The organism is Pseudomonas sp. AU12215, assembly GCF_001675465.2.
GTDB classification, from domain to species: Bacteria; Pseudomonadota; Gammaproteobacteria; order Pseudomonadales; family Pseudomonadaceae; genus Pseudomonas; species Pseudomonas nitroreducens.
The window spans coordinates 111409-168620 of record NZ_MACM02000008.1 but is presented as its reverse complement, the minus strand read 5'-3'; the positions used below and the strand labels follow the sequence as shown (position 1 = coordinate 168620).

The following is a 57212-nucleotide window of genomic DNA, read 5'->3' as shown; positions in this document are numbered from 1 at the left end:
CTCCGGGCGCGTGCTGATCGACGGCCAGGACACCGCCGAACTGGACGAGGTGACCCTGCGCCGGCGCATCGGCTACGTGATCCAGCAGATCGGCCTGTTCCCCAACATGACCATCGAGGAAAACATCATGGTCGTGCCGCGCCTGCTGGGCTGGGACAAACAGAAGTGCAAGGACAAGGCGCGCGAGCTGATGGCCATGGTCAAGCTCGAACCCAGGCAGTACCTGTCGCGCTATCCGCGCGAGCTGTCCGGCGGGCAGCAACAGCGCATCGGGGTGATCCGCGCGCTGGCGGCGGATGCGCCGCTGCTGCTGATGGACGAGCCCTTCGGCGCGGTGGACCCGATCAACCGCGAGTCGATCCAGAACGAGTTCTTCGAGCTGCAGCGCAAGCTGGGCATGACCGTGATCATGGTCAGCCACGACATCGACGAAGCGATCAAACTGGGCGACAAGGTGGCGGTGTTCAAGAGCGGCCGCCTGCTCCAGTTCGACCACCCGGACACGCTGCTGGCGCACCCGGCGGACGAATTCGTCAGCGCCTTCACCGGCCAGGACAGCACGCTCAAGCGCCTGCTGCTGGTGCGCGCTGAGGATGCCGCCGACAGCAGTATCGTCACCGCCAACCCGCAGACCACGGTGGCTGAAGCGCTGGAGAAAATGGAGGAGGACGACCGCCGCTACCTGGTGGTGGTCGATGCCAACGGCAAGGGCCTGGGCTACGTGCGCCGCAAGGACATGCGCCGCAAGGACGGTGTGTGCAGCGACTTCCTCAACGAATTCCGCGTGACCGCCAGCCATGACGAACACCTGCGCATCCTCTTGTCGCGCATGTACGAGTTCAACAGCTCGTGGTTGCCGGTGCTCGATGCGGACGGGCAGTTCCTCGGCGAGGTGACGCAGGAGTCCATCGCGGACTACCTGAGCTCCGGACGCTCGCGGGGGCGCAAGACCAATATCGTGTCGCCGGCTGAAGTCGCCCAGGCATCGTAGGGTGTTACCCGTACCCCCGCTGCGGATGGTTCCCTCTCCCCCCTCCCTCTCCCTGAAGGGAGAGGGTTAGGGAGAGGGTTAGGGAGAGGGAGCGCCCAGCTCCGATTTTCCCCGTTCACCCTCCACGATATCCCCACCCGCACCACCCATCCCGAACAGCTGAACTCCCCCCTCTGTCACCGGTCGTTAACTCAGTAGGCCGATGATGCTGAAACCCGTCGAAAGCCCCGTTCTGTGCGGTATTCCGTGCATTTTGTTGAGTATCCAAAACAGTCAACCGGTAGTGCGACAAAGGGATGTAAAAAAGCGGCAATTTAGGGTTGAACTCACGAACTTCAGGTCCTAAAGTTCGCGCCCGAACGTCCATGCTGGAAACGATCCATCCGGCTCAAGTACTGACGACGAGAGATAGCCGGTGCCTTGCCCCGGTATCGGTAATGCTCGGCGACATGCCTTGGGAAGTAGGCGAACCAAAGTGGGGAAACGGATTCGACGTTCAGCTTCACCCCTACGAATAACCTGTTCTGCCATTTGGAGTCCCAACCATGTCCATCAAGGTCGAGGATTACTTCGCCCCCGACACCTTCCAGCGTATGAAGGCGTTTGCCGACAAGCAGGAAACCCCCTTCGTCGTCATCGACAAGCAGACCATCGCCGATGCCTACGACCAGCTGACCGACTGCTTCCCGTTCGCCAAGATCTACTACGCGGTGAAGGCCAACCCCGCCACCGAGATCACCGAGTTGCTGCGCGACAAGGGCTCGAACTTCGACATCGCCTCCATCTATGAGTTGGACAAGGTGATGAAGACCGGTGTGCGCGCCGAGCAGATCAGCTACGGCAACACCATCAAGAAAGCCCGCGACATCCGTTACTTCTACGAGAAGGGCGTGCGCCTGTTCGCCACCGACTCCGAGGCCGACCTGCGCAACATCGCCAAGGCTGCGCCGGGCTCCAAGGTCTACGTACGCATCCTCACCGAAGGCTCCACCTCCGCCGACTGGCCGCTGTCGCGCAAGTTCGGCTGCCAGTCCGACATGGCCATGGACCTGCTGGTACTGGCCCGCGACCTGGGCCTGGTGCCCTACGGCGTGTCCTTCCATGTGGGTTCGCAGCAGCGCGACATCGGCGTGTGGGACGCGGCCATCGCCAAGGTAAAGGTCATCTTCGAGCGCCTGAAGGAAGAAGACGGCATCGAGCTGAAGCTGATCAACATGGGCGGCGGCTTCCCGGCCAACTACATCGCCAAGACCAACAGCCTGGAAACCTACGCCGAAGAGATCATCCGGTTCCTCAAGGAAGACTTCGGCGACGACCTGCCGGAAATCATCTTGGAGCCGGGCCGCTCGCTGATCGCCAACGCCGGCATCCTGGTCAGCGAAGTCGTGTTGGTCGCGCGCAAGTCGCGTACCGCCGTGGAGCGCTGGGTGTTCACCGACGTGGGCAAGTTCTCCGGCCTGATCGAAACCATGGACGAGTCCATCAAGTTCCCGATCCACGTGGAGAAGAAAGGCGAGCTGGAAGAAGTGGTGATCGCAGGCCCGACCTGCGACAGCGCGGACATCATGTACGAGCACTACAAGTACGGCCTGCCGTTGAACCTGGCCGCGGGCGATCGCCTGTACTGGCTGTCCACCGGCGCCTACACCACCAGCTACAGCGCGGTGGAATTCAACGGCTTTCCGCCGCTGAAGGCGTTCTACCTGTAACGCTGAATGCCCCACGAAAAGCCCCGCCGTTGCGGGGCTTTTTCATTCTGCGGCGCTGAAGCTGTTGCGCAGGAGCGGACTTTGTCCGCGAAATCCCGCACCAAGGAGGAAGCCGAAGCGACACACCACCCTGTAGGAGCGAGCCTGTGCACTCTCGTCGGACGGAATGAAGAACGCCCCGCAATGCGAGGCGTTCTTCATGGCATCACCGCAGATTCAACCCTCCTTGGGCTGCGTCTTCACCGGAGCCTGCGCGGTGGCCGGCGCCTTGGCGTCGGTGGCGATTTCCTGCTGCTGTGCGGCCTTGTCCATCGGCAGCTTGTCGAACTCGTGCAGGCCGTCCTTCCTGTACGGGTCGCCGATCCAGCGCGGCGCCGCGGCGAACTTCTGGTTCACCAGGCTTTTGGCGGGTTCGTAGCGATCGTAGCTCAGGCCGGCGAGGTCCGACAGGGTGTGGATCAGGTGCGAGCTGCTGTAGGAACGATTGGCCACTGCCTGCAGGTCGCGGGGGTGGTCGGCCTGCCAGCTCGGCGAGGTCCAGACCATGAACGGAATGGTGTACATCGGCCGGGTCGGGTCCATCTCGTTGCGGCCCAGGCGGTCGTGGTTGCCCGAGCTGTAGACCTCTTCGCCATGGTCGGAGAGGTAGAGCATGAAGCCGTTGGCGTTGGCCGCCGAGTAGCGCTTGATCAGGCTCGACACCACGAAGTCGTTGTAGCGCACTGCGTTGTCGTAGAAGTTGTAGGTCTCCACCTGGTCATCCGACAGCGCCGAGGGTGCGCCCTGGCGGTCCTTGAAGTAGGCGAACTCTTCGGGGTAACGGTAGCGGTAGTCCATGTGCGTGCCCAGCAGGTGGACGACGATGAACTTCTTCTGCGCCGGGTCCTTCAGGGCCTTCTCGAACGGGTCCAGCACCACGCCGTCGTACTGGCTGGCGTTCTGGTTGCGCTGGTTGTTCAGGTACGCCTGCTCGTCCGTCTGCTGGGAGAAGGTGGTGAGCATGGTGTTGCGCTTGGTCATCGTCTGCTGGTTGGTGATCCAGAAGGTCTTGTAGCCCGCCTGTTTCATCAGGTTGATCAGCGACGGATCAGTGAGGAACTTGTCCGGGTTCTGCTCATCACCGAAGGTGAGGATCTGCTGCATCACCTCGATGGTGTAGGGACGCGGCGCAACCACGTTCTGGAACACGGTCAGGCCCTTGCCGCTGGCGGCGAGGGCGTCGAGGTTCGGCGTGGTATCGCGGCCGTAGCCGTACAGGTGCATGTGCTGGCGGGTGGTGGATTCGCCCAGCACCAGCACCAGCGTGCGCGGGGCTTCGCCGCTGCTGTCCTTGAGGTTCTGCAGGGGCGGCAGGGAGGCGTTCTGCTGCAGCAGCTTCTGCATGTTGTCCAGCTGCTGGCGGTACTGGACGTACCCCACCACCAGTTGCCACGGCACGGCCGGCTCCATGCGCGACTGCACCTTTTCCAGCGCCTGGGCGAAGGTGCGCTCCTGGGTGACCATCTGCTTGTAGAAGGGGTAGAACAGGTTCAGCACCACCAGCAGCACGGCCAGCGGCACGCGGGCATAGGCCGGCATGCTGATCGGGCGGATACGCTTCCACAGCACCACGGCGACCACGGTGTAGGCCAGCAATGCCAGGCATAGCCAGAGGCTGAAGTACTGGCTGAAGTATTCGCCGGCCTCGGCGGTGTTCGACTCGAACATCACGAAGATGACGCTCTGCGAGAACTCCTGCTTGTAGATGCCGAAGTAGCTCAGGCCCACCAGCGAGGCGCCCCAGAGCACCAGGCCGATGACGGCGGCGATGCCCTTGGTGAAGCGCGGCAGCAGCAGCGGCGGCGCGAGCCACAGGCTGCTGAGGAAGAAGGCATCGCGGAAGCCGGCGAAGCCAGTAGTGCCGCTGAACAGGATCAGCGCCTGGGTAACGCCGGAGAAGTACCAGAAGAACAGCAGGAGCCAGCCCAGGGCGGCCCAGTCCACGCGTTTGCGCGCTGCGGGGGATGTGGTGTTCGACACTTGCGCCTCGTCGTTACGTGGCGGCTGCCGAACACTCCGGCAGCCAGGTTAGCCGGCGAAGGTAGCAAGGTTGGCGTGAAAATTACGTCAAGGGGTGTCAGGCGACACCCATCTGCTCGGCGAGTTGATGCAGGTCCGATTCGTCGCCCAACTCGGCGGCGCGCTGGAAGTAGGCCAGGGTCAACTCCCGCAGGCTTGGCGGCATGGAGTCGGCGAGCTGCCGGCGGGCTACGCGCAGGAAGTTGAGGTTGCCGCCTTCCAGCGCCCGTTCCAGCCAGATGCGCGCGGCTGGCAGGTCGCCGCGCTCGGCGAGCACCGAGGCGTGGCTGAACTGGCCACGGAAGTCACCGGCCTCGGCCGACCGACGGTACCACTGGTGAGCCGCGCCAAGGTCGCGGGGCACCACCAGACCTTCCTCGTGGAAGCGCCCCACCAGGTTCATCGACTTGGCATGGCCCAATGCCGCCGCGCCCTCGTAGAGCGATAGCGCGCGGGCATCGTCGCGCGCCACACCGCGGCCGGTGGAAAGCAGGTTGGCGAGGTTGTACATGGCCCAGTCGAGCTTCTGCTGCGCCGCGATGGCGTAATGGCCGGCCGCAGCCGTTTCGTCCTTGGCGCACCCCCAACCGTGCTCCAGGCAGCGCCCGAGCATGTTGCGGGCCATGGCATGACCGCGCTCGGCGGCGATGCCGAACCAGGTCAGCGCCAGGCCGATGTCCTGTTCGATGCCGTGGCCGTCGAGGAGAATCTGCCCGAGCAACGCCTGGGCCTCCAGGTTCCCTTCACGGGCGCCGGCCAGGATGAGCCGGGCGGTCTGCCGCGGATCGTCGGCGAGCTGGCCGGTGAGGTCTTCGACATTGATTTCTTCAGTGCGACGCAGGACGAAGCTCATGGCGGATCAGACGTCCACCCAACGGCGCAGCAGGTTGTGGTAGGTGCCGGTCAGCTCGATCAGCGCAGGGTGGTCCGGCACGTCGCGGGTCAGTGCCTGGATCGACTGGTCCATCTGGAACAGCAGGGCGCGCTGGCTGTCCTCGCGCACCAGGCTCTGGGTCCAGAAGAACGAGGCGATGCGCGCGCCACGGGTCACCGGGTTGACCTTGTGCAGGCTGGTGGCGGGGTAGAGCACCAGGTCGCCGGCCGGCAGCTTCACCTGCTGGGTGCCGTAGGTGTCCTGGATCACCAGTTCGCCGCCGTCGTAGTCGTCGGGGTCGCTGAAGAACAGCGTCGAGGACAGGTCGGTGCGCACGCGCTCGCGGCCACCCTGGGTGTCGCGCACGGCGTTGTCGATGTGGAAGTCGAACGAACCGCCGCCGGTGTAGCAGTTGAACAGCGGCGGGAAGACCTTGCTCGGCAACGCGGCGGACTGGAACAACGGGTTGCTCCACAGGCGCTGCAGCATGGCCTCGCCGATCTCGCGGGCCAGCGGGTGGTCCTGCGGCAGTTGCAGGTTGTGCTTGGCGCGGGACGACTGGTAGCCCGCGGTGACCTTGCCGTCGGCCCACTCGGCCTGTTCCAGGGCGGCGCGGATGCGCGTCACCTCATCGCGGGTGAAGACGCCGGGAATGTGCAGCAGCATGGGCCGGTTCCATCAGGTTCGATAATTTGCCAATGATAATGATTTGCAACAGATCGGTACAACCGCCATACCCCTGCTTCCGACAGGGAGAAAATGTAAAAGTTGTAAATCATCTGCGTATGGTAATGAATGTGAATTGATACAAATTCTTATTTGCAATAGATTGCGCGGCCTTCATGAACCCCTGGGGAGGGAGTTGCGATGTCGCGTCAATCCACCGAGTTCGCCGGCAGCAAGCCGCGCCTGCTGGTTTCCGCCGTCGGTGTGGCGATTACCGCCATGTCCGGCACTCACCTGGCCCACGCTGACGAGGCTATGCCGAAGAAGTCCGGCCAGGACGTGCTGTCTCTGGACGCCGACACCGTTGTCGGGGCGCAACAGCAGGATCCGACGACCTACAACGTCGAGAAGTCTTCCAACGAGAAGTACACCGCGCCGCTGCTGGAGACGCCCAAGACCGTCACCGTGATCCCCCAGCAGGTGATCAAGGATACTGGCGCGCTGACCCTGCAGGACGCCCTGCGCTCCACTCCCGGCATCACCTTCGGTGCCGGCGAGGGCGGCAACCCGGCGGGCGACCGTCCGTTCATCCGTGGTTTCAACGCCGAGAGCGATACATTCCTGGACGGCATGCGCGATGTGGCCTCGCAAACCCGCGAGATCTTCAACATCGAACAGATCGAAGTGAGCAAGGGCCCGGGCTCGGCCTACACCGGCGCGGGGTCCACCGGCGGTAGCCTGAACCTGATCAGCAAGACCGCCAAGCAGGCCGACTTCAACGATGCCAGTATCGTGCTGGGCACCGACCAGACCCGCCGCACCACCCTGGACGTCAACCACAGGCTGGGCGACAACGCGGCCTTCCGCCTGAACCTGATGAAGCACGATGCCAACGTCGCCGGCCGCGACGAGGTCAACGTCAGCCGCTGGGGCGTGGCGCCGACCGTCACCTTCGGCTTCGATACCCCGACCCGTGCCACGCTGTCGTACTACCACCTGTCCACCGACGACATGCCCGACTACGGCATTCCGCTGACCCTGGCCGGGCGCAGCGAGCGCAACCCGAGCAAGCCGGTATCGGTGGACAAGAGCAACTTCTACGGCCTGAACGACCGCGACTACCGCAAGAGCACCACCGACACCGGCACCTTCCGCATCGAGCATGACCTGAACGACAACCTGACCCTGTCCAACAGCTTCCGCCTGGTGCGTACCACCCTTGACTACATCGTCACCAACCCCGACGACAGCCGCGGCAACGTCGCCAACGGGCTGGTCTATCGCTCCTCGAAGAACCGTAACTCCACCTCCAAGGGCTGGGTCAACCAGACTGACCTGAAGGCCACCTTCGACACCGGTTTTGTCGGCCACACCCTGGTCACCGGCATGGAGTTCAGCTACGAGGACGTGCACAACCGCCCCTATGTCATTACCCCCGGCGGCGGCAGCGGCAATACCTGCACCCCCGGCTTGCTCGCCAGCGGCGACTGCACCAGCCTGAACAAGCCCACCCCCGGCGACCACTGGACTGGCAGCATCACCGACAGCGCCGCCTTCACCGACACCGACACCAAGACCGCCTCGGCCTACGTGTTCGACACCCTGAAGCTCAGTGAGCAGTGGGATCTCAACCTCGGCCTGCGTTACGACGACTACGAAACCCGCTCCAGCGGCTACTCCACGGGCGGCCGCGGCTCGCCCGCCGGCGATTTCGACCGCCAGAGCAACACCCACTTCTGGAACTACCAGCTCGGCGTGGTCTACAAGCCGGCGCCCAACGGCAGCATTTATGCGGCCTGGTCCACCTCCAGCAACCCCAGCGGCGAAACCGCCGGCGAAGGCGGTGGCGACCTCAGTCTGGCCAACGCCAACCTCGACCCTGAGCGCAACCGCAACTACGAGATCGGCACCAAGTGGGCCTTCTTCGATGAAGCGCTGTCGCTAAATGCGGCGATCTTCCGCACCGACAAGACCAATGCCCGCGTCGCCTCGCCGGACGACTCCACCGTCCAGGTGCTCGATGGCGAGCAGCGCGTGCAGGGCGTGGAGCTTGGCTTCAGCGGCGCACTGACGCCCAAGTGGAAAGTCTTCGGCGGCTACACCTACCTGGACAGCGAGATCCTCAAGTCCAGCGTGGCCAGTGACGAGGGCAACCGCATGCCGCAGACCGCGCAGAACAACTTCACCCTGTGGTCGACCTACGATGTGCTGCAGAACTTCACCGTGGGCGGCGGCGCAACCTACGTCGATGAGCAGTACGGCAACACCGCCAACAGCACCATGATCCCGTCCTACTGGCGCTACGACGCCATGGCCAAGTACGTGATCAGCAAGAACGTCGACCTGCAGCTCAACGTGCAGAACCTGACCGACAAGCGCTACTTCGACCAGGTCTTCAGCACCCACATGGCGCACGTGGCCCCGGGCCGCACCGCACTGCTGGGGGTCAACGTCCACTTCTAAGGGCCGCGTACTCCTGGCGCCCCGCCCCGGCCGATGCTCCTCGGCCGGGGCTTTTCTTTGCGCGGGCCGCCTGCGGCGAAGATAAGGCCAGGGTAAAGATTGTTAAAACGGCTGCGTTTGCGAGCCATTCTCATTAAAATGCCCGCCCTGCGTGATGGGTGTCCGAAGGTGAAGCCGCGGTGTTGAAGAAAGTCCTTTTCCAGTTGCATTGGCTGTTCGGTATCAGCGCAGGACTTGTGCTGGCGCTGATGGGTATCACCGGGGCGATGCTGTCGTTCCAGGATGAGATCCTGCGGGCCATCAACCCCGACAGCCTGGTGGTGGAAAAGCGCGCCGAAGCCGTGCTGCCGATGGACGAACTGATCCGCCGGGTGGAGAGCGCCGAGCCAGGCAAGAAGGTCGCCTTCTTCTGGCTCAAGACCGAGGGCGTGGAGTCCGCGCGCATCTTCTTCACCCCGCCACCGGGCCAGCGCCGTGGCGAATCCCTGTATGTCGACCCCTACACCGCGCAAGCCCTGTCCGCGCCAGTGGGCGAGGGCGCCTTCCTGTTCATCATGCAGCTGCATCGCTTCCTTGCCGCCGGCGAAGTCGGCCAGCGGATCACGGCCGCCTGCACCCTGATCCTGATCTTCTTCTGCCTCTCCGGCCTGTACCTGCGTTGGCCGCGCAAGGCGCTGAACTGGCGCACCTGGCTGACCTTCGACTGGCGCAAGAAAGGCCGCGCCTTCAACTGGGACCTGCACGCCGTGGCCGGTACCTGGTGCCTGGCGTTCTACCTCCTGGCCTCGCTGACCGGCCTGTACTGGTCCTACGAGTGGTACCGCAACGGCCTGTTCAAGCTGCTCGACGACGCCCCCGCCGGCCAGGCCAAGGGCGGCCAGCGGGGCGGCGGCAAGCGCGGCCCGGCGCCCGAGGGCCCGCCGCCGGTAGTCGATGCCACCGCCATCTGGAACACCATCCAGCAGACCGGCGGCTCCGCCATGACTGCCTACAACCTGCGCCTGCCGCCGGTGAAGGGCCAGCCGGCCACCGTGTTCTACCTTCTCGATGACGCTGCCCACGAGCGCGCCTTCAACGAGATGGCCATCGACCCGGCCAGCGGCAAGCTGCTCAAGGACCGCCGCTACAACGACAGCAGCACCGGCAAGCAACTGCTCACCAGCGTCTACGCCCTGCATGTGGGCAGCTACTTCGGCCTCACCGGGCGCATCCTGATGATGCTCGCCAGCCTGGCCATGCCGCTGTTCTTCATCACCGGCTGGCTGCTCTACCTTGATCGCCGCCGCAAGAAGCGCGCAGCGCTGGCCGCCCGCGGCGAGCTGGGCACTACGGCTGGTGGTGCCGACTCCTGGTTGATCGGCTACGCCAGCCAGAGCGGCTTCGCCGAACAACTGGCCTGGCAGAGCGCCGGCCAGTTGCAGGCTGCTGGCCTGCCGGTACGCGTCGAGTCTCTGGGCAAGCTGGACCGTGCGCAGCTGGAGCAGACCCGTAATGCGCTGTTCGTGGTCAGCACTTTCGGCGAAGGCGAGGCGCCGGACAGTGCCCGTGGTTTCGAACGCCAGGTGCTCGGCCAATCCCTCGGCCTCAACGACCTGCGCTTCGCCGTACTCGCCTTGGGCGACCGCCAGTATGAGCACTTCTGCGGCTTCGCCCGGCGCATGCAGAGCTGGCTGCAAGGGCAGGGCGCGCGCCCGCTGTTCGACGGCGTGGAAGTGGACAATGGCGATGCCGCCGCGCTGCATGACTGGCAGGTACGCCTGGCCGAACTCTCCGGCACCGCACCGCAAGTGGCCTTCACCGCGCCGGCCTTCGAAGTCTGGACGCTGAGTGGCCGTGAGCACCTGAACCCCGGCAGCCAGGGCGAATCCACCTGGCTGCTGCGCCTCTGGGCGCCGAGCGACTCACAGATCGACTGGGCCGCCGGCGACCTGGTGGAAATCGTTCCCCGCCAACCGGAATTCCTCGTCAGCCGCTGGCTCGAACGCCTTGGCCTCGACGGCGCGGCCAAGGTGCAGGTCGACGGCCTGGCCATGCCGCTCAAGGACGCCCTGGCCGGCTGCCTGTTGCCGGCGAACCTGGAGCATCTGGTCGGCCAGCACGGCCAGGCGGTGGTTGATGCGCTGATCAAGCTCTCGGTGCGCCAGTACTCCATCGCCTCATTGCGCAGCGAAGGCGCGATGGAGCTGATCGTGCGCCAGGAGCAGCACGCGGACGGTTCGTTGGGTATCTGCTCCGGCTGGCTGACCCAATACCTGCCCGAAGGCGGCAGCCTGCTGCTGCGCCTGCGGCGCAACCGCAGCTTCCATCTCACCGAGGACGATCGCCCGCTGATCCTCATCGGTAACGGCACCGGTATCGCTGGCCTGCGTGCTCTGCTGCAAGCGAGCGTTGCCGAAGGCCGTTCGCGCAACTGGCTGCTGTTCGGCGAGCGCAATATCGCCCACGACTTCTACTGCCGCGACGAGCTCGAGGGCATGCTGGCGCGCGGCGAACTGCAACGCCTGGATGTCGCTTTCTCCCGCGACCAGGCCGAGAAGGTCTACGTACAGGATCGCCTGCGCGCCAGCGCCGAAACACTCGCCCAGTGGCTGGAAGAGGGGGCGGTGATCTACGTCTGCGGCAGCCTGCAAGGCATGGCCGAAGGCGTCGACCGTGCCTTGCGCGAGATGCTCGGTGATACCGAGGTTGAGAGGTTGCTGGAGGGTGGGCGCTATCGGCGCGACGTGTATTGATGGGGCGTTGGGTCTAGCCAATCGCGGACGGAGTCCGCTCCCACGCTCAGCGTGACTGGCTTTTCGTAGGGCGGATAACGCGCCAGCGCTATCCGCCGATTGGCCGTCAGCGGATAACCTGTTCCAGGTTGTCCGCCCTACGCAGGGCTCCTCAAATGGCGCAAACAAAAAGGCCCCCGCGAATGCGGAGGCCTTTTTTGATAGCGGAGCGCTTAAATCCAGTCGCTCAGATCCACAGGAACAGCGCCAGTACCGCCGCGAAGAAGCCCCACTTCTGCAGGTAGTACAGCTTGCGGTTGCGCTTCTTCAGGGCCTTGCCCTGCAGGCGGATCTTGTACAGCGAGGCGAACGCGCGGTTGATGCCGCCGGTCTTGTCGCCCGCATCGTTGGGCGAGGCTGCCGCGGCCATCACGTTGCGGCTGAACCAGCGGTTGAAGGCCGTTACCCAGCCGTACTTCAGCGGTCGCTCGATGTCGCAGAAGAGGATCACCCGGTCATGTTCCGTGGTGTTCTCGGCGTAGTGGATGTAGGTCTCGTCGAACACCACCGCCTCGCCGTCGCGCCAGTGGTAGCGCTCGCCGTCCACCTCGATGAAGCAGCCCGGGTCGTTCGGCGTCAGCAGGCCCAGGTGATAGCGCAGCGAGCCGGCGTAAGGGTCGCGGTGGCGCACCAGGCGCGAGCCCGGCGGCAGCTCGGCGAACATCGCGGCCTTCACCGACGGAATCTGCCGCAGCAGTTCGGTGGTCTTCGGGCACAGCGCATCGGCCGACGGATGGCTGTCGTCGTACCATTTCAGGTAGAAGCGCTTCCAGCCGGTCTTGAAGAAGGAATTGAAGCCGACGTCGTTGAGCTGGTCGGAGCGCTTGATGCTGCCGGCATCGCGCAGGTGCAGCGCTTCGCTGCGGATGGCTTCCCAGTTCTCGGTCAGCAGGCGCATTTCCGGGAACTGCTCGGTCGCCAGGTACGGGCGGCTGGGTACCTTGGAGAACAGGTACATCAGGCAGTTGATCGGCGCCAGGAAGCTGGAATGGTCGCTCAGCTGGCGCGTGAACTTGTGGCGCACCCGTCCGCGCAGGTGGACGTAAACGATGCTCAGGCCGAAGGCGGCCAGGATGGCGGCTTTGATCATTCGGGGAGGTATCCGCTACTACAGACCGGGGATAGTACTCCTCCTGAACGTGACTGAGTATTCTCCGAAGGCCAAAGGCCATGATCTGCTTTACCCTGCAGGAAACTTGGAAGGACGGCGACACCAATGACCGAGAGCACGACGCGAATCCTGCTCAACTGCGACATGGGCGAAAGCTTCGGCGCCTGGCGCATGGGCGACGACACCCACGCCATGCCGCTGATCGACCAGGCCAACCTCGCTTGTGGCTACCACGCGGGCGACCCACTGACCATGCAGCGCACCGTGCGCCTGGCGGTGGAGCAGGGCGTCAGCATCGGTGCCCACCCGGCCTACCCGGACCTCGCCGGCTTCGGTCGCCGGCACATGAACTGCTCGCCCGAGGAAGTCCACGCCCTGGTGCTCTACCAGATCGGCGCGCTGGATGCCTTCTGCCGCGCCGCCGGCACCCAGGTGGCCTACGTGAAGCCCCACGGTGCGCTGTACAACGACCTGGTGCGCGACGACGCGCTGCTCTGCGCCGTGCTCGACGCCTGTGCCGCCTATCGCAAGCGCCTGCCGCTGATGGTGCTGGCCCTGGCCGACAACAGTCGCGAGCTGCAACTGGCCGACGTGGCAGATGTGCCGCTGATGTTCGAAGCCTTCGCCGACCGCGCCTACCTGCCCGACGGCCAGCTGGCGCCGCGGCGCCTGGCCAATGCCGTGCATCACGAGCCGCAACGCATTCTCGACCAGGCCCTGGCCATCGCCCGCGGCGAACCTTTCCCGGATATCGACGGCAACCCGCTGCGGCTACGCGCCGACAGCCTCTGCGTGCACGGTGACAACCCCGAATCCCTGGCGGTGCTGCGGCGCCTGCGTGGCCTGCTGGACCAGGCATGATCCGTCTCGAGCCTTTCGGCGCCACGGCGCTGCTGATCACCCTGGCCGAACAGCCCGACGACACCTTGCCGCTGCGCATCGCTCGGCTGTCCGAACGCCTGCGCACCGAACTGGGCCCGGCGCTGACCGATTGCGTGGCGGGCTGGACGACCCTGCTCCTTCACTACGACCTGCTGCGCGTGGACTTGCCGCAGTTGCAGCGCCAGGTGCAGGCCGCGCTGGCGCAGTGGCCAGGCGAGGCCGCGACCGGTGAAGTGGAGCGGCTGCATGAAATTGCCGTGTGGTACGCCGGTGAAGACCTCGCCGAGGTTGCCCTTCACTGCGGGCTCACGCCGACCCAGGTGATCGACCTGCACGCTGGTCGCGACTACCGCGTCGGCGCCATCGGCTTTGCCCCCGGCTTCGCCTACCTGGGCGAGTTGGACGAGCGCCTCGTCCTGCCGCGCCGGGCCACGCCGCGCACACGGGTTCCCGCCGGCAGCCTCGCCATTGCCGAGCGCCAGACAGCGGTTTATCCACAGGCCTCACCCGGTGGCTGGCACCTGCTGGGACGCACCGCGCAGCGCCTGTTCGATCCCTGCGCGACGCCTCCCTGCCCGCTGGCCGTGGGGGAGCGGGTGCGCTTCGTGCCCATCGACGAAGCTGCTTTTCGCGCTGCGGGCGGTGACGCATGAGCCTCACGGTCATCGCCTGCGGCCCGCTGTGCCTGCTGCAGGATGGTGGTCGCCAGGGTTGGCAGCACCTCGGCATCTCTCCCGGCGGCCCTGTGGATAAACACGCCGCGGCCTGGGCCAATCGCCTGCTCGGCAACCCCTACGGCACAGCATTCTTGGAGATCGCACTGGGCGGCGTGGAGCTGGAGGCGCAGGACGATACCTGGCTGGCGCTGACCGGCGCCGAGCTGCCTGCCCGGCTCGATGGCGAACCGCTTCCCGCTTGGTCGCGTTTTCATGTTCGGGCCGGGCAGCGCCTCAAGCTCGGTTTCGCCCGTGCCGGACAGCGCGCCTATCTCTCTGCTGCCGGTGGTTTCCGTGCGGCACCGGTACTGGGTAGCGTTTCGACCCAGACGCGGGAAAGGCTCGGAGGTCTTGCCGGCAATGGCGAGACCCTGGCCGTGGGGGATGTGCTGGAATGCACCGCTGCGGGCGAGCATTTCTCCCGTGGCGCCGACGTGCCCTGGCCCTATCGGCCGGACTACCGCGAATGCCCGGTCCTGCGCGTTTTGCCTGGCCCGGATGCCTTCACCACCGAACAGCGCCGGGCTTTCTTCACTCAGCCCTGGCAGATCAGCCCGCAATCCGACCGCATGGGCGTGCGCCTGCGCGGCGAAGCCCTGGGCGCGCCCCGCCGGCAGTGGTCGTTGGGAATAGTGGAGGGCGCCATCCAGGTGCCGCCGGACGGCCAGCCGATCATCCTGCTGGCCGACCGGCAGACCATGGGTGGCTACCCGCTGCTGGGCGTGCTGCACCCGCTGGACATCGGCCGCCTGGCGCAATGCCCGGCGCACAGCGAGGTGCGCTTTGTCGAGGCGAGCGTGGAACAGGCGCAGGCGGACCTGCGCGCGTTCCTGAGGTTTTTCGCTACTTAGGCAAGTGCCGTAACGGCAGGGGCGCCGACTCTTTCACCGTCTGGATGGCGAAGTTGCTACGGATGTCGCTGACGCCCGGCAGCTTGAGCAGGGTGCCGGTGAGGAATTGCTCGTAGGCGCGCAGGTCCGGCAGCACCACCTGCAGGAGGAAGTCCGACTCGCCGCTGACCAGATGCACCGAGATGACCTCCGGCAAGTCGATCACCGCCTGGCGAAAGGCGGCAGCGCTGGTATCGCTGTGGCGCTCGACCTTCACGCCGACAAACACCGTCAAGCCCAGGCCGACTTCGTCGCGGCCCAGTTCGGCGTGGTAACCGCGGATCATCCCGGCCTCTTCGAGGATGCGCACGCGCCTCAGGCAGGGCGAAGGGGAGAGCCCGATTTCCTCGGCAAGCTGCACGTTGGTCAGGCGGCCGTCGCGCTGCAGGGCGGCGAGGATGCGGTGGTCGTAGGTGTCCAGTTTTGGGCTTGGCATGATTGGCTGATCAAGTGGCTTCAGATTGGCAGAGTATGCCAATTGTCAGCTTTGTGCTGGTGGAATACGCAAGCACCTGCTCCAAGCTTCAGGCATAGAATCCTTATCCACAATGTCTTCTTCGGAGTGGCTCCTGTGGATATCGGCGTCTTCCTGCTGGCCCTGGCGATGGTCTACCTGCTGCCCGGGCCGGACATGATTCTCCTGCTGCACACCGGTGCCCGCGAGGGCTGCCGCGCGGCATTGGCGACCGCGCTCGGCCTGGGCCTGGCGCGTGCCTGCCATGTGGCGCTGGCGGCGACCGGGCTGGCACTGCTGTTCCGTTCGGCGCCGTGGACGTTCGATGCGGTGCGCATCGGCGGTGGCCTTTATCTGGCGTGGATTGGCTTGCAGTTGCTCCGAGCGCCGGTTGGCGTGCCGCTGGCGGAGGGGAGCGCCGGGTTATCCACAGTGAGCTACCGGCGGGCGTTTCGGCGTGGCCTGCTGACCAATCTGCTCAACCCCAAGGCGCTGTTGTTCTGTTCGGTGCTGTTGCCGCAGTTCATTCATCCGCAGAACGGGCCGCTGGCACTGCAATTCGCGCTGCTGGGCGGTGTGCTGGTGGTGGTCGGGCTGGGCTTTGACAGCTTCTACGCCGTCAGCGGCGAGCGCATGGGCCGTTGGCTGGCGCGGCACAGGGCGATGCAGCGGGTGCAGCAGTGGGGCTTCGGCGGCATTCTGCTGGGCTTCGGCGTGCGCCTGGCGCTGATCCGTGATCTGTAGGGACAGTTTCGGTGCGGTGGTGAGCAAGTTGCAGAACAGCGCAAACGGCTCTTCGTGGGAGCGGGCGTGCTCGCGAACTGACTCCGCCGCTCGGCCTGTTCGCGAGCAAGCTCGTTCCTACAGGTCTTCTGGGAGGATTTTCCACAGCCGTGCCACGGACGGCTTCTGCGGATTGCGCGCGACCACCAGCAGGCCGAGTTCCTTGCCGCGCAACTCGCGCAGCAGCTGCGCGCCCTTGCGCTGTTGCAGGCTCTCGGCGAGATGCCCGAGGGCGATCGCCGCCGCGGCTGGGTGCGTGGCGACCGGCACGTAGCTGCCGTCGTCCATATCCAGCACCACATGCCTCTCGCCGGGTTCCGGAGTGGGGATATGCAGGCTGGCCTTGAGCAGTTGTGCCATGGCTTCGTCGCGTTGGGCAGCCGTCAGCTGTCCCGGTGGCAGTGCCCGTTCCAGGGGAAAGAACTCGTCCCGGGGCTCGACTGTCGGTTTGACCTCGGCAGACGGCTGGGCAGGAGCCGTGGCACGAACCGACGCGGGCGGCGGCTTTGGCGCTAGCGAGGGCGGTGCGTTGAAGTCCAGTTCATCCTGGTCGAGCCCACTCCAGTCGATATCGTCGAGATCGACGTCCCCCGGCGCCTTTTTCTTCGTCGTCGACGATTTCTTCCGTGATTTCACTGCCGCGCGCACGTCCATCCGCTGTTGCCGCTTCCACTTGTGCAACTGCACATTGGCGACGATGGCGGTGACGAGGATCAGCAGGAGGAAGAACAGCAGCATGTGGAGTGTGGCCCTGTGGATTACGGCCACTGCGGTGCGGGACAGTGGCGGGACGCCACCCTAGCGGGACGTTCTGGATCAGGCCGTAGGTCTGTTCCCGCTGCGCTGTAGGACGCAGCTGTATCCGAAAGAGGGCCGGCCTATGACCGGCCCGTTTCGCATCAGTTCAGGAACTGCTCGGCGTGATGACAGGCGACTTGTCGCTCATCCAGCAGTCGCAGCTCCGGTACCTCGGTCCTGCAGCGCTCGGTCGCGTAGGGGCAGCGCTTGTGGAAGGCGCAGCCGCTGGGCGGGTTGAGAGGGTTGGGGAGCTCGCCCTGGATCTTGATCTTCGGCTTGCTCGGGTCGGGGTGGATCGCCGGGGTGGCCGAGAGCAGCGCCTGGGTGTAGGGATGCAGCGGGCGCTCGTAGAGCTTGTCCGCCGGGCCCATTTCCGCCGGGCGGCCGAGGTACATCACCAGCACATCGTCAGCGACGTGGCGGACCACGGCGAGGTTGTGGGAGATGAACACGTAGGCGGTGCCGAACTCCTGCTGCAGGTCCATGAACAGGTTGAGCACCTGGGCCTGGATCGACACATCCAGCGCCGAGGTCGGTTCGTCCGCCACCAGCACCTTGGGCCGCAGCATCATCGCGCGGGCCAGGGCGATGCGCTGGCGCTGGCCGCCGGAGAACATGTGCGGGTAGCGCTGGTAGTGCTCGGGGCGCAGGCCGACCTGCTTCATCATCGCCTGCACGCGCTCGCGGCGCTCGGCGCGCGACAGATTGGTGTTGATCACCAGCGGCTCGGCCAACTGGTCACCGATCTTCTGTCGTGGGTTGAGCGAGGCGTAGGGGTTCTGGAAGACCATCTGTACGTCGCGGCGCAACTGTTTGCGCTGCTCGTGGTTGGCGCCTTTCACTTCCTGGCCGGCGATCTGCAGCGAGCCGGAGGTGGGTTCTTCGATCAGGGTCAGCGCGCGGGCGAGCGTGGACTTGCCGCAGCCGGATTCGCCGACCACGGCCAGGGTCTTGCCGGCCAGCAGGTCGAAGGACACGCCGTTGAGCGCGCGGACCAGGGCGTGGGGCTTGAACAGGCCCTGGGAGATTTCGTAGTGACGGGTCAGGTCGCGGGCGGTCAGAACGGCGTTCATCGGGCCACCTCGGTGTTCAGGTTGAGCGGGTAGAAGCAGCGCACGGCGCCGCGCTCATGGGCTTCCAGCGCCGGGCGTACGCTGCGGCAGTTGTCCTGCACGTAGGGACAGCGTGGCGACAGCAGGCAGCCCTGAGGGCGATCGTATTTGCCGGGAACGATGCCGGGCAGGGTAGCCAGGCGCTCTTCACCGGCACTGTGTTCCGGGATCGCCTTGAGCAGCGCTTCGGTATAGGGATGGGTCGGCAGGTCGAACAATGCCGGCACCTGGCCGATCTCCACCGCCTGGCCCGCGTACATCACGCAGACGCGCTGGGCGGTCTCGGCGACCACGGCGAGGTCGTGGGTGATCAGGATCAGCGCCATGCCCTGGTCGCGCTGCAGGTTCAGCAGCAGCTCCATGATCTGCGCCTGGATGGTCACGTCCAGCGCGGTGGTCGGCTCGTCGGCGATCAGCAGCTTGGGCTCGCCGGCAATCGCCATGGCGATCGCGACGCGCTGGCTCATGCCGCCGGACAACTGGTGCGGGTAGGCGTCCAGGCGTTGGGCGGCGCCGGGGATTTCCACCCGTTCGAGCAGCTCCAGGGCGCGCTGGCGAAGGGCCTTGCCGCGCAGGCCGAGGTGCAGTTTGAGCACTTCCTCGATCTGGTAGCCGACGGTGAAGCTGGGGTTGAGGGCTGTCATCGGGTCCTGGAAGACCATGGCGATGTCCTTGCCGACGATGCGCCGACGCTCGCGGCCTTTCAGACGCAGCATGTCGATGCCGTCGAATTGCATGGTGTCGGCGGTGATGATGCCGGGGGTGTCGATCAGGCCCATCAGGGCCATCATGGTCACCGACTTGCCGGAGCCGGATTCGCCGACGATGGCCAGGACTTCACCCTTGTCCACCGAGAGGTTGAGGCCATCCACTACCGGGATGGCATTGCGGTCGCCGAAGCGCACCGAGAGATTGCGCAGGTCGAGGAGGCTCATACGGCGGTCTCCGTCAGGCTTTTGTTCTTCTTGTGGGAACGAGAGGGACGCTTCAGTCCTACGAAGAGCACGGGGGTATCCATCTGCATGCTCCTCACGCCGCATTCTTCAGCTTCGGGTCCAGCGCATCGCGCAGGCCGTCGCCCATCAGGTTGATCGCCAGCACGCTGAGCAGGATGGTCAGGCCGGGCAGCGAGACGACCCACCAGGCGCGCTCGATATAGTCGCGCGCGGAGGCCAGCATGGTGCCCCACTCGGGCGTCGGCGGTTGCACGCCCAGGCCGAGGAAGCCCAATGCGGCGGCGTCGAGGATCGCCGAGGAGAAGCTCAGGGTGGCCTGCACGATCAGCGGCGCCATACAGTTGGGCAGCACGGTGACGAACATCAGGCGCAGGGTGCCGGCACCCGCCAGGCGCGAGGCGGTGACGTAGTCGCGGTTCAGTTCGCCCATGACCGCGGCGCGGGTCAGGCGCACGTAGGCCGGCAGCGAGACGATGGCGATGGCGATCACGGTGTTGATCAGCCCTGGGCCGAGGATGGCGACGATGGCCACCGCCAGCAGCAGCGAAGGCAGGGCCAGCATGATGTCCATCAGACGCATGATCACCGGGCCCAGGCGGGTCGGCGAGAAGCCGGCGAGCAGGCCGAGGAAGATTCCGGGGATCATCGAGATCAGCACCGAGGTCAGGCCGATCATCAGCGACAGCCGCGCACCGTGCATCAGGCGCGAGAGCAGGTCGCGGCCCAACTCGTCGGTGCCCAGCAGGAACTGCGTGTTGCCGCCTTCGAGCCAGAGCGGCGGGGTGAGCAGGAAGTCGCGGAACTGCTCGCTCGGATCGTGGGGCGCGACCCAGGGCGCGAACAGCGCGCAGAACACGATGACCAGCATGAACAGCAGGCCGCCGACCGCGCCCTTGTTGCGCGAGAAGGCATGCCAGAACTCTTTCAGCGGGGAGGGATAGACCAGGCTCGGGTCGCTGGCGGGAGTAAGAGAATCTGTATTCATTGCAAGCTCCGTAGAAGCTGCTCAGGGCCTCGCGAGCTAGAGCGAGACGAGGAAGAGTCCGCCGAGAAAGCGCAGTTTGCATGGAGCAAATGAGCATTTATCGGTGGAGTCTGACGCTGTATCGCCGACGCGCAGCAGGCCATGGGCGGTTTCTCAGCGTTGGTGGCGGATGCGTGGGTTGGCGAGGCCGTAGAGGATGTCCACGATGAAGTTCACCAGGATCACCAGGGTCGCCACCAGCAGGATGCCGTTCTGCACCACCGGGTAGTCGCGGCGGCCGATGGCGTCGATCAGCCATTTGCCGATGCCGGGCCAGGAGAAGATGGTTTCGGTCAGGACCGCGCCGGCCAGCAGAGTGCCGACCTGCAGGCCGAACACGGTGAGCACCGGGATCATGGCGTTGCGCAGGGCGTGCACGAACACCACGCGCGCTGGCGACAGACCCTTGGCGCGAGCCGTGCGCACATAGTCCTCGCGCAGCACTTCGAGCATCGAGGAGCGGGTCATCCGGGCGATCACCGCCAGCGGGATGGTGCCCAGCACGATGGCCGGCAGGATCAGGTGGCGCACGGCATCGATAAAGGCGCCGTCTTCATCCGAGAGCAGGGTGTCGATGAGCATGAAGCCGGTTTTCGGCTCGATGTCGTAGAGCAGGTCGAGGCGCCCGGACACCGGCGTCCAGCCCAGGCTCACGGAGAACAGCATGATGAGGATCAGGCCCCACCAGAAGATCGGCATGGAGTAGCCGGCCAGGGAGATGGTCATCACCCCGTGGTCGAACAGCGAGCCGCGCTTGAGCGCCGCGATCACCCCGGCGAGCAGGCCGAAGACGCCGGCGAACAGCAGGGCCGCCAGCGACAGTTCGAGGGTGGCGGGGAACAGGGTGAGGAATTCGTGCCAGACGCTGTCGCGGGTGGTCAGCGATTCGCCGAGGTTGCCCTGGGCGAGGTTCCCGATGTAGTCGAGGTACTGCTGGTAAAGCGGCTTGTCGAGGCCCAGGCGGTGCATGGCCTCGGCGTGCATCTGCGGGTCGACGCGGCGTTCACCCATCATCACTTCCACGGGGTCGCCCGGAATCAGGCGGATCAGCGCAAAGGTGAGCAGGGTGACGCCGAAGAAGGTCGGTATCAGTAGCCCGAAGCGCCGGGCAATGAAGGACAGCATTGTGGGGAGTTCTCCACATGGGATGGTCACGGTTGGGCCGCGTCATGGGCGGTCCGTTCTTGTCGACATCGACCCTTTTGAGGTCTGGTCCTTGTCGTTATGGTCCCGGCGAGCCCTGTAGCTGCACACGGGAAAAATTGTTCGAACCCAGCGGGCTCAGGGTAAAGCCTGTTACGCCAGGCCGCACCACGGCGAACTGCTTCGGGTAGGCCAGGGCGATCCACGGCGCCTCGCGCTGGTAGACCGCCAGCGCCTGGCGGTAGAGGTCCGCGCGGGTTTCCTGGTCGGTAATGGCGCGGGCCTTGCGCAGTAGTTCGTCGAACTCCGCGTTGCACCAGCCGGCCTGGTTCTCGCCGCTTTTCGCCGCCGCACAGGACAGGTTCGGCGTGAGGAAGTTGTCCGGGTCGCCATTGTCGCCGGCCCAGCCCATGAAGATCAGGTCGTGCTCGCCCTGCTTGGCACGCTTGATCAGCTCTCCCCATTCGAAGACGCGGATGTCCGCCTGGATGCCGATCCTGCCCAGGTCGTCCTGCAGCATCTGCGCGCCGATGCCGGGGTTGGGGTTGGTCGGGCCGCCGCCGGGGCGGGTCCAGATCGACAGTTTCAGGCCGGGCTTGATACCGGCTTCTTCCAGCAGTTGCCTGGCGCGCGCCGGGTCGTGGGGCCAGACCTTGAGCTGCGGATCGGAACCCCACAGTGTCGGCGGATAGGGCGCCACAGCCAGCGTTGCGGCGCCTTCGCCGAACTGTGCGCGCAGGTAGGCATCGCGGTCGAAGGCGAGATTGATCGCCTGGCGCACGCGCACATCGTCCAGCGGTTTGTGCCGGGTATTGATGCCGACGTAGGCGACCAGCAGGGAGTCCAGTTCCTCGACCTTGAGTTTCGGGTCCTGGCGCAGCGCGGGCACGTCGGTGGGCTTGGGGTAGACGGCTATCTGGCAGTCGCCGGCCTTGACCTTCTGGATGCGTACGTTCGGGTCGGGAGTGATCGCCAGCAGCAGGCGGTCGATCTTCGGCTTGCCGCCCCAGTAATCAGGGTTGGCGGTGAAGCGCACCTGAGCGTCCTTCTGGTAGCGCTGGAAGATGAAGGGGCCGGTGCCGATGGGCAGGTTGTTCAACTGGTCGGCCTTCTCGGCAGCCAGCAGCAGGTCACCGTACTCGGCGGAATAAATGGAGGCGAAACCCATCGCGAGGTCGGCGAGGAAGGGCGCCTCGGGATGCCTGAGGGTAAAGCGCACGTGGTAGTCGTCGAGCTTTTCCACCGCGCCGATCAGGCCGGGCAGGCCCATTGCCTCGGCATAGGGAAAGCCGCGCGGGGCCAGCCTGTTCCATGGGTGCTTCGGGTCGAGCTGGCGCTGGAAGCTCCAGAGCACATCGTCGGCGTTGAACCCGCGAGTCGGCGTGAAGTAGTCGGTGCTGTGGAATTTCACGCCCTGGCGCAGGGCGAAGGTGTACTGCAGTCCGTCGTCGCTTATCTCCCAGCTCTCTGCCAACGCAGGTACCACGCGGGTACTGCCGGGGGCGAACTGCACCAGGCGCTCGAAGACCGTCTCGGCGGAAGCATCGGCGGTGGTCGCGGCGGTGTACTGGGTGATGTCGAAGCCCTCGGGACTGGCCTCGGTGCAGACCACCAGGGGCTGGGCGAATGCCGAGGTGCAGCCGAGCAGGCTCGCCAGGATCATCCCGGAGAGCCGTTTGCGGAAATGGCTGGGCATGGGGCTGGCGGTCGGGGCTTTGGCCGCCGGCGGTTGCCGGCGGCCATTGGCCTTACTTGCCGACGCTGACGCCGTAGAACGAGTTCAGCGCGAACGGGCTGATCTTGAAATCCTGCACCGTCTTGCGCATCGGCTGGTACACGGTGGAGTGGGCGATCGGGGTGATCGGCACCTGCTCCTTGAGAATGTGCTGGGCCTGCTTGTACAGCTCGGTGCGCTTGGCCTGGTCCGGGGTGCGCTTGGCATCCTTGATCAGCTTGTCGTAGGCCGGGTCGCACCATTTGGAGAAGTTGTTGCCGTCCACGGCATCGCAGCCGTAGAGGGTGCCCAGCCAGTTGTCCGGGTCACCGTTGTCGCCGCTCCAGCCGATCAGCATGGCGTCGTGCTCGCCGCCCTTGGCGCGCTTGATGTACTCGCCCCACTCGTAGGTGACGATCTTCGCCTTGATGCCGACCTTGGCCCAGTCGGACTGCAGCATCTCGGCCATCAGCTTGGCGTTGGGGTTGTACGGGCGCTGCACCGGCATGGCCCACAGGGTGATCTCGGTGCCTTCGGCGACGCCGGCCTTCTTCAGCAGCTCCTTGGCCTTCTCCGGGTTGTAGCCGGCGTCCTTGATGCTGTCGTCGTAGGACCACTGGGTCGGCGGCATGCCGTTCACGGCGAGCTGGCCAGCGCCCTGGTAGACGGCGTCGATGATCGCCTTCTTGTTCACCGCCATGTCCAGCGCCTCGCGCACTTCGAGCTTGTCGAACGGCTTGTGCAGGACGTTGTAGGCGATGTAGCCGAGGTTGAAGCCCGGCTGAGACGGCATGTTCAGGTTCGGGTCCTTCTTTAGCGCCTCCAGGTCGGCCGGGCGCGGGAAGAGGGTGATCTGGCACTCGTTGGCCTTGAGCTTCTGCATACGCACCGAGGCGTCGGTGTTGATGGCGAAGATCAGGTTGTCGATCTTCACCTCACCCTTGTTCCAGTAGTCCGGGTTGGCCTTGAAGCGGATCATCGCGTCCTTCTGGTAGCGATTGAACACGAACGGGCCGGTGCCGATGGGCTTCTGGTTGATGTCGCTGGCCTTGCCCTGCTTGAGCAACTGGTCGGCGTATTCGGCGGACTGGATCGAGGCGAAGCTCATGGCGAGGTTCTGGATGAACGCCGCGTCAACTTCGTTGAGGGTGAACTTGACGGTCTTGTCGTCGACCTTCTCCACCTTGGCGATGTTCGCGTCCATGCCCATGTCGGTGAAGTAGGGGAATTCGGTCTGGTACGCCTTACGGAACGGATGGTTCTTGTCGAGCATGCGGTTGAAGGTGAACAGCACGTCGTCGGCGTTGAACTCGCGGGTCGGCTTGAAGTAGTCGGTGGTGTGGAACTTCACGCCGGAGCGCAGGTGGAAAGTGTAGGTCTTGCCGTCATCGGATACGTCCCACTTTTCCGCCAGGCCCGGGATGACCTGGGTGCCGCCGCGCTCGAACTGGGTGAGGCGGTTGAACACGGTTTCCGCCGAGGCATCGAAGTCGGTGCCGGTGGTGTACTGGCCGGGGTCGAAGCCCGCGGGGCTGCCTTCGGAGCAGTAGACCAGGTTGTTGGCGGCGTGGGCGATCGGGGCGCTGGCGATCAACCCAGCGGCAATCATGGCGCGGATGACGGCGTTCTTACGCATTGGGACCTCTGTTTATTCTGGTTGTCATCGAGGGGCAGCCTCGTGAGCTGCGTTGCGTGAAGCTATGCACGGCACATGCCGGGTGCAAGCGTCTAACCGGGATGAGTGTAGAAGTTGTGACGCGGGTGCAAGGGAATGTCGCAATTTCGACAATGGGAACCGTGCGGTCGAGCGGCGGCGCCCCGGTCCCCCAAGGCGCCGCGCTGGAAAAGGCCGTAGGTGTTACGGCATCTGCACCTCGATCGTGCCGTCGGCGCTGACGGTGACCTGGCTGGTGCCGGCTTCGATTTCCTGCGCCGGTGCCGAATCCATGGAGGCGAACTTGGCGGCGGCCATGCGCATCACCGGCATCGGCCGTGGCGCGCCGGAGGTGTTCAGGTTCAGGCTGACCAGCTTGTAGCCCTTGCCGCCGAGCGCGTCGGTGAGTACCTGGGCGCGGGCCTTGAAGGCATCCACGGCGCCCTTCATCATCGCGTCCTCGTTCTTCGCGCGAGTGGCGTCGGCGATGCTGAAGTCCATGCTGCCCATCTTCAACTTGCCCAGCAGGTCGGCGGTGAGTTGCGAGAGGGCGGCGAAGTCGGTGCTCTCCAGACGGATTTCCGCGCGCTCGCGCCAGGCCGTGATCTTCTGGCCCTTGTCGTCATACACCGGGTAGCTGTTGCGGCTGCCCAGGCTGACGGTCACGCCTTTCACCTTGCGTGCCTGCTCCACGGCTGCATTCAGCGCGGTGGTGGTCTCGCTGGCCAGCTTGGCCGGATCGCTGGCCTGGCCTTCGCTGAACAGGGTCACGTGCATCAGGTCGTGGGCAACTTCCTGGCTGACCTCGGCGCGCAGCGAAACCTGGTTGTAGCGAGGTTCGTCTGCCAGGGCTCCCAGGCTGGTGGCGCACAGGGCGATGGCGGCGGCGATGGCGGTGAAGGGTTTCTTCAGTACAGACATGGATGACTCCTTGCTCCAGAAAATGTCCCGGCCACAGCTTAGTAGAGCCAGTGGCGAGGACTGTCAGACCCTTTGACGAGGATTCGTTCCGATCCGGGTTATTGACGGATGTCACCAATTGTTTCGGTGCGAGGCGGCCGACGCGGGCCGCGCTGGAGTATGCTGTGGCGCTATGCCGCATAAAGGAGAGGGGGCTCTTGGCTATACTCGCGCAAATTCCGGAATTCACCATGCGCCCACCGGTTTTCCAGCTTTCCGCCAGTCGTCAGAACCTTCTGCATCTGACGCTCATCCGTATTCTCGTGCTTGCCGCCCAGGCCGGTTCGGTCGGGCTCGCCTACAAGGCCCAACTGATTCAACTGCCCTGGCTTGCGCTGGGCGTGACCCTCGGTGTCTCCCTTGTGCTCTGCCTGGGCACGGCGTTGCGCCTGCGCGGCCCGTGGCCGGTCACGGAGCTGGAGTACGCCGTCCAGCTCGCCTGCGACCTGGTCATCCACAGTGTGCTGCTGTACTACTCGGGTGGTTCGAGCAACCCCTTCGTCTCTTATTACCTGGTGCCGCTGACCATCGCCGCCGCGACCCTGCCATGGCTCTACACCATCGCCCTGGCAGGCTTGGCGCTGGCCAGCTACACGGTGCTGCTGGTGTGGTTCCACCCGCTGGAGATGGCTGCGGGACAACGCGACAACCTCCTTATCTATGGCATGTGGCTGAGCTTCGCCCTGGCCGCCGCACTGATCACCTTCTTCGTCGCCCGCATGTCCGAGTCGCTGCGCCGCCAGGAGCAGTTGCAGGCGCAGCGTCGCGAGGAAGGCATGCGTGACCAGCAACTGCTGGCCGTGGCCACCCAGGCCGCCGGCGCCGCCCATGAACTGGGCACGCCGCTGGCGACCATGAGCGTACTGCTCAAGGAATTGCGCCAGACCAATGCGGACCAGCCGATGTTGCAGGAAGATCTCGCCCTGCTGCAGGAGCAGGTCAAGCTTTGCAAGACCACCCTGCAGCACCTGGTACGCGCCGCCGAAGCGGATCGTCGCCAGGCGGTGGAAGAGCAGGGCGCCAACGAGTGGGTCGAAGCGGTGCTGCGGCGCTGGCATTTGATGCGCCCGGAGGCGAGCTATCGCTACCAGACGCTCGGCAAGGGCAAGGCACCGCGGATGACTCCGCCGACCGACCTGAGCCAGGCGCTGCTGAACCTGCTCAATAATGCGACGGACGCCTGCCCGGACGACCTGGATATCCGCCTGGACTGGGATGCCGGGGAAATCTGCCTGAGCATCCGCGACCAGGGCCCGGGCGTGCCGCTGGCGATTGCCGAACAGCTCGGCAAGCCGTTCTTCACCACCAAGGGCAAGGGGTTCGGCCTGGGATTGTTCCTGAGCCAGGCCAGCGTGACCCGCGCAGGTGGAACGGTGAAGTTGTATAACCATGAAGATGGCGGCACTCTGACCGAGTTGCGTCTGCCCAGAAGCTATGGCGTGGCCTGATCGCCGCGCCCGCGAGGAAGTACCATGAGCGAAGAGATCCTGTTCGAAGGCGAAGAGCAGCCCCACCTGCTGCTGGTGGACGACGATGCCACCTTTACCCGCGTCATGGCCCGCGCCATGGCCCGTCGCGGGTTGCGGGTGTCGGTCGCCGGCTCCGCCGAGGAAGGCCTGGCCATGGCCAAGGACGATCTGCCCGACTACGCCGTGCTGGACCTGAAGATGGACGGCGACTCCGGCCTGGTGCTGCTGCCTAAGCTGCTTGAGCTCGACGCCGAGATGCGCGTAGTGATCCTCACTGGCTATTCCAGCATCGCCACCGCGGTGGAAGCCATCAAGCGCGGCGCCACCAACTACCTGTGCAAACCGGCCGACGCCGACGATGTGCTCACTGCACTGCTGTCGCAGCACGCCGACCTGGAGACCCTGGTGCCGGAAAACCCCATGTCGGTCGACCGCCTGCAGTGGGAACATATCCAGCGCGTGCTTGCCGAACATGACGGCAACATCTCCGCGACCGCCCGAGCGCTGGGTATGCACCGGCGCACATTGCAACGTAAGCTGCAGAAGCGCCCGGTGAGGCGTTAAGCGATCGATAACACAAAGGAGCGCCAATGAGCGCTCCTTTTTTGTATGTACAGCCGTGCGAGCCCATTCCATGACCGACAGCGCCGAGTACCGCGCCGCGAACGATGCCGTTCGCAGCCGCTTCTTCCACCGAGTCTGGCACCTCACCGCGCCTTACTGGCGCAGCGAAGAGAAGGGCATGGCCTGGTTGCTGCTGATCGTGGTCATCGCCCTCTCGCTGGTGGGTGTGGCCGTCTCGGTCTGGCTCAACAGCTGGTACCGTGACTTCTACAACGCCCTGCAGAACAAGGATGTCGACTCCTTCATCCGGCTGGTCCTGTACTTCTGCGGCATTGCCGCCGCCGCGATCCTGATCGCCGTCTACCGCCTCTACCTGACCCAGATGCTGACCATCCGCTGGCGCCGCTGGCTGACGGAGAAGCACTTCGCCGCCTGGCTGGGCGACAAGAACTATTACCGCCTCGAGCAGCGCGGCCATACCGACAACCCCGACCAGCGCCTGACCGAAGACCTCAACAACTTCACCGATACCACCCTGACCCTGGGTCTTGGCCTGATCCGCAACGTCGTCAGCCTGGTGTCCTTCTCGGTCATCCTCTGGGGCGTTTCCGGCAGCATCGAAATCCTCGGCATCACCATTCCCGGCTACATGTTCTGGGCAGCGCTGCTCTACGCGGCGGTTGGCAGCTGGCTGACGCACCTGATCGCGCGCCGCCTGATCACCCTGAACAACCAGCAACAGCGCTTCGAGGCGGATCTGCGTTTCGGCCTGGTCCGGGTGCGCGAGAATGCCGAGAGCATCGCCCTGTACAACGGCGAGGCCAACGAGAACGAACGGCTGATGACGCGCTTCCGCAATGTCTGGGGCAACTTCTGGGAGCTGATGAAGGTGCAGAAGCGCTTGACCTTCTTCAGCTCCGGCTATGCCCAGATCGCCATCATCTTCCCCCTGGTGGTCGCCGCCCCGCGTTATTTCGCCGGCAAGATCCAACTCGGCGAGCTCATGCAGATCAACTCCGCCTTCGGCAACGTGCAGGACGGCCTGAGCTGGTTCATCGATGCGTACGCCAGCCTCGCCAATTGGCGCGCCACCTGCGACCGTCTGCTGAGCTTCCGCGGAGCCATGGCCGACATCGCCCAGGAGTCGGCGAACATCGACGTGCGCAAGTCCGGCGACTTGCTGCAACTGCAGAACCTTACCCTGAGCCTGGGCAACGGTCGCGAGCTGCTGCAGCCCACCAGCCTGGCGATCAACACCGGGGAGCACGTACTGATCGGTGGCCCGTCCGGCGGTGGCAAGAGCACCCTGCTGCGCGCCATGAGCGGCCTGTGGCGCTACGGCAGCGGCGTTGTGCAGATGCCTGAGGCGCGCAGTCTGTTCGTCCCGCAGAAACCCTACCTGCCCATCGGCACCCTCGCCGAGGCGCTCTGCTATCCGGAGCAGGGCGATCGTCACGATCCCGAGCAACTGAAACAGGTGCTGCACCTGTGCCGCCTGGATTCGCTGGTGCCGCGCCTGGGTGAAGCCGACCATTGGCAGCGTGTGCTGTCTCCGGGCGAGCAGCAGCGTCTGGCCATCGCCCGTGCACTGCTTTATGCGCCGCAGTGGTTATTCCTCGACGAGGCGACTTCCGCACTGGACGAAACCGACGAAGCTGCGCTCTACCAGGTGCTGCTGGACCAATTGCCAGGCGTCACCCTGGTCAGCATTGGCCACCGTCTCAGCCTGAAACGATTCCACCCGCGCCAGCTGCGCCTGGAAGACCATCGATTGCAGGAGATCGAGGCTGTTCTGCCGGTGTAGTGGCAGTTTGATTCACTGGGATACTGTGAAGGTGTTAGTGGGAAACATCTGAAAGTCTTCTCAGATGGGATGATTTCTTCTTATTTATTTACATTTTTCAGTGTTTCGCCGCTGCGAAGCTTTCAATAACAGGTACCCTGTGCAGCCCGGTCCGACCAGGATCGGGTTTCAAAAGATTCAACGGTACCTCCCATGAGCTTCCTTTCACCAACTCGGCAGGCATTGACCCGTTCGGACCTGCAGCTGATCGATCGGCGCCGGTTCCTGCTGGTGGCCGGCTGCACGGCGCTGCTATTCGCTGTGGTGGCCTTCGTGGTCGGTGTCTGGGTGGGCCGGACCAACGTCGAGCCGGTGCCGATGCCCGTCGTCGCGAGCGCACCCGCCCCCTCGGAAGATGATTCCGCCGAGCGTTTCGCAGCGGAGCGGATAGGGGAGCTGGCCGGTCGCCTGCAAGTGCTGGAGAAAGACGCCACTTACCTGCTCAAGGCCGTCGACAGCCACGAGGAAATCGCGCGCAAACTGTCCAAGGTCGACCCTGATCTCGCGCCAAAGCCCCAGGCGCCGACCACCAAGGGCAAAGGCGGCATCCTGCTGCCACCGCGCCCTTGTGCAGAACCGCTGCCCGCTTCCGACGTCGATCTGGAGCGGAGCGAGCGCTCGGCAAAATGCCTGCGCCGGGTATTCGACCTGTTGATGGACCAGGTGGCGCGGCGCAACGCCGACTTCATGGCCATTCCCGCCCGTCGCCCGATGGAGCAGGCGCGCCTGGGGTCGCCTTTCGGCAACCGGCTCGACCCCTTCAATCACCACCTGGCGTTCCACTCTGGCCAGGACTTCTCGGCGCCGACCGGCAGCCCGATCCATGCGGCCGCTGGTGGACGCGTCATCGTCGCAGGGCCGAATCCCTCCTATGGCAATCGCGTGGAGATTGACCATGGCAATGGCCTGGTCACGCGCTATGCCCACGCCTCGAAACTGCTGGTGAAAGTGGGCGACGTAGTGCTGCCGGGGCAGGAAATTGCCAAGGTGGGTTCCACCGGCCGCTCCACGGGGCCGCACCTGCATTTCGAAGTGCTTTACCACGGCGAATTCGTCGACCCACAGAACTTCCTCTCTCTGGGAGGCATGGAGATCGATAGCGATGGTATGGCCTCGGACTAGGAAGCCCTCCACCCGCGACCTGCTGCGCGCCGAGCACCGCCCCCATGTTCCTCGTGGTTCCGCGGCGTTGGGCCGCGCGGCCTTGCTCCTGGTTCTCTTGCTGGCAGCGGCGCTGGCGGGCGTCTGGTTGATGCGCCACCAGGGTGAGGTGGCGGGCCGTGTACAGGCTGATGAACTCCAGGCGCTGCGTGTGCAGGTCGAGCAGTTGACCGCCGAACTGGAGGACAAACGCCTGCAGGGCGACGAGGACCGCGCCAATCGAGAACAGCTGATGCAGCGCATCGATTCGATGTCCGCCGAAATCAAGAAACTCAAGACTGAGCTGGCCTTCTACCGCCAGCAGAAACCTGGCAAGTAGTACGCGCGAGGAATTGCGATGTTCAGCAACAGCAAGAAGAAAGGCCCGCAGGTGTCGGTGGACAAGTTCTCCAGCCTGCTCTCGGGCAACGTCGATCTGGTCGGCGATATGCAGTTCCAGGATGGCCTGAAGATTCTCGGTACCGTGAAAGGCAATGTCTGCCACAAGCCCGGCGCCGCCAGCCTGCTGGCGCTCAGTGCGGAAGGTCGGATCGAGGGGAATGTCAGCAGTTACGACGCGCTGATCGATGGGACCATCATTGGTGACCTGTATGTCGAACACCTGCTGGAGCTGCACTCCAATGCACGCGTGGTCGGCAATATCCAGTATCGCCAGTTGAGCATGGAGAACGGCGCCACCGTGGACGGCAAGCTGACTCGCCTGGCCGAAGGCGAGTCGCCCAAACCGCTGGAACTGCCGGCGCCGCTCTGGGGCGAAGCGACCGACGCGCAGGTGTGATTCATCCTGTGGGGCGGGTACATAGCTTGCTATGATTCTGCCCCCGTCGCCCTGATGCTTGCTTCCCATGCTTGCCCTGCTGCTCCAGACCTTCGCCATCACCGCCCCGGTCTTCGCCATGCTGTTCCTGGGCGTGCTGTTGCGCCGCGTCGGGGCGATCAATCCGGAATTCATCCAGACCGCCTCGGCACTGGTGTTCAACGCCACCATGCCGGCGATGCTGTTCCTCGGCATCTACCACTCCGACCTGCACAGCGCAGCACGCCCCGAGGTACTGCTGTACTTTTGCGCGGCGACCCTGGTGGGCTTCCTGCTGGCCTGGGGTTGGGCGTCCTGGCGAGTGCCGCGTGCCGAGCGCGGCGTCTACGTGCAGGGCTCGTTCCGCGGCAACAACGGCATCATCGGTCTGGCGCTGGCCACCAGCCTCTATGGTGACCATGGCCTGGCGCTCGGCTCAGTCCTCGCAGCCCTGGTGATCCTCTGCTACAACACGCTGTCCTCAGTGGTGCTGGCGATCTACAGCCCGAGCATGAAGTCCGACCCGCTGAGCATCGCCCGCAACGTCATCTGTAATCCGCTGATCATCAGTGTGCTGGCCGCGCTGCCGTTTTCCTGGTTCGGTATCGGCCTGCCGACGTGGCTGCTGACCTCGGCCGACTACTTTGCCCAGATGACCCTGCCGCTGGCGTTGGTGTGCATCGGCGGCACCCTGTCGCTGGCTTCCCTGCGTGAGAGTGGTGGCCTGGCGATCAGCGCGAGCCTGATGAAGATGATCTGGCTGCCGCTGATCTGCACCACTGCAGCCTGGTTGCTGGGGTTCCGCGGCGCAGAACTGGGCGTGCTCTTCCTCTATTTCGCCAGCCCCACGGCGGCGGCCAGCTATGTCATGGCCCGTGCGGCGAATGGCAACCACGAACTGGCGGCGTCGATCATCGTCATCACCACCCTGGTGGCGGCGCTGACCACCAACGTCGGCATCTTCGTCCTGCAATGGGGCGGCTGGATGTGACTCGGTGGAAGGCGAGACTCTTCCAATCGGGGTGCGCCAAAAGCCAATCGGTTTGTAGGAAATTTCTGAAAGATCGTGCTGCGTCGCACGGTCATGCGAAGGTCGTTCCGCACGTCGACAAGACCGGTTACATTTGGCTCCCCCGCTATGCACGATCAAGGAATGTTCATGCAGCTCACGCGTCGGATGGTTCGTGCCGTCTTTGTTCTGTCAGCCAGTCTCCTGGCTGCGACGGTCGCTGCCGCGCCGGGTGCGGACCTTTCCAGCCCCACTGCCGGCTGGCGTTATTCCGGCCTGACCGATGATCCCAGCGTGCCTCGCGTGGCCTATCCCACGCCTCCCATCGACCGTGGCGGTGTTCGTGGCCGCAGCCTGATCGAAGGACACCTGCGCGAAGTCTCCGGCTTCGATCGTGCCCAGCGCCTGGTGGTCAACGGCAATCCGCTCCCGCTCTACACCGACGCCGAAGGCAAGTTCGTGCGCCCCTACAACTTCGGCGCCGGTAGCAACAGCGTCGCGGTCAGCAGTGACCAGGGCAAATCCCTCAAGCGCGTGCAGTTCTATGAAGCCAACAACGCTCGCATCCCGCCGCGCATCCGCCTGGCACTGGGCTGGAACGACCCCAAGGCCGAACTCGACCTGCATATCGTCACGCCCGACGGCCAGCATGCCTTCTGGGCCAACCCTCGCCTGAGCAACGGCGGGGGCCTGGACCCCGACGGGGTCGACGGCCCAGGCCCGGAAATGTTCACCATGGCCGCGCCGCTGCACGGCACCTACCTGGTCTATGTGAACTACTGGGGCAACTACAGCGCCAGCCAGGGATACAACTTCCAGGAAGGCAATCATGAGCAGGACGTGATCACCGCCGAGATCAACCTGGTGTTCAACGAAAATACCGTCAACGAGAAGCGCGAGACCTTCGTGGTGCCCATGCGCACCATCGGTGATCTGGTGCTGGTGAAGACCTTCAATTACTGAATTCGCCCCTCGCAGGGATGACACGGGACAAGCGATCCATGAGCGACAATACGCCCTCCAGCAGTCAAGACAGCACTCCGATGCCGCCGGCAGCACAAGCGCCGAGCCGTGGGCCGCTGATCGCCATCGGTGTGGTGGCTGCCGCACTGGTCGCCGGCGGCCTGGCCCTGGCCTTCGGCCTGATCCCCGCCTTCCACTCGGCACCGGTGGGCACCCTGGAGGCGCCGGAAAGCCCGGAGGTGGTGCGCGACCTCAAGCGCCCGGACGCGTTGATCGAAAGCGCCTCCCTCAGCCAGTTGCCCAAAGCGGTGCTGGAAGTGCCGTTGCTGCGCGACGTGCTGACCGAGGATTTCGTCTTCTACTACGAGAATAACGCCGACCGCCTGGGCCTGACCGGCACGCTGCGGCGCATCGTCTACGAGCATGACCTGACGCTGAAGGACAGCGTGATCGAGGAACTGCTCGACCAGCCGGCCCAGGTCGCCCTGTGGCGCGGCGCCGATGGCCGCTTGCGCGACTTCATGGTGGTCCTCAAGCGCGGTGGCCTGGCCAAGGTCCTGGAGCCGCTGGCCAAGGTGGCTGCCGACGATACCCAGCTGAAGAAGGTCTCGGAGATCCAGGTGAAAGGCGCCGCCACGCCGGTCTACAGCCTGCGCTACGGCGCGGAGAAGACCTTGCTGTTCGTCTCCCGTGGCGACCAGATGCTGGTGCTGTCGAACCCGAAGATGCTCTTCCCCAATCCGGACTACGACAACCTCGGTGAGCCCGATGCGGCAGTTGCCAAGGACCTGGGCAGTGCGCTGGAGGGCGAGCCGCTGTTCGCCAAGGACTTCGCCCTGGAGCCGCGCGGCGAGCTGAAGCAGCGTATTACCCTGAGCGCCGGCGTGCTCGCCATGGGCTACCAGCGCTTGATCCCGACCTTCGCCGGTGTGCGCTTCGAGCAGGGCAAGGACGGTTGGCACAGCTACCTGGCGCTCAATGAAGTGGCACGTCAGCCGGATCTGGATTTCACCCCCGTCTGGCAGGCCATGCCCATGGGAGCCAGCGCCTGCGTTGCTCTTCCGGTCACGCCGGGGCTGTACGACAACATGCTGGTCAAGCTGGGCGCCGAGCAGAAGATGGCCGCCGCCTTCTCCGAGCATCTCTCCGGTGCCGCCGGCCTCTGCTGGTACCCGGAGTCGCGCCTGCACTCGCCGCTGCTCGCGGTGAAGCTCGACGCACCCGCCAGCCCCGAGCTGGACGATCAACTGGGCAAGCTGTTCGGCAGCATGATCGGCGCCTACGAAGCCAATGTGGAGGCGGGCGCCTTCGAGGTGGAAAGTCGTGTCGAAGGCGATGGTCGCCTCTGGCAGCGCCAGGTCAGCTCGCGCTTCGGCCAGTACCCGGCCAGCGAGGCGGAGAATCCCGACCAGGTCAGCGGCAACGGCTTCTTCCTTGTCAGCCTGCTGCGCGATGGCAACACCCTGCTGTTCTCCATCGACGACAAGCTCCTCGACAAGGCGCGCAATACTCTGGCCAAACGCTACCCGCCGCTGGCCGACGTGCTGCCCAAGGATGCATTGGTGCCGGCCTACCTGGCGCCCAAGACGCTGTCCGAGTTGCTCAAGCGCGAAACCCTCGACAGCCTGCCGCAGGACCTCGAACCGGTGTTCCGCAACGCCGCCGATACGCTGCTCCTGCCACGCCTGAAGACCCTCGCCGGTAACGGCTCCTACGCCTTGACCCTGCCGGCCGGCAGCGAGCCGAGCGGCGAATGGGAGTGGCTGCCGCTGGACTGGAAGGCGCTGTGATCCGCAAACCCCTCACACTGCTCGCCGGTCTGCTTGTCGCCACGCTGGCGCATGCGGCTGAGCCGGCACTGGATGCGCAGCAGACCCAGGTGTTCCGCGCCTGGTTCGTGCGCATCGCCGAGGAACAACTGCGCCGTGGGCCGAACCCGCGCTGGTACCAGCAGGACTGCGCGGGCCTGGTGCGCTTCGCTGCCAACGAGGCGCTGAAGGTTCACGACGCCAAGTGGCTGCGCGCCAACGGCATGTCCAACCGCTACCTGCCGCCGGAGCTGGAGCTTACCGACGCGCAGCGCAACCTCGCGCAGAGCTGGCAGCAGGGCGGTGGCAAGACCGGCCCCTACGTCAATGCGATCAAACTCATTCAGTACAACAGCCAGCTGGTTGGCCGCGACCTCAACCAGGCGCGCCCCGGCGACCTGATGTTCTTCGACCAGGGCGATGACCAGCATCTGATGATCTGGATGGGCCGCGACATCGCTTATCACACCGGCACTCGTACGGCGACCGACAACGGCATGCGCTCGGTCAGCCTGCAACAACTCATGACATGGAAGGACACCCGATGGATACCCGACGAATCCAATCCCAACTTTATCGGCGTCTATCGCTTGTCCTTCCTGACCCGATGAACGCGCTGCGCGGCATTGCCGCAGCCCTGGCCTGCGCCGGCCTGATCGCCGCCGCACCCACACTTGTGCAGGCGGACGACGACGTTCCGGCGAGTAACTACACGCCCATGGCCGGCGAGTCGTTCTTCCTGCTGGCCGACTCCAGCTTCGCCTCCGACGAAGTGGCCAAGGTGCGCCTGGAAGCGCCGGGCCGCGACTACCGTCGCTACCGCATGGAGCCATACGGCGGAGCGGACATCCGCGTCTACCGCATCGACCAGCCGCTGGACTTCCTCAAGCGCCAGAAGAACCTGCACCGCGTGCTGTCCGAGGGGCAGTTCAAGGGCGAGGGCCTGTCCAACACGCTGGCTTACCTGTGGGACAACTGGTACCGCAAGTCGCGTCGGGTGATGCAGCGGACCTTCTCCTACGAGTCGCGCCAGCAGGTCACCGAAGTGGTGCCCGAGCTGAAGATGGGCAATGCCATGCGCGCCCCGACGCCGTATGACGCCCAGCCGCAGTACGCGCCGATCCCCGGCCTGCCGATGGTCAGCCAGTTCCGCTATCCGCTGTGGGACGCCAAGCCGATCCAGCCGCCTAAGGAAGTCACCCTGGCCGGCTCCTCCAGCGAATTCATCAACGTCGCTCCCGGCAACGTCTATGTGCCGCTGGGCAAGTTGAAACCCGGCCTCTATCTGGTCGAGGCGCTGGTCGGCAAATACCGCGCCACCACCGTGGTGTTCGTCTCCAACAGCGTTGCGGTGAGCAAGATCGCCGGCAACGAGCTGCTGGTCTGGACCGCGCGCAAGCATGAAGGCACGCCGGTGGGCGGCGCCAAGGTACTGTGGACTGACGGCCTCGGCGTGATGAGCAGCGGCAGCAGCGACGCCGATGGCTTGCTGCGCCTGCAGCACGTCAGCCCGGAGCGCTCCTTCGTGATCGGTGAGGATGAGGAGGGCGGTGTCTTCGTCTCCGAGAACTTCTATTACGACAGCGAAATCTACGACACCAAGCTCTACGCCTTCACCGACCGGCCGCTGTACCGTCCGGGTGACTGGGTATCGCTGAAGATTGTCGGCCGCGAGTTCAAGAACTCCCGCGAATCGCAGGCTCCGCAAGCTGCCCCGCTGCGCCTGTCGGTGATCGACGCCGCCGGCACCACGCTGCAGACGCTGGATCTCAAGTACGACGCCAAGAGCGGCACCAGCGGCCGCTTCCAGCTGCCGGCCAATGCCGTGGCCGGCGGCTACGAGCTGCGCTTCGACTACCGCGACCAGACCTACAGCAGCGCCTTCCGTGTTGCCGAGTACATCAAGCCGCACTTCGAGATTTCCCTCGACCTCGCCAAGCCGGACTTCAAGACCGGCGAGCCGGTGAAGGGCAACCTGATCCTGCTCTACCCCGACGGCAAGCCGGTGGCCAACGCGCGCCTGGAGCTGAGCCTGCGCGCTCAGCAGTTGTCCATGGTGGACAACGAACTGCAGTACCTCGGCCAGTTCCCCGTGGAGCTGTCCAGCGCGCAGATCACCACCGACGCCCAGGGCCGCGCGGCGCTGGACCTGCCGGCGGCGGAGAAGCCCAGCCGCTACATGCTCACCGTGTTCGCCAGCGATGGCGCCGCGTACCGCGTGAAGACCAGCAAGGAAATCCTCATCGAGCGCGGCGCCGCCCGCTACCGCGTGAGCGCGCCGCAGCGCTTCAGCGCTGCCGGTGACAAGGTCGAGTTCAGCTACGCCGCAGAACAGCAGACCCAGATCCAGCCCACCGCCTACCGCTGGCTGCGCCTGGAAGACCGCAGCAGCGGCGACGGCGCGGTGGCCGACGGCAAGTTCGCCATCACCTTCGACAAGCCCGGTACCTACAGCGTCGAACTGCGCGACAAGGCCGGCCAACTGCTCGGCGGCACCGGCCACTCGGTCAGCGGCGACGGCGTGAAGGCCGTGCCGGGCACCGTGGAAATCGTCCTCGACAAGGCCGAGTACAAGGCCGGTGACGAGGCGCTGGCGCTGATCACCTTCCCCGAGCCGGTGGATGACGCGCTGCTGTCGCTGGAGCGTGACAAGGTCGAGGCCACCGCACTGCTGTCCAAGGGCGGCGACTGGCTGAAGCTGGAGAAGCTCAACCCGACCCAGTACCGCGCGCGCATCCCGGTGAAGCCGGAGTTCTCGCCGAACCTGACCTTCTCCGTGCTCTACACCCGCAGCGGCGACTACAGCTTCCAGAACGCCGGCATCAAGGTCGCCGTGCCGCAGGTGGAAATCGCCGTCAGCACCGACAAGGAACGCTACGAGCCGGGCGAGACGGTCACCGTCAATCTCGACACCACCTACGCCGGCAAGCCCGTCTCCAGCCACCTCACCGTGAGCGTGGTGGACGAGATGATCTACGCGCTGCAGCCGGAGATCGCGCCGGGCATCGACCAGTTCTTCTACCACCCGCGCCGCAATAACGTGCGCACCAGCGCCAGCCTGTCGTTCATCAGCTACGACGTCGCCTTGCCGGGCACGCCCAGCGCGCCCGGCCGCGCCAACCGCAGCGAGCGTGGCGTGAAGGTGCTGGAGCGCCCGCGCCGTGAGGAAGTGGACACCGCCGCCTGGGAACCCGAGCTGGTCAGCGATGCCAACGGCAAGGCGCAGTTCAAGTTCCGCATGCCGGATTCCCTGACCCGCTGGCGCATCACTGCCCGCGCCATGGATGACGAAGGCCAGGTTGGCCAGAAGAAGCAATTCATCCGCTCGGAGAAACCGCTGTACCTGAAGTGGAGCGGCCCGAAACGCTTCCGCAGCGGCGATGCGCCGGACCTCGGGCTGTTCGTCTTCAACCAGGGCGAGCAGGACACCAAGGCCGAACTGCTGATCCGCGCCAATGGCGAGGAACAGACCCAGGCGCTGGAGCTCAAGCGCGGCGTCAACTACACCGCCCTGCCGAAGCAGCCGCTCAGCGACGGCGACTGGAGCGTGGAACTGCGCCAGGACGGTCAGGTTCGCGACAGTCTCGGCGTGCACTTCAGCCTGGTCGCCGATAGCTGGCAGGTATTGCAGTCCAAGCCGTTGCAGGTCAATGCGCAGAACACCCCGCTGCAGCTGCCGGCGGATGCCCGCGATGTGAGGTTGCGCCTGGATGACAGCGCCCAAGCCTTGCTGCGTGGCAATCTGGATTCGCTGCTCGACTATCCGTGGGGTGGCGTCGAGCAGACTGCCAGCCAACTGCTGCCGCTGAGCGTCGCCTACCCGATGCTGGCCAATGGCGAGCCGCGGGTGCGTGACCGCCTGCGCCTGATCATGCAGACCAGCCGCCTGCGCCTGGTGCAGATGGCTGGCCCGGATGCCTACTTCACCTGGTGGGGCGGCGAAGACAACGACGCCTTCCTCACGGCGTATGCCTATTACGCCGACTGGCATGCCAGCCGCGCACTGGACATCCAGCTGCCGCCGGACCACTGGCAGCGTGTGCTGGAACTCTACTCCGCGCGTGCCAGCGCCACGCCGCTGCTGCAGCGTGCGCTGATCCTGGCCTTCGCCCGCGACATGCAACTGCCGGTACAGACGCTGGTCAGCGGCCTGCTCACCGACCTGGAAAACGCCGGCAACGGCGAGGCAGCGAAGTCGGTGAACGACGTCGACAGCGACGACAGCCTGGTCATGGGCCAACCGGACTCCGAGCTGGGTCTGGCGGTGGCTCGTGTGCTGACCGCCAGCCTGGCCGAGCAGAACAAGGTCGCGCTGCCGCAAGGCTTCGCCAAGCAACTGGACGGTGCACGCCTGAAGCTGAACACCAGTGACCAGCCGTTCGCCCGCGCCGTGCAGCTCTACAGCGGTAGTGTGGACGCCAGCCGTGCTCGCGCACTGCTGCTGAGCCTGGCGCCGCAGCAGTCCACCGTCGAACGCGCCCTGGCGCTGACCTGGATGCAGCGCGCCGTGGCCGAGGCCCCGGCCGCCGAGTTGCCCAAGCCGGTGGCGGACTGGAAGGAAAGCCACAGCACCACGGGTGACGCCTTCTGGCAATGGCAGGGCAAGGAGGTGCCAGTGCAGCTGGACCTGAGCGCCGCGCCGTCGCGTCCGCTCAATGCTTCGGTGACCTTCCGCAGCGCCGATGTGCCGGCCAGCCAGTTGCCGGTGACCATCAAGCGGCGCCTGCTGCGCCTGGTTCCGGGCGAAGACGCCTTCGCCTTCAAGGCCGAGGAGCTGGGTGACAAACCGCTGTCCAGCGACGAGCTGTACCTGGACGAAGTGACCCTCACCACCGATCAGGCGCAGGCCCTGCGCTACGGCATGCTCGAAGTGCCGCTGCCGCCGGGTGCGGATGTCGAGCGCACCACCTGGGGCCTGCAGATCAGCGGCCTGGGCGGCGTCGAGGCGACCAGCCTGGAGCGCGCGCGCAACGAGCCGGGCGACCTGTTCTACGGCGTGCCGGTGGATACCCTGGGCGGCGAGTTGCGCTTCCGTCATCTGGTCCGCTTCTCGCAGAAGGGCGAGTTCGTCCTGCCGCCGGCGCGCTACCAGCGCCTCTATGCGCCGCAGGAGCAAGCGCTGGAGCAGCAGCCGGCCCTGGCGAAGATCAAGGTCCAGTAATCCATGCGCGCACGCCTTGCCGGGCTGATCCTGCTGTTGCCGCTGAGCGCCCTTGCGGCGCCCGGCTCGCAAGAGCAGGCGCAGTTGGCCTGGCGCAGCGCGCAGGGCGATGAGCTGTTGCGCCTCGGGCCGCAGCAGGTACTGGATCGCCAGCCCTTGCCGGCTGAGCTGAAGGCGCCGCTGGGCAGCCTGTGGAAGCTGTTCGTCTATGCCTGGCTGAACGACACCGGCCAGCAGGAGCCGGCCTATCAGTGCCGTGGCGAGAACAAGGAAGAAGTCTATTGCTGCACGGTCGGGCAGAGCATCGAACGTGACGCCGCGCTGGTGAAGTCCTGTGGCCTGTACTTCGAGCCGCAGCGGTTGGGTATCGACGGCGCTGTCTGGCAGCAGTACTGGCAGGCGCGCCATGCGCCGGGCTGGATCGCCCAGCTGGACAAGTTGGCAGCGCAAACCGAAGTGCCGGTCGCCGAGCTGCTCGATCAACTACAACACCTGCCCGCCCAGGAACAGGCGCAAAAGGTGCTGCTGGACGTCAGCCTCGCTGCCGATGAGGGGCGTGCCCCGGCCGCACTGGGTGGACGTCTGCGGGTGAAGACCTGGAGCTGGGATGAAAATGGCAAGCGCGAAGGCGGCTTTGCCGGTTGGCTGGTGGACGGTACTCCGCTCTGGGCGCGCGGACCGGGCACCAGCAAGACGGTGCTGGCGAAGTACGGCAATGCCATCGGCGCTGCACTGCCGGCGCCCTGGCCGCATGATCCGGGACGCTGCGTGGAAGTCAGCCTGTTCAGTCGCTATCCACTGAAGGAGGTCTACGACGCGCGCAATCAACCGGCTGCCGAGGGGGTGCTGGCAGGCCGGCAGAGCGTACTGTTCGCCAACGGGGTTCGCCTCGACGTGGACAGCAACGGTGATCTGTTCCTGGAACGCGGCCCCCAGGGGACGCGCCTGACTGCCCGCCTATCCCGCGAGGAATACGTTGCACGAGTGCTGGATCGTGAGGCGTCGGCCACGCCGCCGGAAGCCGCCAAGGCGTTGGCCGTGACCATCCGGACTTACCTGTTGCAGAACGGCGCTCCGCGCGGTGACTGTCTGAGCATCGACGACAGCAGTCAACGCCAGCGCGTGGCGCCGCGCCCTGCCAGCGAGGCGGCGCGGGGCATCGCCGCCTGGACCGCCGATCTGGTATTGGCTGGCGGCACCGTAACCTATCATTCGGACGAGGCGGGGCAGTCGAAACTCTCCTGGCGCGACGCCCAGGAGCAGGCCGCCAAGGGCCTGCGCTACGACGCCATTCTCGCCCGCGCTTTCCCGCGCACCAGCCTGAGCCGCTGGAGCAACCCGACCGCTGCCTGCCAGCCCCTGCCGGAGGCCGAGCGCTGGCTGCAGGCACAGCGCCGCAACTGGCGGACGCGGCTGGAAGCAGAGGCGGGTTATGAAGAATTGCAGTCCTTCGCCGTGTGCCGACTGAGCAGCGGTCGCCCCTACGTCGACCGCGAACGCCAGCGCATCTTCGTGCGTGGCCTGTACTCCCAGCAGGACCGCCTCGACCTGGCTCACGAATACCTGCACCTGGCATTCCAGGCGCACCCCAATGGACAAGACGAGGGCTACGTGGAAAGCCTGGCCCGTCGCCTGATACTGGAATGATCGACATGAAACTTGCCTATGCGCTCCGCCTGTCTCTGCTCGCCAGCCTGATACCGCTGGGCGTGCAGGCCGCCGAATCGCCGATCCGCCTGGATACTCCGCTGGGCGGCTGGCGCGCGGGCGACGGCGACAAGGCCGACTTCCGGCAGACGGTGAACTACCCGGCGGCGTCGGTGAACTCGCGGGAAGACCAGTCCGATACCGCGCGCATCCGTGGCGAAATCCGTGAGTTGCCCAAGGACAGCAAGGAGCCGGCGCGCCTGGTGGTCAACGGCGCGGCCATGCCGATGCGGGTCGAAAACGATGGCAGGTTTGACCGTCCCTTCGCTTTCCCCGCGGGCTCCAACAGTGTCGAGGTCATCAGTCCGGACGGCCAGCAGCACAAGCGCGTGCAGTTCTACCACGGCGGTGGTGGCGGCGAGGTGGCGGCCAAGCTGCGGGTCATGCTGTCGTGGGACTCGGACAACACCGACCTCGACCTGCACCTGGTGACGCCCGATGGCGGGCATGTCTGGTACGGCAATCGCTCACTGCCCAACGGCGCGGCCCAGGACGTCGACGTGACCACCGGCTACGGCCCGGAAATTATCGCCAGCCCGACGCCGCTCAAGGGGCAGTATCTGGTTTACGTGAATTACTACGGCGGTGGCTGGAGCTCGGACGAGAGCTCCGGCGACGTGAACGCGGCCAAGCCGCTGACCACGGCGCAGGTGACCATCGTCACGGAGGAGGGCACGGTGAACGAGAAGCAGGAGTCCTTCCTGATCCCGATGCGCCAGCCCGGTGAGCTGACGCTGGTGAAGCGGTTCAGTTACCCGTAATGCCCTTGTAGGAGCGAGCTTGCTCGCGAACCAGCCCAGCGGATCCATTCGCGAGCCAGCTCGCTCCTACAGTTGTTACGGTCAGGCCTTCTGATCGGCCTGCCAGGCGTCGATCACTTCCTGCGCCGCGCGGAAGGCGTCGATGGCCGCCGGGACGCCGGCGTACACCGCGCAGTGCAGCAGCGCTTCGCGAATCTCTTCCACGGTGCAGCCGTTGTTCAACGCGCCGCGCACGTGGCCTTTGAGTTCCTGCGGGCACTTCAGCGCGGTCAGCGCGGCCAGGGTGATCAGGCTGCGGGTCTTGCGCGGCAGGCCTTCGCGGTTCCAGACACCGCCCCAGGCGTGCTCGTTGACGAAGTCCTGCAGCGGCTGGGTGAACTCGGTGGCATTGCCCAGGGCACGATCGACGAAGACGTCGCCCATCACTTCGCGGCGAACCTGCTCGCCGGCCTTGCGGTTGTCGTTGCTCACTTCTGGCTCCTTCAGAGACCTTCCAGGCGCACCCGGGCGGTGCCGGAGCGCAGCATGTTGAGTTGTTCGGCGGCGGCTTTCGACACATCGATGATGCGCCCGCGGCCGAATGGCCCGCGGTCGTTGATGCGCACCACGACGCTGCGGCCGTTGTCGAGGTTGGTGACTTTCACCCGCGTACCGAAGGCGAGCGTGCGGTGCGCGGCAGTCAGGGCGTTCTGGTTGAAGCGTTCGCCACTGGCGGTGCGCTTGCCATGGTGGGCCTTGCCGTAATAGGACGCGGTGCCTTCGGCGCGGTAGCCGCGGCCGGAGACTTCCGAGTCGCTGTCGTAAGACGTGGTGCTACAGCCGGCCAGCAGGGCCAGGCAGCCGACGAGGGCCATGGGTCGCAGCATCGAACCTCCGGACGAAAAAACGCCGGGCAAGCCCGGCGTCGTTGAAGTATGGGCTCAGGCTTCGAGCTTCTTCTTCAGCAGTTCGTTCACTTGCGCCGGGTTGGCCTTGCCCTTGGCCGCTTTCATGGCCTGGCCGACGAAGAAGCCGAACATCTTGCCGCGCTTGGCTTCGTCGCTGGCGCGGTACTGTTCGACCTGCTCGGCGTTGGCTGCCAGCACGTCGTCCAGCAGCTTCTCGACGGCGCCGCTGTCGGTGTTCTGCACCAGGTCCTTGGCCTTGATGATCTCGTCCGGCGAGCCCTCACCCTCGGCCATGGCGGCGAATACGGTCTTCGCGGCCTTGCCGTTGATGGTGCCGTCCTTCAGGCGCAGGATCATCTGGCCCAGGTGCTCGGCGGAGACCGGCGACTGCTCGATCTCCAGGCCGTCCTTGTTGAGCAGGCTGGAGAGCTCGCCCATCACCCAGTTGGCGGCCAGCTTGGCGTCGCCGCAGATGGTCTGGACCTTCTCGAAGTAGTCGGCCATCTCGCGGCTGGCGGACAGCACGCTGGCGTCATAGGCGGACAGGCCATACTGGCTCTCGAAACGCTCGCGCTTCTGGTCCGGCAGTTCCGGCAATTGGCCGCGCAGATCGTCCAGGAAGGCGCGCTCGATCACTACCGGCAGCAGGTCCGGGCAGGGGAAGTAACGGTAGTCGTTGGCTTCTTCCTTGCTACGCATGGAGCGCGTTTCGTCCTTGTTCGGGTCGTACAGGCGGGTTTCCTGCACGACCTCGCCGCCGTCCTCGATCAGCTCGATCTGGCGCTGCACTTCGTGGTTGATCGCCTTCTCGATGAAGCGGAAGGAGTTCACGTTCTTGATCTCGGCACGGGTGCCGAATTCGGCCTGGCCCTTCGGGCGTACCGAGACGTTGCAGTCGCAACGAAGCGAGCCTTCGGCCATGTTGCCGTCGCAGATGCCCAGATAGCGCACCAGTGCGTGGATCGCCTTGACGTAGGCCACGGCTTCCTTGGCGCTGCGGATGTCCGGCTCGGAGACGATCTCCAGCAGCGGGGTGCCGGCTCGGTTCAGGTCGATGCCGCTCATGCCGTGGAAGTCTTCGTGCAGGCTCTTGCCGGCGTCCTCTTCCAGGTGTGCGCGGGTGATGCCGACGCGCTTGACGGTGCCGTCTTCCAGGGTGATGTCCAGGTGCCCCTTGCCGACGATGGGGTGGTCCATCTGGCTGGTCTGGTAGCCCTTGGGCAGGTCCGGGTAGAAGTAGTTCTTCCGGGCGAAGACGTTGCGCTCGGCAATCTCGGCGTTGATCGCCAGGCCGAACTGGCAGGCCATGCGCACGGCTTCCTGGTTCAGCACCGGCAGGGTGCCGGGCATCGCCAGGTCGATCAGGCTGGCCTGGGTGTTCGGGGCGGCGCCGAAGGTGGTGGCGCTACCGGAGAATATTTTCGATTGGGTGGAGAGCTGTGCGTGGATTTCCAGCCCGATCACGGTTTCCCATTGCATATCGTAATCCTTCCTCAGAACCCAGCCGGTGCTTGTGTGTGCCAGTCGCTGACCAGTTGGTACTGGTGCGCGACGTTGAGCAGGCGGCCTTCCTGGAAGTACGGCGCGAGCAACTGGACACCCACCGGCAGGCCATCGACGAAGCCGGCAGGCATGGACAGGCCCGGAATGCCGGCGAGGTTGGCGGTGATGGTGTAGATGTCTTCCAGGTACTGGGCGACCGGATCGTTGTTCTTCTCGCCCAGTTTCCAGGCCGGGTTCGGCGTGGTCGGGCCAAGGATCACGTCGACTTCGGCGAAGGCACTGGTGAAATCGTTCTTGATCAGGCGGCGAATTTTCTGAGCTTTCAGGTAATACGCGTCGTAGTAACCAGCGGAAAGCGCGTAGGTGCCGACCATGATGCGGTTCTTCACCTCGGCGCCGAAGCCTTCGGCGCGGGAGCGCTTGTACAGGTCCTGCAGGTCCTTCGGGTTTTCGCAGCGATAGCCGTAGCGCACGCCGTCGAAGCGCGACAGGTTGGAGCTGGCTTCTGCGGGCGCGATCACATAATAGGCAGGGATCGCGTGCTGCATGTTCGGCAGGGAGATCTCCTTGACCACCGCGCCGAGCTGCTTGAGCTGCTCGACCACGCTCATCACCGCGTCGGCGATGCGGCTGTCGAGGCCGGCGCCGAAGTATTCCTTCGGCAGGCCGATGCGCAGGCCGGTCAGCGGCTTGGCCAGGGCGGCCAGGTAGTCGTCCACTGGCTGGTCGACGCAGGTGGAGTCCTTCGGGTCGAAGCCTGCCATGGCGCCGAGCATCAGTGCGCAGTCCTCGGCGGTGCGGGCCAGCGGGCCGCCCTGATCGAGGCTGGATGCATAGGCGATCATGCCCCAGCGCGAGACGCGGCCGTAGGTAGGCTTGATGCCGGTGAGGTTGGTCAGCGCAGCCGGCTGGCGAATCGAGCCGCCGGTGTCGGTGCCGGTGGCCGCCGGAATCAGGCGCGCGGCCACCGCGGCGGCGGAGCCGCCGGAGGAGCCGCCCGGCACGCGGGAGGTGTCCCAGGGGTTCTTCACCGGGCCGTAGTGGCTGGATTCGTTGGCCGAGCCCATGGCGAACTCGTCCATGTTCAGCTTGCCCAGGCTCACGGTGCCGGCATCCGCCAGGCGCTCGACGACGGTGGCGTCGTAGGGCGAGACGAAGGCGTCGAGGATCTTCGAGCCGCAGCTGGTGCGCACGCCCTGGGTGCAGAACAGGTCCTTGTGGGCGATAGGCGCACCGAGCAGGGCGCCGGTTTCACCTTTGGCACGCCGCTCGTCGGCGGCCTTGGCCTGGGCCAGGGCGCCTTCTTCGGTGACGGTGATGAAACTGTTCAGCTGCGGGTCGAGCTGCTGGATGCGCGCGAGCAGGGCAGTGGCCAGTTCCTGGGCAGAGAATTGCTTTTCGGCGAGTCCGCGGGCGACTTCGGCGAGGGTCAATTGATGCAGCATATGTCCGTGTCCTTAGCGCTTACTCGATGACTTTCGGGACGAGGTAAAGGCCGTCTTCCACGGCCGGCGCGATGGCCTGGTAGGCTTCGCGGCGGTTCTCCTCGGTGACTGCGTCGGCACGCAGGCGCTGCGTGGCTTCCAGCGGGTGGGCCAGGGGCTCCACGCCGTCGGTGTCGACGGCCTGCATGGCGTCGATCAGGCCGAGAATGTTGTTCAGGGTGTCGGTGGTACGCGAAATGTCGGCTTCCTCCAGGCCCAGTCGGGCGAGGTGGGCGATCTTTTCCACGTCGGAGCGTTCAAGCGCCATCGGGATCTCCAGCTAGAGCGGCCCGGTTCGAACTGGACCTGGCCGGAAGGAATGAGGGGGCGGGGAACAGAACCCGCGGCAGACGGTCGAAGGCCGCTGGGACGGGCCGAGCAGGCCCGAAAAACGAGGAATCTAGCATAAATTGCCGCCTTGCCCAAAACCCCCGTCATTGTTAGAGTTTGCCGCACTTTTTTACCCGCGCACTTTTCACCCACGCGCCACCTATGGGTTTCTTTCCAATGTTTAAAAAACTGCGTGGCATGTTCTCCAGTGATCTGTCGATCGACCTGGGCACTGCCAATACCCTTATTTATGTGCGCGAGCGCGGCATCGTCCTGAACGAACCGTCCGTGGTCGCCATCCGTAGCCATGGCAGCCAGAAAAGCGTGGTTGCCGTCGGTACCGAAGCCAAGCGCATGCTGGGCCGTACTCCGGGCAACATTGCCGCCATTCGTCCGATGAAGGACGGCGTGATCGCCGACTTCAGCGTCTGCGAGAAGATGCTGCAGTACTTCATTAACAAGGTTCACGAGAACAGCTTCCTGCAGCCCAGCCCTCGCGTGCTGATCTGCGTGCCGTGCAAGTCCACCCAGGTGGAACGCCGCGCGATTCGTGAATCGGCCCTGGGCGCTGGCGCCCGTGAGGTCTACCTGATCGAAGAGCCGATGGCCGCGGCCATCGGTGCCGGCCTGCCGGTGGAAGAGGCCCGTGGTTCCATGGTCGTCGATATCGGCGGCGGCACCACCGAGATCGCCCTGATCTCCCTCAATGGCGTGGTCTACGCCGAATCCGTCCGCGTCGGCGGCGACCGCTTCGACGAAGCCATCGTCACCTACGTGCGCCGCAACTACGGCAGCCTGATCGGCGAATCCACCGCCGAGCGCATCAAGCAGGAAATCGGCACCGCCTTCCCGGGCGGCGAAGTCCGCGAAGTCGACGTCCGTGGCCGCAACCTGGCCGAAGGCGTACCGCGCAGCTTCACCCTGAACTCCAACGAAGTGCTTGAAGCGCTGCAGGAATCCCTGGCGACCATCGTCCAGGCGGTGAAGAGCGCCCTGGAACAGTCTCCGCCGGAGCTGGCTTCGGACATCGCCGAGCGGGGCCTGGTGCTGACCGGTGGTGGCGCGCTGCTGCGCGACCTGGACAAGCTCCTGGCCCAGGAAACCGGCCTGCCGGTGATCGTTGCCGAAGACCCGCTGACCTGCGTGGCCCGTGGTGGCGGCAAGGCGCTGGAAATGATGGATCGCCATTCGATGGACCTGCTTTCCACCGAATAAGGTAGGAAAGCTCTGTAAAGGTCGGTTAACGTTTCGCCCACGCTGGTGAATCTTCAACCGACCTTGCACAGCTAGGAGCCGGTCATCAAACCGATATTCTCCAAAGGGCCCTCGCTGGGCGCGCGCCTGCTGGTGCTCGCCGTCCTGTCGGTCGCCTTGATGGTGGTCGATGCCCGCTTTGATTACCTGAAACCGGTACGCAGCCAGATGGGCCTCGTGCTGAGCCCCTTCTATGGCATCGCCGACATCCCGGTTCGAGCCTGGGAAGGCGTGCGCGACCAGTTCACCAGCCGCAGCGAACTGCTGGCCGAGAACGAGCGCCTGAAGGCCGAGCAGCTGCTGATGCAGCGCCGCCTGCAGAAGCTGGCCACCCTCACCGAACAGAACGTGCGCCTGCGCGAGTTGCTCAATTCCTCCGCGCTGGTCGACGACAAGGTGCTGGTGGGCGAGTTGATCGGTGTCGACCCGAACCCCTTCACCCAGCGCATCCTGATCGACAAGGGCGAGAAGGACGGCGTGTTCCAGGGCCAGCCGGTGCTCGATGCCAGCGGCCTGATGGGCCAGGTGGTCGAGGTGATGCCTTACACCGCGCGCGTCCTGCTGCTGACCGATACCACCCACAGCATTCCGGTGCAGGTGAACCGCAATGGCCTGCGCGCCATCGCCGTGGGCACCGGCAACCCGGAACGCCTGGAGCTGCGCTACGTCGCCGATACCGCCGACATCAAGGAAGGCGACCTGCTGGTGAGTTCCGGCCTGGGGCAGCGCTTCCCGGCCGGTTATCCGGTGGCGGTGGTGAAGGAAGTGCTGCACGACACCGGTGGGCCTTTCGCCACCATCCGTGCCGTGCCAACCGCCAAGATGAACCGCAGCCGCTATGTGCTGCTGGTCTTCAGCGACAGCCGGACGCCCGAACAGCGCGCCACCGATGCCGCCGAAGCCCAGGCCGAAGCCGACCGCAAGGCGGCCGAGTCCGGCGCGCCGGCCCAGCCTGCGCCCGGCGCTCCGGCCACCCAGCCACATGACAGTGCGCAGCCTGCCGCTCCTGCGGCTCCCGCCGCACAGCCTGCCCATCCGGCCGGCGCCAATGGCGCAGCGCCTGCCGCGCCTGGTGCGCCTGGTGCACCGGCGTCGCACCCCGATGCAAGGACCCGACGCTGATGGCGGGTCAGGGCTCGAACAATGGCTGGGCCATCTGGCTCACCCTGCTCCTGGCGCTGTTGCTGTCGGTGGCGCCCATGCCCAGTTTCATGGAGATCGGCCGCCCGCTGTGGCTGGCGATGTTCCTCACCTACTGGGTGCTCTACCTGCCGCACAAGGTCGGCATGCTGACTGCCTGGGTGCTGGGCGTTGCCGAAGACGTGCTCTACGGCAGCCTGCTGGGGCAGAACGCCCTGATCCTGAGCCTGATCATCTGCCTGGTGCTGTCGCTGCACCAGCGCCTGCGCATGTTCCCCATCTGGCAGCAGTGCCTGGTGTTGCTGGTGGTCTTCGGTCTCGCCCAGCTGGTCCAGCTGTGGATCAGCGCCCTGACCGGCAATCGCCCGCCGACCCTGGTGTTCCTGCTGCCGGCGCTGGTCAGCGCCTTGCTCTGGCCCTGGGTCTATACATTGCTGCGGGCCCTGCGGTTGCGCCTGAACATCAATTGATCGCCCCCTTGCGGGGGAATCGCCGGGCCGGCATTGAGCGGGCCCGCTTCGGAGTCCCTGATGGCCCAGCTGTACCTCGCCTCCAGTTCGCCGCGCCGCCGCGAGCTGCTCACCCAGATTGGCTTGCCATTCCACATAGTGCCTGCGTCGATTGACGAAACGCCCGAGTCCGGCGAGTCGGCGCATGCCTATGTCGAGCGCCTGGCGCGCAGCAAGGCCCTGGCCGGGCTGAACTTCCTCGCCCAGCGCGCCGATGTCTGCGTGCTGGGTGCCGATACCGCCGTGGTGCTGGATGGTCGCATCCTCGGCAAGCCGCTGGACCGCGACGACGCCCTGGCGACGCTTCAGGCCCTGTCCGGCCGCGAGCATGAGGTGCTGACTGCCGTGGCGGTGGCCGATCGCGACCGCTGCGAAGCACGCGTGGTCAGCAGTCGCGTGACCTTCCGCGAGATTTCCGCCGAGGAGGCCGAGCGTTACTGGGAAACCGGCGAGCCGCAGGACAAGGCGGGTGGCTATGCTATCCAGGGGCTCGCGGCAGTCTTCGTCAGCCGCGTCGAGGGCAGCTACAGCGCCGTGGTCGGCCTGCCCCTGTGTGAAACTGCGGCATTGCTGGCTGACTTCTCCATCCCTAGCTGGCAGTCTTGATCACGAAGTAGCGCTGGCACGACTCCGGGCGCGATAAGGAAGGGCGCATGAGCGAAGAGATCCTGATCAATATCACGCCGATGGAATCGCGCGTGGCGGTGGTGGAGAACGGCGTCCTGCAGGAGGTCCATGTCGAGCGCACGCTGCGCCGCGGGATCGTCGGCAACATCTACAAAGGCAAGGTCGTGCGCGTGCTGCCGGGCATGCAGGCGGCCTTCGTTGACGTCGGCCTGGAGCGTGCAGCCTTCATCCATGCCGCGGAGATTTCCACCCGCGAGGGCAGTGCGGTGGAGAGCATCGGCGCGCTGGTCCACGAAGGGCAGAGCCTGGTGGTGCAGGTCACCAAGGACCCCATCGGCACCAAGGGCGCACGGCTGACCACGCACCTGTCGATCCCTTCGCGCTACCTGGTCTACATGCCGCGCACCAGTCATGTCGGGATTTCCCTGAAGATCGAGGACGAACACGAGCGCGAGCGCCTAAAGCAGGTGGTCGCCAAGTGCGTCGAGGCCGAGGGCATCGTCGAGCGAGGTGGGTTTATCCTGCGCACCGCTGCCGAAGGCGCCGGCGAGGACGAGATCCTCGCCGATATCCGCTACCTGCGCCGCCTCTGGGACCAGATCGACGCGCAGATCCAGACTGTCGGCGCGCCGACGATGATCTACGAAGACCTCTCCCTGGCCCTGCGCACCCTGCGCGACCTGGTGAACCCGCGCATCGAGAAGATTCGCGTCGATTCCCGGGAGAACTTCCAGAAGATCACGCAGTTCGTCGAAGAGCTGATGCCGGAAATCGCCGACCGCCTGGAGCACTACCCGGGCGAGCGGCCGATCTTCGACCTCTACGGGGTCGAGGACGAGGTGCAGAAGGCGCTGGAGCGCAAGGTGCTGCTCAAGTCCGGCGGCTACCTGATCATCGACCCGACCGAGGCGATGACCACCATCGATGTGAACACCGGCGCCTTCGTCGGCCACCGCAATCTCGAAGAGACCATCTTCAAGACCAACCTCGAGGCGGCGACCGCCATCGCCCGCCAGCTGCGCCTGCGCAACCTGGGCGGGATCATCATCATCGATTTCATCGACATGGAAGACGAGGAGCACCGCCGCCAGGTCCTGCGGACCCTGGAGAAGCAGCTCGAACGTGATCATGCCAAGACCAACATCATCGGCATCACCGAGCTGGGCCTGGTGCAGATGACCCGCAAGCGCACCCGCGAAAGCCTGGTGCAGGTGCTCTGCGAGCCCTGCCCGAGCTGCCAGGGGCGCGGCATGCTGAAGACTGCCGAGACCATCTGTTACGAGATCTTCCGGGAAATCCTCCGTGAAGCGCGAGCCTACCAGGCCAATTCCTACCTGGTGCTGGCCAACCAGAAAGTGGTGGATCGCCTGCTCGACGAGGAGTCGGGCAACGTCGCGGACCTGGAGCTGTTCATTGGTCGCCCGATCAAGTTCCAGGTCGAGGCCATGTATTCCCAGGAGCAGTACGACGTGGTCCTGCTTTGAGCGGCGGCTCGCACATCGTGGAGATCCGCCGGCCGGCAGCTTTGCCATGGGGTTTTTTGGAGCTTTGCCTGACGCACACTGTCAGACCTGGTTCGACCTTGGATGGCTGGGAGGCCGCTCGATGACCCTTCGCTTCACCTCACAGGCAGCCGCCTGACATGGATCGCGCCGGCCGCCTGTTCGCCACCTCGCTGCGCATCGTCCTGGGCCTCCTGGCGCTGGGGCTGGTGCTGCTGGCTTTGTACGTCAGCCTTGGCCGGCAGTTGGTGCCGTTGGTGGCGGAGTACCGCGACGATCTGGCGCGCAAAGCCAGCGAGCAACTGGGCCTGCCGGTGGCTATTGGCGCCCTGGAAGGGCATTGGCGCGGGTTCAGCCCGATCATCGTGGTACGCGACATCCAACTGGGCGAAGGCACCGATTCGCTGCGCCTGGAGCGCGTGCGCCTGACCCCGGACATCCTCGGCAGCGTGATGGCGCGCCAGCCGCGCATCGACAGCCTGGAGCTGGAAGGCCTGCACCTGACCCTGCGCGAGGACGAGGACGGCAACTGGCACGCCGACGGCCTGCCCAGCCGTGGCGGCGACACCGACCCGCGCAAGCTCATGGACCTGCTGCTGACCCCACATCGCCTGTCGCTGATGGACAGCCAACTGACCGTACTGCCGCAACAGGCCAACCCGCTGTCGTTGAACTATGTCGGCATGACCCTGCGCAGCGGCAGCCGCCAGCGCCTGGAGGCACGCTTCAGCCTGCCCGGCGGCGAACCGGTGGCGGCGCAGCTGGAGGCCCGGCTGAACCGCGATGACTGGGCGAAGAGTTCGGCCCAGCTGTACCTGAGCCTGCCCCAGGCCGACTGGGCCAAGTGGCTGCCCGAGCGTCTCACTGGCGCCTGGAAGCTGTCCCACGCCAAGGCTGGCGGCGAATTCTGGGCGACCATCGACAAGGGCGTGCCGGTCTTCGCCGCAGCCCGCCTGAATGCCCCGAAGATCGACGCCGCGCTGGGCGACCGCAAGCCGGTGAGCCTGAGCGACCTGGGCGTCAGCCTGTTCTTCCAGCGCAACGGCGACGATTTCGATCTGCGTGTCGCCGATCTGGCAGCGAATTTCGGCGAAAGTCGTTGGGGCGAGGTGGAGTTGGAACTGACTCGCCGGATGAAGGGCGAGGAGCATTGGCAGCTGCGCGCCGACCGCCTCGACCTGACCCCGCTGGGACCGACCATCACAGCACTGGCACCGCTGCCGGACAAGGCCATCGAGTGGCTCGAAGGGCTGAAACCGCACGGTGTGTTGCACAACGTCAATTTCGATTACTGGCCGCAGCGCGAGGGCGCCGAGCGCGTCGCCTATGCCACCAACCTGGAGAAGGTCGGTGTCAGTGCCTTCCATGATGTGCCGGCCGTGGCCAACGTCGACGGCACCTTCCGCGGCAACCTTGGCGGCGGCACGCTGGACGCCAACGCCCAGGATTTCATGCTGCACCTGGCCACGCTGTTCCCCGAGCCCTGGCACTACCGCACCGCACGCACGCGGATGTTCTTCCAGTTCAACGACGAGGCCTTCACCCTAGGCAGCCACCTGATGCAGGTGGAGGGCGACGAGGGAACCATCGCCGGCGACATCCTGATACGCCTGATGCGCGACCCGGCGCAGGAAGACTACATGGACCTGCGCGTGGGGATGAGCAACGGCGATGCGCGCTACACCGGTAAATACCTGCCCACCGTCATCCCGCAGATGAGCAAGGATCTGGCTGCCTGGCTCAAAGGTTCAATCAAGAGTGGGCGCATCGAACAGGGCTATTTCCTCTGGCAAGGTTCGCTGCAGAAGGGCTCGGCGCCGGAAGCCCATGCCATGACCCTGTACTTCAAGGTCCATGACGGCGTGCTCGACTACCAGCCGGGCTGGCCCGGCCTGAGCAAGGCCGAGGGCGAGGTGCGCGTGGAGGACACCGGCGTCAGCATCAACGCAACCAGCGGGCAGATTCTCAACAGCCAGGTGCGCGATGTCTCGGTGGAGATTCCCCATTCCAACCCGGGGGAAGTCGCCCATCTGCATGTGGACGGCGATATCGACAGCAACCTCGTCGATGGCCTGAAGATCCTCCAGGACTCGCCCATCGGTGCGACGCACACTTTCGCCGGCTGGGAAGGCAAGGGCGACCTCAATGGCCACCTCAACCTCGACATTCCGCTGGCCAAGGGCGAGGCGAGCAAGGCGCGGGTGATCGTCGATTTCGACACCGACAAGGCGCAGCTGAAGATTGCCAAGCCTGAGCTGAACCTCGAACAGGTGAAGGGCAAGTTCCGCTACGACACCGACAGCGGCCTCAGCGGGCAGAACATCTCCGCTCAGGTGCTGGGTAGCCGTATCACCGGCAGCATTCGCGCCGAAGGCCGCAACGGCGCTCCGCGTACTCGGGTGCTGGTGGGTGGCCAGGTATCGGTGAAGACCCTGCTCGACTGGGGCAAGGTACAGAAACAGTTGCCGGTCGACGGCCGCGTGCCGTTCCAGCTCAACCTGCTGCTCGACGGCAAGGACAGCCAGCTGCAGGTCGCCTCGAACCTGCAAGGTGTCACCATCGATCTGCCGGCGCCGCTGGGCAAGGCCGCGCAGGAAACCCGCGAGAGCGAATGGCGCATGACCCTCGAGGGCGCCGAGCGACGCTACTGGGCAACCTACGGCGATCGCGCCAGCCTGGCTTACGCGGCTCCGGCGGACCAGCCGCTGGCCGGCCGTGGCGTGCTGCGCCTGGGTGGCGCCCCGGCCGTGCTGCCCAACTGGAATGGCGTCCAGGTGCGCGGCAAGATCGACGAAGTTGACGCCGACGCCTGGATGGCGGTCGCGAAGAAATACTCCAATACCGGGGTTGAGGGCGCCGCTGGCCTGCTGCGCGGCGCAGACCTGCAGATCGGTCGCTTCAAAGGCTTTGGCCAGACCCTGGAAAATCTCACGCTGGATGTGTTGCGTGTCGACAGCAGTTGGCAGGTTGGACTGGTCAGCTCGCTGGTCTCCGGCAAGGTCATCCTGCCCGACAGCAAGGTGAAGCCGATCCAGATCGCCCTGGACCGTCTCGACCTGCCCAAGGGCGAGGCCATCGATTCCGTGAAGGCAGTCGAGCAGCCTGACCCGCTGGCAAAGGTCGACCCGCGCAGCCTGCCGCCGATGGACGTGTCCATCCGCCAGGTCCTCAAGGCCGGGAAGCCGGTCGGTGCCTGGAGCTTCAACCTGCGCCCGACGCCTACCGGTGTTGGCTTCAACAATGTGAATCTGGACCTGCGTGGCCTGTCGGTGAAGGGCAGCCTGCGCTGGGATGGTCTTGAGGCGAGCGCGCGCAGCACCTTCCAGGGCAAGCTCGAGGGCAAGAACCTGGGCGACGTGCTGAAGGCCTGGGACTTCGCGCCCAGCGTGACCAGCGAGCGTTTCAACGTGGACATCAACGGCAACTGGCCGGGTTCGCCGGCGGCGCTGAACCTGCGGCGGTTCGGCGGTACCCTGGACGCCAGCCTGCGCAAGGGGCAATTCGTCGAAGTGGAGGGCGGAGCCAATGCCCTGCGGGTGTTCGGCCTGCTCAACTTCAACGCCATCAACCGCCGCCTGCGCCTGGACTTCTCCGACCTGCTGGGCAAGGGCCTGAGCTACGACCGGGTCAAGGGCGTGCTCACCGCCACCGATGGCGTCTACTTCACCCGCGAGCCGCTGCGTCTGGATGGACCGTCGAGCAACCTGGAACTCAACGGCACCCTGGACATGGCCCACGACGAGATCGACGCCAAGCTGCTGGTGACTCTGCCGGTGACCAACAACCTGCCGTTGGCGGCACTGATCGTCGGCGCTCCCGCCATTGGCGGCGCGCTGTTCGTGGTGGACAAGTTGCTGGGTGACAAGGTCGCACGCTTCGCCAGCGTGCAGTACAGCGTGAAGGGGCAATGGCAGAGCCCGACCATCACCTTCGAGAAACCCTTCGAAAAACCTCACTGAACCGGCGGCCAAGCACAATGCCCGGGCATCGGTTAGCATGAAAGCCAGGTATTCCCGGAGCTGACCATGTCCATCGCCGTCATCCAGATGGTCAGCCAGGACGATGTCCTGGCTAATCTTGCCACCGCCCGTCGCCTGCTGGAGCAGGCCGCCAACGGCGGCGCGCGCCTTGCCGTACTACCGGAAAACTTCGCCGCCATGGGGCGCCGAGACCTCGCGGACATCGGCCGCGCCGAAGCCCTTGGCGAAGGCCCGATCCTGCCCTGGTTGAAAAGCACCGCCCGCGACCTCAGGTTGTGGATAGTCGCCGGCACCCTGCCGTTGCCGCCGGAGAACCAGCCGGGAGCCAAGGCCAATGCCTGCTCGCTGCTGGTGGACGAGCGCGGTGAAGTGGCGGCGCGCTACGACAAGCTGCATCTGTTCGATGTGGACGTTGCTGATGCCCGTGGCCGCTATCGCGAGTCGGACGACTACGCCTTCGGCCAGCGCGTGGTGGTGGCGGATACGCCGGTCGGGCGGCTGGGGCTGACGGTCTGCTACGACCTGCGCTTCCCCGAACTGTATACCGCGCTGCGCGAAGCCGGCGCGGAGCTTATCAGTGCCCCTTCGGCATTCACCGCGGTGACTGGCGCTGCGCACTGGGAAATCCTCATCCGCGCCCGCGCCATCGAAACCCAGTGCTATGTACTGGCGGCTGGACAGGGCGGGACCCACCCCAACGGACGGGAAACCTGGGGCCAGTCGGCCATCGTCGACCCCTGGGGGCGTATCCTGGCCGAGCAGGCCAAGGGCGAGGCGGTGCTGCTGGCTGAGCGCGATAGCGAGGAACAGGCGGCGGTGCGGCAGCGCATGCCGATTGTCCGGCACAGAAGATTTTTCCCGTCGGTCGAACCGCGACCGGCGCGTACGGAGTGAATATGAGCGAACTGTTGTCATCCGTCAGCCAGCACCTGCTGGCCCCCGGTGGTCTGGATATCGACCAGCTGTCGCCGATCCTGCACGAGCTGAGCGGCCCCGGCATCGACGCCGCCGACCTGTACTTCCAG

48 protein-coding genes (2 of these 48 only partly in view) are annotated in these 57212 nt (G+C 65.4%); 29 read left to right on the top strand and 19 right to left on the bottom strand.

The features are described 5' to 3' along the window. Together A9513_RS03220 and A9513_RS03215 are read left to right on the top strand one after the other, a co-directional pair. Positions 1-991, top strand: partial view of a betaine/proline/choline family ABC transporter ATP-binding protein gene (locus A9513_RS03220; RefSeq protein WP_024765897.1) — the 3' portion only. 176 nt of this gene lie to the left of the window's left edge; 991 of the gene's 1167 nt are visible here — the last part of the coding sequence; the start codon falls outside the window, past its left edge; it ends in the stop codon at positions 989-991. Between the two features lie 545 nt (positions 992-1536). Beyond that, positions 1537-2700, top strand: a complete 1164-nt coding sequence (locus A9513_RS03215) for a type III PLP-dependent enzyme (RefSeq protein WP_065083946.1) — start codon at positions 1537-1539, stop codon at positions 2698-2700. A gap of 42 nt (positions 2701-2742) precedes the next feature. On the opposite strand, the gene A9513_RS35955 is transcribed toward A9513_RS03215, so the two are convergent. The 4 genes from A9513_RS35955 to A9513_RS03200 all read right to left on the bottom strand — a co-directional run bounded on the left by A9513_RS35955 (position 2743) and on the right by A9513_RS03200 (position 6298). Next, the gene (locus tag A9513_RS35955) at positions 2743-2901 is read right to left on the bottom strand and encodes a hypothetical protein (RefSeq protein WP_160297869.1); all 159 of its coding nucleotides are present in this window, start codon (positions 2899-2901) and stop codon (positions 2743-2745) included. 15 nt (positions 2902-2916) lie between these two features. Continuing rightward, positions 2917-4719: a phosphoethanolamine transferase CptA gene (locus A9513_RS03210; protein WP_065083945.1), complete on the bottom strand. Its 1803-nt coding sequence runs from the start codon at positions 4717-4719 to the stop codon at positions 2917-2919. 97 nt (positions 4720-4816) lie between these two features. Beyond that, a complete protein-coding gene (locus tag A9513_RS03205) occupies positions 4817-5611 on the bottom strand; it encodes a tetratricopeptide repeat protein (RefSeq protein ID WP_037014476.1) in 795 nt (264 codons plus the stop codon). 6 nt (positions 5612-5617) lie between these two features. Continuing rightward, positions 5618-6298 (bottom strand): Fe2+-dependent dioxygenase, encoded by a 681-nt coding sequence (locus A9513_RS03200; RefSeq protein ID WP_065083944.1) that lies wholly within the window; start codon positions 6296-6298, stop codon positions 5618-5620. 201 nt (positions 6299-6499) lie between these two features. On the opposite strand from A9513_RS03200, the gene A9513_RS03195 reads away from it, so the two are divergent. After that, a complete protein-coding gene (locus A9513_RS03195) occupies positions 6500-8761 on the top strand; it encodes a TonB-dependent siderophore receptor (RefSeq protein ID WP_065083943.1) in 2262 nt (753 codons plus the stop codon). Positions 8762-8943: 182 nt separating this feature from the next. Continuing rightward, on the top strand, positions 8944-11493 hold the full coding sequence (locus A9513_RS03190) for a sulfite reductase flavoprotein subunit alpha (RefSeq protein ID WP_083195971.1): 2550 nt from the start codon (positions 8944-8946) through the stop codon (positions 11491-11493). 226 nt (positions 11494-11719) lie between these two features. Here the strand turns inward: A9513_RS03190 and lpxO are convergent, their stop codons facing one another. Then, positions 11720-12619: a lipid A hydroxylase LpxO gene (gene lpxO / locus A9513_RS03185; protein ID WP_089285829.1), complete on the bottom strand. Its 900-nt coding sequence runs from the start codon at positions 12617-12619 to the stop codon at positions 11720-11722. A gap of 129 nt (positions 12620-12748) precedes the next feature. Between lpxO and A9513_RS03180 the strand changes: the two genes are divergently transcribed. The 3 genes from A9513_RS03180 to A9513_RS03170 are packed head-to-tail and all read left to right on the top strand — an operon-like array spanning position 12749 to position 15092. Then, entirely contained in the window at positions 12749-13504 is a 756-nt protein-coding gene (locus A9513_RS03180; RefSeq protein ID WP_024765903.1) for a 5-oxoprolinase subunit PxpA, read from the top strand. Further along, entirely contained in the window at positions 13501-14178 is a 678-nt protein-coding gene (gene pxpB / locus A9513_RS03175) for a 5-oxoprolinase subunit PxpB (protein ID WP_065083940.1), read from the top strand. Before A9513_RS03180 ends, pxpB begins: the two co-directional genes overlap by 4 nt. Continuing rightward, positions 14175-15092, top strand: a complete 918-nt coding sequence (locus tag A9513_RS03170) for a biotin-dependent carboxyltransferase family protein (protein ID WP_065083939.1) — start codon at positions 14175-14177, stop codon at positions 15090-15092. The genes pxpB and A9513_RS03170 overlap by 4 nt, the downstream gene beginning before the upstream one ends. Here the strand turns inward: A9513_RS03170 and A9513_RS03165 are convergent. Continuing rightward, complete coding sequence (locus A9513_RS03165) at positions 15085-15567, bottom strand: Lrp/AsnC family transcriptional regulator (RefSeq protein ID WP_065083938.1); 483 nt, start codon at positions 15565-15567, stop codon at positions 15085-15087. The genes A9513_RS03170 and A9513_RS03165 overlap by 8 nt on opposite strands. A gap of 135 nt (positions 15568-15702) precedes the next feature. On the opposite strand from A9513_RS03165, the gene A9513_RS03160 reads away from it, so the two are divergent. Further along, positions 15703-16329, top strand: a complete 627-nt coding sequence (locus tag A9513_RS03160) for a LysE family translocator (protein ID WP_083195969.1) — start codon at positions 15703-15705, stop codon at positions 16327-16329. Positions 16330-16446: 117 nt separating this feature from the next. On the opposite strand, the gene A9513_RS03155 is transcribed toward A9513_RS03160, so the two are convergent. From A9513_RS03155 to A9513_RS03120, 8 genes are all read right to left on the bottom strand, one after another. Beyond that, positions 16447-17106: a hypothetical protein gene (locus A9513_RS03155; RefSeq protein ID WP_065083937.1), complete on the bottom strand. Its 660-nt coding sequence runs from the start codon at positions 17104-17106 to the stop codon at positions 16447-16449. A gap of 161 nt (positions 17107-17267) precedes the next feature. Beyond that, positions 17268-18239: a peptide ABC transporter ATP-binding protein gene (locus A9513_RS03150; protein WP_065083936.1), complete on the bottom strand. Its 972-nt coding sequence runs from the start codon at positions 18237-18239 to the stop codon at positions 17268-17270. Next, positions 18236-19213, bottom strand: coding sequence for an ABC transporter ATP-binding protein (locus A9513_RS03145; RefSeq protein ID WP_065083935.1), 978 nt, complete (start codon positions 19211-19213; stop codon positions 18236-18238). The genes A9513_RS03150 and A9513_RS03145 overlap by 4 nt, the downstream gene beginning before the upstream one ends. Before the next feature lie 94 nt (positions 19214-19307). After that, the gene (locus A9513_RS03140) at positions 19308-20219 is read right to left on the bottom strand and encodes an ABC transporter permease subunit (RefSeq protein ID WP_065083934.1); all 912 of its coding nucleotides are present in this window, start codon (positions 20217-20219) and stop codon (positions 19308-19310) included. A gap of 153 nt (positions 20220-20372) precedes the next feature. Beyond that, entirely contained in the window at positions 20373-21383 is a 1011-nt protein-coding gene (locus A9513_RS03135; protein ID WP_065083933.1) for an ABC transporter permease subunit, read from the bottom strand. A 97-nt stretch (positions 21384-21480) separates the two neighbouring features. Beyond that, on the bottom strand, positions 21481-23064 hold the full coding sequence (locus A9513_RS03130) for an ABC transporter substrate-binding protein (protein WP_226046560.1): 1584 nt from the start codon (positions 23062-23064) through the stop codon (positions 21481-21483). A gap of 85 nt (positions 23065-23149) precedes the next feature. After that, positions 23150-24751, bottom strand: coding sequence for an ABC transporter substrate-binding protein (locus tag A9513_RS03125; protein ID WP_065083932.1), 1602 nt, complete (start codon positions 24749-24751; stop codon positions 23150-23152). A gap of 222 nt (positions 24752-24973) precedes the next feature. Next, positions 24974-25690: an SIMPL domain-containing protein gene (locus A9513_RS03120; protein WP_024765914.1), complete on the bottom strand. Its 717-nt coding sequence runs from the start codon at positions 25688-25690 to the stop codon at positions 24974-24976. Between the two features lie 230 nt (positions 25691-25920). On the opposite strand from A9513_RS03120, the gene A9513_RS03115 reads away from it, so the two are divergent. The 13 genes from A9513_RS03115 to A9513_RS03055 all read left to right on the top strand — a co-directional run bounded on the left by A9513_RS03115 (position 25921) and on the right by A9513_RS03055 (position 42971). Next, positions 25921-27177 carry an ATP-binding protein gene (locus A9513_RS03115; protein WP_024765915.1) on the top strand — a complete coding sequence of 419 codons (1257 nt, stop codon included), beginning with the start codon at positions 25921-25923 and terminating at the stop codon, positions 27175-27177. A gap of 24 nt (positions 27178-27201) precedes the next feature. Beyond that, positions 27202-27762, top strand: a complete 561-nt coding sequence (locus A9513_RS03110; protein ID WP_037013643.1) for a response regulator transcription factor — start codon at positions 27202-27204, stop codon at positions 27760-27762. A 70-nt stretch (positions 27763-27832) separates the two neighbouring features. Continuing rightward, entirely contained in the window at positions 27833-29566 is a 1734-nt protein-coding gene (locus tag A9513_RS03105; protein WP_065083931.1) for an ABC transporter ATP-binding protein/permease, read from the top strand. Positions 29567-29758: 192 nt separating this feature from the next. Beyond that, entirely contained in the window at positions 29759-30727 is a 969-nt protein-coding gene (locus A9513_RS03100) for a M23 family metallopeptidase (protein ID WP_024765917.1), read from the top strand. After that, complete coding sequence (locus A9513_RS03095) at positions 30708-31085, top strand: hypothetical protein (RefSeq protein WP_024765918.1); 378 nt, start codon at positions 30708-30710, stop codon at positions 31083-31085. Before A9513_RS03100 ends, A9513_RS03095 begins: the two co-directional genes overlap by 20 nt. A gap of 18 nt (positions 31086-31103) precedes the next feature. Further along, positions 31104-31544, top strand: a complete 441-nt coding sequence (locus A9513_RS03090) for a polymer-forming cytoskeletal protein (protein ID WP_024765919.1) — start codon at positions 31104-31106, stop codon at positions 31542-31544. 67 nt (positions 31545-31611) lie between these two features. Continuing rightward, complete coding sequence (locus A9513_RS03085; RefSeq protein ID WP_038803235.1) at positions 31612-32553, top strand: AEC family transporter; 942 nt, start codon at positions 31612-31614, stop codon at positions 32551-32553. A 168-nt stretch (positions 32554-32721) separates the two neighbouring features. Beyond that, a complete protein-coding gene (locus A9513_RS03080) occupies positions 32722-33534 on the top strand; it encodes a YfaP family protein (protein WP_141678327.1) in 813 nt (270 codons plus the stop codon). A 38-nt stretch (positions 33535-33572) separates the two neighbouring features. After that, positions 33573-35324 (top strand): DUF2138 domain-containing protein, encoded by a 1752-nt coding sequence (locus A9513_RS03075; RefSeq protein WP_065083930.1) that lies wholly within the window; start codon positions 33573-33575, stop codon positions 35322-35324. After that, positions 35288-35953: a DUF1175 domain-containing protein gene (locus A9513_RS03070; RefSeq protein WP_037007436.1), complete on the top strand. Its 666-nt coding sequence runs from the start codon at positions 35288-35290 to the stop codon at positions 35951-35953. The genes A9513_RS03075 and A9513_RS03070 overlap by 37 nt, the downstream gene beginning before the upstream one ends. After that, a complete protein-coding gene (locus A9513_RS03065) occupies positions 35950-40503 on the top strand; it encodes an alpha-2-macroglobulin (RefSeq protein ID WP_065083929.1) in 4554 nt (1517 codons plus the stop codon). The genes A9513_RS03070 and A9513_RS03065 overlap by 4 nt, the downstream gene beginning before the upstream one ends. Before the next feature lie 3 nt (positions 40504-40506). Next, entirely contained in the window at positions 40507-42150 is a 1644-nt protein-coding gene (locus A9513_RS03060; protein ID WP_065083928.1) for a DUF2300 domain-containing protein, read from the top strand. Positions 42151-42155: 5 nt separating this feature from the next. Further along, positions 42156-42971 carry a YfaP family protein gene (locus A9513_RS03055; protein ID WP_065083955.1) on the top strand — a complete coding sequence of 272 codons (816 nt, stop codon included), beginning with the start codon at positions 42156-42158 and terminating at the stop codon, positions 42969-42971. Between the two features lie 81 nt (positions 42972-43052). Here the strand turns inward: A9513_RS03055 and A9513_RS03050 are convergent, their stop codons facing one another. From A9513_RS03050 to gatC, 5 genes are read right to left on the bottom strand one after another with little or no spacing between them, the layout of a single operon-like run. Continuing rightward, on the bottom strand, positions 43053-43394 hold the full coding sequence (locus A9513_RS03050) for a carboxymuconolactone decarboxylase family protein (RefSeq protein ID WP_054906694.1): 342 nt from the start codon (positions 43392-43394) through the stop codon (positions 43053-43055). A 59-nt stretch (positions 43395-43453) separates the two neighbouring features. Then, entirely contained in the window at positions 43454-43837 is a 384-nt protein-coding gene (locus A9513_RS03045) for a septal ring lytic transglycosylase RlpA family protein (RefSeq protein WP_024765927.1), read from the bottom strand. 54 nt (positions 43838-43891) lie between these two features. After that, the gene (gatB, locus tag A9513_RS03040) at positions 43892-45337 is read right to left on the bottom strand and encodes an Asp-tRNA(Asn)/Glu-tRNA(Gln) amidotransferase subunit GatB (RefSeq protein WP_065083927.1); all 1446 of its coding nucleotides are present in this window, start codon (positions 45335-45337) and stop codon (positions 43892-43894) included. Positions 45338-45351: 14 nt separating this feature from the next. Further along, the gene (gene gatA, locus A9513_RS03035; RefSeq protein WP_141678326.1) at positions 45352-46806 is read right to left on the bottom strand and encodes an Asp-tRNA(Asn)/Glu-tRNA(Gln) amidotransferase subunit GatA; all 1455 of its coding nucleotides are present in this window, start codon (positions 46804-46806) and stop codon (positions 45352-45354) included. A 19-nt stretch (positions 46807-46825) separates the two neighbouring features. Continuing rightward, complete coding sequence (gene gatC, locus A9513_RS03030; RefSeq protein ID WP_015475813.1) at positions 46826-47113, bottom strand: Asp-tRNA(Asn)/Glu-tRNA(Gln) amidotransferase subunit GatC; 288 nt, start codon at positions 47111-47113, stop codon at positions 46826-46828. A gap of 239 nt (positions 47114-47352) precedes the next feature. Between gatC and mreB the strand changes: the two genes are divergently transcribed. The 8 genes from mreB to tldD all read left to right on the top strand — a co-directional run. Next, positions 47353-48390: a rod shape-determining protein MreB gene (gene mreB / locus A9513_RS03025; RefSeq protein ID WP_017518164.1), complete on the top strand. Its 1038-nt coding sequence runs from the start codon at positions 47353-47355 to the stop codon at positions 48388-48390. A gap of 93 nt (positions 48391-48483) precedes the next feature. Continuing rightward, complete coding sequence (gene mreC / locus A9513_RS03020; RefSeq protein WP_083195968.1) at positions 48484-49551, top strand: rod shape-determining protein MreC; 1068 nt, start codon at positions 48484-48486, stop codon at positions 49549-49551. Further along, positions 49551-50039, top strand: a complete 489-nt coding sequence (gene mreD / locus A9513_RS03015) for a rod shape-determining protein MreD (RefSeq protein WP_024766558.1) — start codon at positions 49551-49553, stop codon at positions 50037-50039. The genes mreC and mreD overlap by 1 nt, the downstream gene beginning before the upstream one ends. Before the next feature lie 60 nt (positions 50040-50099). After that, positions 50100-50684, top strand: coding sequence for a nucleoside triphosphate pyrophosphatase (locus A9513_RS03010; RefSeq protein WP_024766557.1), 585 nt, complete (start codon positions 50100-50102; stop codon positions 50682-50684). A gap of 47 nt (positions 50685-50731) precedes the next feature. After that, complete coding sequence (gene rng, locus A9513_RS03005) at positions 50732-52189, top strand: ribonuclease G (RefSeq protein ID WP_045209573.1); 1458 nt, start codon at positions 50732-50734, stop codon at positions 52187-52189. Positions 52190-52347: 158 nt separating this feature from the next. Continuing rightward, positions 52348-56166 carry a YhdP family protein gene (locus tag A9513_RS03000; protein WP_065083925.1) on the top strand — a complete coding sequence of 1273 codons (3819 nt, stop codon included), beginning with the start codon at positions 52348-52350 and terminating at the stop codon, positions 56164-56166. 66 nt (positions 56167-56232) lie between these two features. Next, positions 56233-57081, top strand: coding sequence for a carbon-nitrogen hydrolase family protein (locus A9513_RS02995; protein ID WP_024766555.1), 849 nt, complete (start codon positions 56233-56235; stop codon positions 57079-57081). A 2-nt stretch (positions 57082-57083) separates the two neighbouring features. After that, positions 57084-57212: the 5' end (the start) of a metalloprotease TldD gene (gene tldD / locus A9513_RS02990; protein ID WP_024766554.1), read on the top strand. The gene runs 1314 nt beyond the window's last position; the window shows 129 of its 1443 coding nt (coding positions 1-129); its start codon is at positions 57084-57086; its stop codon lies off the right edge, out of view.

Coding starts and splice junctions, on each gene's coding strand:
- A9513_RS03000 (WP_065083925.1), top strand. CDS start 52,348: ATGGATCGCGCCGGCCGCCTGTTCGCCACCTCGCTGCGCATCGTCCTG.
- A9513_RS03150 (WP_065083936.1), bottom strand. CDS start 18,239: ATGAACGCCGTTCTGACCGCCCGCGACCTGACCCGTCACTACGAAATC.
- mreD (WP_024766558.1), top strand. CDS start 49,551: ATGGCGGGTCAGGGCTCGAACAATGGCTGGGCCATCTGGCTCACCCTG.
- A9513_RS03205 (WP_037014476.1), bottom strand. CDS start 5,611: ATGAGCTTCGTCCTGCGTCGCACTGAAGAAATCAATGTCGAAGACCTC.
- A9513_RS03130 (WP_226046560.1), bottom strand. CDS start 23,064: ATGATCCTGGCGAGCCTGCTCGGCTGCACCTCGGCATTCGCCCAGCCC.
- A9513_RS03120 (WP_024765914.1), bottom strand. CDS start 25,690: ATGTCTGTACTGAAGAAACCCTTCACCGCCATCGCCGCCGCCATCGCC.
- A9513_RS03010 (WP_024766557.1), top strand. CDS start 50,100: ATGGCCCAGCTGTACCTCGCCTCCAGTTCGCCGCGCCGCCGCGAGCTG.
- A9513_RS03075 (WP_065083930.1), top strand. CDS start 33,573: ATGAGCGACAATACGCCCTCCAGCAGTCAAGACAGCACTCCGATGCCG.
- A9513_RS03105 (WP_065083931.1), top strand. CDS start 27,833: ATGACCGACAGCGCCGAGTACCGCGCCGCGAACGATGCCGTTCGCAGC.
- gatC (WP_015475813.1), bottom strand. CDS start 47,113: ATGGCGCTTGAACGCTCCGACGTGGAAAAGATCGCCCACCTCGCCCGA.
- A9513_RS03100 (WP_024765917.1), top strand. CDS start 29,759: ATGAGCTTCCTTTCACCAACTCGGCAGGCATTGACCCGTTCGGACCTG.
- A9513_RS03215 (WP_065083946.1), top strand. CDS start 1,537: ATGTCCATCAAGGTCGAGGATTACTTCGCCCCCGACACCTTCCAGCGT.
- gatA (WP_141678326.1), bottom strand. CDS start 46,806: ATGCTGCATCAATTGACCCTCGCCGAAGTCGCCCGCGGACTCGCCGAA.
- A9513_RS03045 (WP_024765927.1), bottom strand. CDS start 43,837: ATGCTGCGACCCATGGCCCTCGTCGGCTGCCTGGCCCTGCTGGCCGGC.
- A9513_RS03145 (WP_065083935.1), bottom strand. CDS start 19,213: ATGAGCCTCCTCGACCTGCGCAATCTCTCGGTGCGCTTCGGCGACCGC.
- A9513_RS03115 (WP_024765915.1), top strand. CDS start 25,921: ATGCGCCCACCGGTTTTCCAGCTTTCCGCCAGTCGTCAGAACCTTCTG.
- A9513_RS03165 (WP_065083938.1), bottom strand. CDS start 15,567: ATGCCAAGCCCAAAACTGGACACCTACGACCACCGCATCCTCGCCGCC.
- A9513_RS03125 (WP_065083932.1), bottom strand. CDS start 24,751: ATGCGTAAGAACGCCGTCATCCGCGCCATGATTGCCGCTGGGTTGATC.
- A9513_RS03170 (WP_065083939.1), top strand. CDS start 14,175: ATGAGCCTCACGGTCATCGCCTGCGGCCCGCTGTGCCTGCTGCAGGAT.
- rng (WP_045209573.1), top strand. CDS start 50,732: ATGAGCGAAGAGATCCTGATCAATATCACGCCGATGGAATCGCGCGTG.
- A9513_RS03065 (WP_065083929.1), top strand. CDS start 35,950: ATGAACGCGCTGCGCGGCATTGCCGCAGCCCTGGCCTGCGCCGGCCTG.
- A9513_RS03055 (WP_065083955.1), top strand. CDS start 42,156: ATGAAACTTGCCTATGCGCTCCGCCTGTCTCTGCTCGCCAGCCTGATA.
- A9513_RS03110 (WP_037013643.1), top strand. CDS start 27,202: ATGAGCGAAGAGATCCTGTTCGAAGGCGAAGAGCAGCCCCACCTGCTG.
- A9513_RS03195 (WP_065083943.1), top strand. CDS start 6,500: ATGTCGCGTCAATCCACCGAGTTCGCCGGCAGCAAGCCGCGCCTGCTG.
- A9513_RS03135 (WP_065083933.1), bottom strand. CDS start 21,383: ATGCTGTCCTTCATTGCCCGGCGCTTCGGGCTACTGATACCGACCTTC.
- A9513_RS35955 (WP_160297869.1), bottom strand. CDS start 2,901: ATGAAGAACGCCTCGCATTGCGGGGCGTTCTTCATTCCGTCCGACGAG.
- A9513_RS03070 (WP_037007436.1), top strand. CDS start 35,288: ATGGGAGTGGCTGCCGCTGGACTGGAAGGCGCTGTGATCCGCAAACCC.
- mreB (WP_017518164.1), top strand. CDS start 47,353: ATGTTTAAAAAACTGCGTGGCATGTTCTCCAGTGATCTGTCGATCGAC.
- A9513_RS03050 (WP_054906694.1), bottom strand. CDS start 43,394: ATGGGCGACGTCTTCGTCGATCGTGCCCTGGGCAATGCCACCGAGTTC.
- A9513_RS03095 (WP_024765918.1), top strand. CDS start 30,708: ATGGTATGGCCTCGGACTAGGAAGCCCTCCACCCGCGACCTGCTGCGC.
- A9513_RS03085 (WP_038803235.1), top strand. CDS start 31,612: ATGCTTGCCCTGCTGCTCCAGACCTTCGCCATCACCGCCCCGGTCTTC.
- A9513_RS03090 (WP_024765919.1), top strand. CDS start 31,104: ATGTTCAGCAACAGCAAGAAGAAAGGCCCGCAGGTGTCGGTGGACAAG.
- gatB (WP_065083927.1), bottom strand. CDS start 45,337: ATGCAATGGGAAACCGTGATCGGGCTGGAAATCCACGCACAGCTCTCC.
- A9513_RS03180 (WP_024765903.1), top strand. CDS start 12,749: ATGACCGAGAGCACGACGCGAATCCTGCTCAACTGCGACATGGGCGAA.
- A9513_RS03080 (WP_141678327.1), top strand. CDS start 32,722: ATGCAGCTCACGCGTCGGATGGTTCGTGCCGTCTTTGTTCTGTCAGCC.
- A9513_RS03155 (WP_065083937.1), bottom strand. CDS start 17,106: ATGCTGCTGTTCTTCCTCCTGCTGATCCTCGTCACCGCCATCGTCGCC.
- A9513_RS02995 (WP_024766555.1), top strand. CDS start 56,233: ATGTCCATCGCCGTCATCCAGATGGTCAGCCAGGACGATGTCCTGGCT.
- A9513_RS03060 (WP_065083928.1), top strand. CDS start 40,507: ATGCGCGCACGCCTTGCCGGGCTGATCCTGCTGTTGCCGCTGAGCGCC.
- pxpB (WP_065083940.1), top strand. CDS start 13,501: ATGATCCGTCTCGAGCCTTTCGGCGCCACGGCGCTGCTGATCACCCTG.
- A9513_RS03200 (WP_065083944.1), bottom strand. CDS start 6,298: ATGCTGCTGCACATTCCCGGCGTCTTCACCCGCGATGAGGTGACGCGC.
- A9513_RS03140 (WP_065083934.1), bottom strand. CDS start 20,219: ATGAATACAGATTCTCTTACTCCCGCCAGCGACCCGAGCCTGGTCTAT.